The following is a 56,391-nucleotide window of genomic DNA, read 5'->3' as shown; positions in this document are numbered from 1 at the left end:
TTCCTGCCGCACCTGTTCCTGCGGCAGGCGTGACAGGCGCTCCAGCTCGACCCGCTCAAGAACCGCCAGATGAATTTCACGGCGCAGCTTCTGGTACGCGTCGCGTACCGACGAATGCGTCGCACCTGCCGGTTCGGTGCCTGCCGCCTGCGGCTGCGTCCGGTACAAGGACATCTGTTCGCGCAATGACATGATGGTTTCCCCGAAAGATTCACATGGACTTGAGCTTCGGCGTGGCCTTGCGGCCGAACAGCCGTGACATCAACGGTTCGCTGCTGGACGTGTCGTGCCGGGTGCGCACGTCCCCTTCGACGATCTGCTTCGCACAGGCCTGCAACGCACGCGTCACCGCGGCGCTGCGTGCGACGCGCGAGACCGGATGCCCCTGGTCGAGCGCCTCGCGCACGGTGTCGGCATCGTCGGGTATCGTGCTGCTCGCGTGCAGACCGAGCACTTCCTCGAGCGCGGTGCGGGACCGTTCGCTCGCGCGCGTCATCCGGTTCACCACCAGCCGCATCTGGTCGGTCGGGTAGCCGAGCGACACGAGAATCTCCAGCAGCCGGCGGCCCGCGCGCACGTGCGGCATCGCGGGCTGCAACACGAGCTGGATCTGGTCGCAGCGATCCAGTGCGATCATCGACAGCGGATTGATGCTCACGCCGATGTCGAAGATCACGAAGTCATAGCGCGGCGCCGCGACGCCGAGGATCCATTCGAGCGCATCCTCGCGCATCTCCGCGGCCTTGACCGGGTCGCCCGCACCCGCGAGCACGTGGAAGTTCTGCGTCACGTGCGCGACGCTCGCGTCGAGAAACGCGCCGTCGAGTCGCTCGATCTGCGCGCACAGCTGCGGCAGCGTCGACGGCGGCGTCTCGTCGCTGACGAGGAACGCGGCATCCGCGAACTGCTGGTTCAGATCGACCAGCAGCACGCGGCGCTTGTGGGTTTCGGCGATCTCGTACGCGACGTTGCTCGCGGCGAAGCTCGTGCCCGCGCCGCCCTTGCACGACATGAACGACACGAAGCGCGTATCGTCGCCGTCGCGCCGCGTGCTTTGCGCGGCGGCCCGCTCGAGCGCGCGGGCGAGCGCCGCAGGGTCGAGCGGCCACTGCAGCACGTCGCGCGCGCCGGCGCGCATCGCATCGAGCAGCACGTTCGGCGCCGCATCGGCCGTCACCAGGATGCAGGTCAGGCCCGGGTGCAGCCGGCAGATCCGCTCGAGCGCCGACAGCTCGGACGCATCGGTCGTCGCGCCGTCGATCAGCAGGATGTCGAATGAATCGAGCCCGTCCGTTCGATGCTCGATCTGGGACGGCCGTCCATGCGCGCGTGTCACGCGATAGTGTCCGCTGTCGGTGACCAGGCGCGCGGTCTGCGTGAGCCGGGCGGTATCGTCGGCAGCTACGAGGATATTGATCATGACTGTGCCTCGTCGGTTTCGATTATTGACAGGCGCTACCGCCCGTCGAGGAGTTCAGGCTTTCCCGCGACATCGTCGTGGTGAACGGCGGCATCGTGATCGCGACGTTCGCGATCGGAATCATCGTCCTGACCGTGACGTTGGTGATGCTGACGGTCACGAACGAGCAGGAGCTCACGTCGCAACCTGACGGCGTGTAGCTCACCGACACGTTCGCGTTCGACAGCATCGGCATCAGCGACTTCACGCGCTTCACGACGCCGGCGGCGTTCACGTCGCAGACGATCGCCGTGCGTGCGCCGAGCCGGATGGCCTCGGTCGCGGTGTTCCAGTAAAACAGCACGCGCCCGAATTCGAAGATGCCGATCAGCAGCATGATCAGGATCGATGCGATCAGCGCGAACTCGACGATCGTCGCGCCGCGTTGGCCGCGACGGCGCGACAGCGGGAAGGGACGCGCGTTCATGACACTTGCCTCATCACGGTGACGATGTTGCCGAAGGTGATCGACGACAGCCCCGGGTAGGCCGGAATCGGCTGGTACTGGTAGCCCTTCACCTTCACCTCGACGACGTTGATGCTGCCGGTCGCCGTGCCGCTTGCCGCGTTGTTGGTCGAGTCGTAGGTCGGCAGGTTCGCGAACTGCGGCGGGTCGGACGCGTCGGCGCAATCGGTCGAATGCGCGGCGTCGCACACGATCACCATCGATGTCGTGAGCCCCGGCACCAGCTCGGTGCCGGCAGACCCGCAGGTCGTGTTGCCGTAGACGACCAGGCACTGCGCCGCCGCGAGCGGATAGCCGCTGTCGGCCGGCAGATAGACCGACAGGTAGCGCGCTGCGTCGCGCGTCGCCTTGGTGAGGGTCTCGTACTGATAGATCGCGCGGCCGAACTCGGCCACACCGGTCGCGAGCACGATCATCGGCATCAGCACGAGCGCGAACTCGACCGCGGCGACACCGCGCATGCGCGACCGGCGAATCGGGAACCTTTTCATGATCGCGTCTCCTCTATTGAACGAGCATCGGCACCTTGAGGCCGACGGAGCTGCCGCTGCCCGGCAAACCGTGCGTCGCGCAAGGCGTGCTGCCGGATGACGCCGAGCCGAGGTATTCGAGATGCGCGACGACACCGCCGGCGCCCGGGCTGAACGGCAGCGGATCGAGCATCAGCACGCAGTCCCACTGCGTGACGGTCAACTGGTTGCTTGCCCCACTCAGCGTCGAGCAGTCGCCCTCGGGGGCAAGCGCGACGCGACGGTCGCCGCCGAACGTCTGATAGTTGCTTGCCGTGGCGGTCCCATTGGTCGCAATGCCGCTGCCGGCCGGCGGTGCACCGTCGCCCTGGTAGGACTTGAAGCTTGCGCGATCGAGCACGAACTGCGTGTAAGCGTCGCCGACGATGCCCGCGGTTCCCGGCGGCCCGTAGTTGGGGCCGACGTATGCGTAACCGGTGAAGTCCGGCTGGCCGCTCGAGCCGTTGGCGCCGTTCGTGTAGATGCCGAAGCGGGTATTCCAGGCGCGCAGCGACGCGGACTTCAGGCCCGTCGAACCGAGCTTGGGTGGCGACGTGATGTTGCAGGTATTGCCGGACAATTCGCTCGCGATGGTCGTTTCGTTCGTCGAACCGTCGAGCGCGGCCCAGCCGAAATTGCCGGGCCCGTACGTCGACGACGAGCCGGACGGCGACGAGATCCAGTCGCCCACCTTGTACGGCGCGGTGGACGACGCCCGGCACACGAACACCGGGATCGCACAGGTGGTCTGTCCGGCGCCGACCGTCGCGATCGCGCTCGCCGAAACCTGCGCCGCGTTCGCGACCTGCACGCCGGGAATCGTGTTGAGCACTTCGATGAACCAGTGCGCGATGTTGGTCAACTGCGCGGTGCACTTCACGTACTTGATGTTCGCCGGCGTGGCGACCGCCGTCTTCGTCAGGAACGAATTGGTCAGCGAATCGCTGAACGTGACGTTCGAATCCGTTTGCATCTGCACCGCGTTCTGCTGAAAGAACGCGAAATTCGAGTGGCCGGCGGCGATGCCGTCCGCCTCCGCGACCTGCAGGCTGATGGCCGACGTGAGGTCGCGCGCAGCGGACAGCGCGCATGAGTCGGCGCTGTTCTGAAGTTCGCTGCGCGTGACGTACAGCTTGCCAAGGTCCAGCGCGAGACCGACGAACCCGATCATCACCGCCAGTGCGAGGCCGACGATGATCGCGACGGCGCCTTGCTGGCGACGCATACCGCGACGCGTGAGTTTCGGATGACGAGCTGCGCTGGACATGGCGTTCTCCCTGAGCGTGCCTGTGTTATTGCCCCGACGACTTGCCGATCCCGATCACGAATGCATTCGCTTTCGGTTCGGGCTGCCTGAACGACTTGTCGTAGTTGTCGAGCGCGGCCGCGGCGGCGCTGCCGTCGACCCCCTGCCGCGAGGCCGCGTGTTCGGCGGCATGCGGATCGATGATCTGGGCTTGCGTGACGGCGCGGACCGAGTCGCCGAAGCGGCTGTCCCACACCGGCGTGGACGACATGCAGCCGGCAAGCGCGAACGCGAGCGGGACGGCGAGCGCCGCACGGCGCACGAATACGAGGTAGGCGGATTTCATGAGCTTCCCCTTGGATGGCTTCAACGATCGTTGGACGCGGGTTCCGCATTCGCCCGCGCGATCTGCGCGTGGGCGGCGGCCGGCAGACTCTGCTTCGAACGCGGCGCCGGTTTTGCCGGCGTGTCGGAGCCGGCCGCCGCGAGACGCGCGGCAGCGGCTTCGATGCGCGCGATCCGTGCCGCGCTGGCCGCGTCGGCCTGCGGTTGCGGCCGCAACGGCACGGCAGGCACCGGTTCGACGTTCACCGCCCCCGCCGTGGCGGCCGCTGCAGCCGCCGGCTTCTCGGGCTGCGCCGGCACCGGTGCCGGTGCTTCGGCAGGTTGCGGCGCACGCGGTGCGGGCAGCGCGGCGGCCGGTGCGGCCGGTGCAGCCGATTGCGGCGCGGGAGCCGGTGCCGGCGTCTGCGGTGCATTCATCGCGCCGCTCGCCGGTTGCGCGCCCGCCTTGCGGACACCCTTGCGGCCTTCCATGTTGCCGGTCGCATACACGTCTGCTTCGTTGGGCTTCGAGAAGCTGTCGGTCGGCAGCGGCAGGTCGGCGGTCTGCAGCGGCCTCACCAGGTGCGGCGTGATCACGAAGATCAGCTCGGTGCGGTCCTGCTGGAACGACGTGCTGCGGAACAGCGCGCCGAGCACCGGCACCTCGCCGACGCCGGGAATCGCCTTCAGCGCGCCGCTCGCGTTGTCCTTGATCAGCCCGCCGATCGCGAACGATTCGCCGTCGCCCATCTGGACCGTCGTCGACGCGCGCCGGGTCGTGATCAGCGGCAGGATCGAGGTGCCGCCGATGTTGGTCGCGCTCAGCGTGACCCCCGTCTGCGACAGTTCCGACACTTCCGGCGCGACCTTCAGGCTGATCCGGCCGTTGCCGAGCACCGTCGGCGTGAACTTCAGCGCGACGCCGAACTCCTCTTCCTGCAGCGTGATCGTCGACGTGCCCGTCCCGCTGCTCTGCGGTACCGGGATGAAGATCTTGCCGCCGGCGAGGAACGTCGCCTCCTGGCCGCTGATCGTCACGAGGTTCGGCTCCGCGAGGATCTTGACGAGGTTGTCGGTGTTCTGGGCATCGGCCGCGATGCTGAACGGCTTGTTGTTCGCCTTGTTGAAGACCGCGGCGCTCGCGACACCCGCGAGCAGGTTGCTGACGAGCGCGCCGCTCCAGGAGCCGAAGCCGCCCTGGATGTTGAATGCGCTGCCCATCTGGTTGATCAGCGTCTTCGACACTTCGGCGACCTTCACCTCGAGCATCACCTGCTGCGGCGACGTGACGGCCAGCATGTTCAGCACGCCGGCGCCCTTGCCGCTGCCGTCGCCGGCGCTTTCGCTGTACGCGCGGGCGATCTGCACCGCCTGCTGCGCGGCCTGCGAGTTCGACACGTTGCCCGCCAGAACGATCGTGCCGGCGGCGGTCGAGACGTGAATGTCGCGCTCGTTCGGCATCAGCTGCGTCAGCGACGCCTGCAGGCCGCCGGCGTCCGCGCCGACCGCCACGTCGATCACGCGGCATGCGCCGCTGCGGCCCTGCACGATCATGTTGGTCGTGCCGACCGTCAGCCCGAGGATGTACAGCGTCTGCGGCGACACCATCGTCGCCTGCGCGACGGCCGGGTTGCCGATGGTCCGGTTGCGGACCGGCTCCGGCATCGGCACCAGCAGCGACTTGCCGAGCGGCACGCTGACGCTGGTCGACTCGCGCACCGCGCCCACGCAATTCGGTCCGCGCAGCGGGCCTGCCGACGCGGCAGGCGCGGCGGCAACCGCCGGCGCCATGCTGATCGTCATCTGCATCGGCCCCTTGGCGACGGCAGCCGGCGCGCTCGCGCCGCCTTTCATCAGCGCGGCCGATTCCGCGCCTTCCTGGGCCAGCGCGCTGTATACCGTCAGCCACCCCGTACACAGGATCGCGGCCATCATCGTGCCCCGTGCGATGCGTGTGCGCACCGGGCCGGTACCTGAATGTTGCGGATTGATCTTCATTTCGTCTGATCCCCCGAGTGACCGGCGAGCCGCCGGTTGTCGACTTCCAAGGCCGCCGTGCCCTGACGGCGGCCGATCTGGTTGATGTGTTTGTCTGGATGTGTGTTCTACGGCTTCAGAAGCATTCGACGCTGCCCCGTACTCCGGTCAGCACGCCGACACAATCGTGGCGCGCCTCCGGCGCCGCGTGCGACGCGACGTGCACGCGCACGGTCCGTACGCGTTCGTGTACCGGTGCGGGCGGTGCATCCGGCACCGGAGCCTTGCCGAGCAGCGTCAGCTTGGTCGCGCCGTCGGTCGTCAGCGTCTTCTGGTCGACCTGGTTGCGCAGCACGAGCGACAGCGTGCCGACGCTGCGCGCGAGGTCAAGGCGTTCGGCCTGGTCGGGCGTGACTTCGAGCGTCACCGCGTTGACCACCTTCGGTGCGGTGTCGTCGCGGCTGACCTGCTGCGCGACGGCCAGCACCAGGATGTGCTCGAGCACGATCTTGGAGATGCTCTGCCCGTCGGTCTTGCCCTGCTGTTCCTGCGTGTTGACGATCACGTCGACGTAGTTGCCCGGCAGCGCGAAGCCCGCGACGCCGACCACGTCGTTCACGCGCACGGTGATCGCACGGCTGCCGTCGGCGATCACGGCGGACAGCCCGCCTTTCGTGCCGACCGGCGCGAGCTTCGACTCGATCACCGGCTCGCCGCGCGCGAGGCTCGTGCGCACGACGCGCCCTTCGAGTTCCTTCGTGTCGGTGAACGCGCCGGTCGGCACGCTGCCCGACGGCCAGCTCACCATGCGGATCTGGTTCGGCCCGAGCGGCTCGCCCAGGTTCAGGTCGGTGGTCGCCACCGCGACCGACGTGACCGAGCTGCTGGATGTATTCATCAACCAGCGGGACGCGAACACGACCGCGGCAAGCCCCGCGACCATCGCGACGATCAGCATCATGAGCGCTCGACTGTTTTTCATGGCAATGCTCCTCAACGAATCGTGAAAGAAACGGCTCAACCGGTTATGACTGTGTGACCGCCGTGCTCGGCAGGCGGCAGATATCCGCCGTCGCGCTCGGGCGCCGTGCCGAAATAACTGGCCCATGCGTCGTGCAGCGCGTCGTGCGTCACTTCGGGCGGATCGCCGCGATACCGCGCGCCGGCGGCGACGAGGCGCAGCAGATCCATCGGGAAGCATGCGAGATATGCCTTGCCGGTCGGCAGGTGCAGCCGGTGCAGCAGATAGTCGAAGGCGTCCTGCGTCGACACCAGTCCGAGCGACTCGCATGCGGCGTCGAACACCGCGCGGTAGTGGTCGATCGACAGCGGGCCGACGTGAAGCTTGGAGCCGAGCCGGCGCATGAATGCGTCGTCGGCGAACTGCTCCGGCGCCAGGTTGCTCGAGAACACCGGCCAGACGTCGAACGGCAGCACGAATCGATTGCCGGACTCGAGCGTCAGGAAGTCGACGCCGCGATCGAGCGGACGCAGCCAGCGGTTGAGCAGGTCGCGCGGCTCGACGCGCTGGCGGCCGAGATCGTCGACGATGTACATGCCCATGTTCGCCTTCATGTGCGGCGGCGCCTGGTAGAAGCCCGCCGCCTCATCGCGGCGCAGGTCGAGCTCGTCGAGCGTCAGCTCGCCGCCGGACATCACGACCGGCCGCTCGCACAGGCGCCAGCGGCGATCGATCGACTGGCCCTCCGTTTGCGACGGCGCGTCGACGTGCACGAGCGGATCGTAGATCTGGATCACTTCCCCGGCCGCATAGATCGCATACGGCACCGGCACGTGGCCGCCCATCAACGCGCCGAGCCGCTCGGCGAGGAAGGTCTTGCCGCTGCCGGCGGGGCCGTAGATCAGCAGCGGACGGCCGGAGTTCAGCGCGGCGGCCGCCGAGTCGAGTACCGACGTGTCCATCACGACGCCTTCGAATACGGCCCATACGTCGTTTTGGGCCACGCGCAGCTTGCGCACCGAATGGGTGGACACGCAGTCGAGATACGCGTCGAGCGTCACCGGCGCGGGCCCGCTGTACGTGCTGCGCGCGCACTCTTCGAGCGCGGCCACGCGGCCCGCGTCGGTCAGGCGGAACGTCACGTCGAGGTCCGTCTTGCCGCGATGGGTGAGTTCGACCAGATGCTCGCGTACCAGGAACGCGAAGATGTCGTCGAGCACCGCGAGCGGCAGGCAGTGGCGCTCGATCAGGTCGCCGTAGGACGGCCGGCCGAGCACCAGCGTCGACTTCAGCACGAGCCCCGCGACGAACGACTGGCTCAGTCCGGTTTCCTCGAGCGAGCGCGGCGCGGCAGGCAACTGCGTGCCCGGCTTCGCATAAGCCTCCCGCAACGGCGACGGATGCGGCAGGTGCGTAACCTGCGCGTCGCGCTTCGGTTCGGTGGGGATCGTGTTCATGTGCGTTTCATCCTCGTTGCGGGTTCGTCGCGCTAGACGCGCGAAACGAACAGCATGCCCAGCGTGCCGGCGGCAATCGCGACGCCATACGGCAACGCGCCGACCGACGCGACTTCCACGGGGCCGTCGGTTTCCCCTGCATACGCGCGGATCGAGCGATGCGCGATCAGCGCCCGGACGTTCGCCCACATCTGGCGCATCCGCCCGCGCACCAGCACAAGGCCGATCGCGCCGATCCCGCCGGCCAGAAAGGTGGCCAGCACGATGTCGAACGTCATCTGCGCGCCGACCCATGCGCCGATCGCCAGCATCAGCTTCACGTCGCCTGCGGCCATCCCGCGCAGCAGATAGAACGGCAGCAGCATGCCGAAGCCGGTCGCCGCGCCGCCAAGCCACGCGAGTGCGCCGGCCTGGACCCCGTGCAGCGCGCACTGGGCGATCAGCGCACCGGCCAGCCCGATCGCGACGAGCCGGTTCGGGATGCGTCGGCTCGTGATGTCCGTGCTGGCCGCGACGACGACGAGCACCGTCACGCACAACGGGACCGGATAAGGCAGCGCGGCAGGCAACATGGCGAACCTCGATTGGCTGTAATAGTCGGAATCACTGACCCAGTGCGGTATTGACCGCCGCGGTCACGATCGACGCGATCATGTTGTACGCGTCTTCAACCGAACCTTTCAGTGTGACCACGCTTCCCAGCACGATGGTGGCGAACACTGCCGCGATCAGCGCGTACTCGATCGACGTCACCCCCTGCTCGTCGCCGATCCATCGCGATACCGCTACCGCACGTCCGCTGGTCCGCATGACAGCCTCCGATTCGGTTGGTCAAGAGAGCGGGGAGACTCGCGCAGTGCACCGGCCGAGTCGTCCGCCGTTCGATCCATTCGACATCTGTTGATTGAGTGTCCGGCCCTGCACGATCGACGGGATGGCGACGAACGGGCCGGACCCGCCGTTCGCCGCCCCGCCATTCAGATCGCCGCGTTGAGATCGTCTGCAATCGTGTTGAAGACGGTCTTGAGGTCGTTGCCGACCAGCGTCAGTGCTGCAACGAGGCCAACTGCGATCAGTGCGGCAATCAGGCCGTATTCGATGGCCGTCACGCCTTGTTCGTCTTGAACGAAACCGCGGATCTTCTGGATGAACGTGGACATGGCTACTCTCCTTTCGCACTACTATGAAAATCCCGTTGTCGGGGATCGACGCGGGGAGCGGGGGTACTACCGGAACAACACAAGGATTCGGATGCTGCGCTCAGCGACGCACACGGCAGGGTACGAGCCTGGCCTGGCGAACGATGGTCGGTGAGCTGATGCGTGCGATATCCATGCGCGCTGCGATCTGGCGAATGACGCGATCGAGCAGAACGGCGAAACGACCGTTCCGTGCATGAATACGGATTGAGCGGATGACGCTGATGCGTCGATGCAACTGCGGGTCTTCTGCGCGGCATGCGAGCCGCGGCGTGCTCTGGTCTTTCATTTTTATTCCCCAATGCTGTCATGTGATTCTTTTTGCGCGGACGATGCCGTCGCCTATTCGCCCAGTCGACGTTTCCGGCGGTTTTCAAGGCCTGGGCGGCGTATTCCCCGACGCGCCCTCGATCCGTTGCTTTCCGCAGGTGATTGAATCCGGTCTTGTCAGCCTGTTGCTTCAACCGGTCGTTCATCACGTCGTCGACTGTCGTGCGGACCTTGACGCAAAGAGCAGGCCAGCCGGAGGGAAAACGAGGCGCATCAAGGGTTCCGGCGATTCACCCGTCGACCGGGTTTCGGCGCACTGCACAAAATGTTTCAGATTTGATATACGCATGCGGGCCGGCGCCGCGTGCCGGCAGCGCGCCGCCGTGCTGTGCAAGGGCGCCAAAAAATTTTCTCGGGATTTTCCCGAATCCGGATCACCCGTCGCCCGACGCGCATTCCGCATACCGCCGGAGCGGTGAAAAACACGGAATGTTTCAAGCGAGAAACATCGTTTGCGCCGGTACGGTTTTCTCAGACGTGAAAACCCGCTTTTCAGCCATGTCGCCGTCGAATCGCGATTCCACGATTCAGCCCGCGGTTTGCGTCACACGATTTTTTCTCCAACAATGCATTCACCGGACAGCGCCATCGAGCGCGATTCGATCCGGATACACGACAACACAAAATGGCTGCCGAAGCTCAGGCAGCCTTCACTGCAAACGGGGCATCATGTACACAGCCAATCGTGGAGTGCGCTATCGCGCCAAACGCTGTGCTCAATGGTTGACGGCTGACCGGATCGTTCCGTACAGCTGCGTCATGCTGCTGCTGTGCGTGACCTTTCTGATCGTCTGGGGCGTCGTAACGGACGCCTTCACGTCACAGTCGACTGCCCGACCGGGTGTCGACTTCTCCGTCTTCTGGACCGCGTCGCAACTCGTGCTGCAAGGCCACGCCGCAGCGATCTACGATCCGGTCTTCTTCTCTCATGCCGAGGTCGCGCGGTTCGGTGCCTACATCGGTCACCAATCGCTGCCCTGGCTCTATCCGCCGACGATGCTGCTGTTCATCGCGCCGGTTGCCCTCGTGCCTTTCCTGCCCGCGTATTTCCTCTTTTTTGCGGGCAGTCTTTTATGCTACGCGTATGCCGCCCTGAGACTGTCGGGCCTGCGTGCGCACCTGCCCGTTCCGCGCGCCGCGGCGCTCGTGGTGCTCGCCTATTCGGGCGTGTTCGCGTCCATCCTGTACGGGCAGAACAGCATCCTGACCGCCGGCATCGCCGCGCTCGCGCTGCATTTCCTCGGCCGACGCCCGATCGTCGCCGGCATGCTGATCGGGTTGCTCGCCATCAAGCCGCAGATGGCGATGGTGTTTCCGTTCGTGCTGATCGCGACGCGCTCGTGGCGAACCTTCATGTCGGCGGCGATCACGACCGTGCTGTTCACCGTGGCCGGCATTGCACTGACCGGCACGGGCTCCCTGAGCGGCCTGGCCCATGCGATGTCGATCGTGCGCGGCATGCACTTCACCCTTCCCGCCTACTGGTTCGTTTCGCCGACGACGTTCGCGGCGCTCCGCCTCGCGGGTGCATCGATTCCGGCCTCGCTCGCCGCGCAAGCCGCCGTGGGATTGCTCGCCATCACCGCCGCCGTTCAGGTCTGGCGTCGCACGGACGACATGCGGCTGCGCGGCGCGGCGCTGGTGGTCGCCACGCTGTTGTCGACGCCCTATCTGTGGCATTACGAACTGGCCTGGCTCGGCATCGCGGTCTTCTGCCTGATCGCCCACGGGCTCGATGAAGGCTGGCTGCCGGGAGATCAGATCGTGATCGTGCTCGCGTGGCTGTTGCCGGTATTCGAGGTGTTCAACCGGATCACGCGGCTGCCGCAGATCGGCCCGGTCGTGCTGCTCGCCATCCTGTTCGTCGTCGTGCGTCGCTCGACCCTCGCGTCGCGGAATGCGCAATGAAAACGCCACTCTCCCTTCTGCACGTCGATTCGGCCCTCGACGCCCATCCGGAACTGCCGATCGCCGGCCCGCGTCGTTATCCGCATTGGCTCAATCGCAATCGCGTGCGCCTCTATGCGGCGGCGGTACTGTTCACCGAGTTGCTGTTCATCTGCATCTATCTCGCACGCGTGCATGGGTCGCATACCGCCGTGCCCGAACCGCTCGCGCAGGATTTCGCACCGATCTGGAGCGCCGCGCGGCTCGCCGCGCTCGGGCATGCGGTGGACGCATGGCAGTTCTCCTCGCTCTTCGCGATCGAGAAACTCGCGATCCCGACGCTGAACGCCGCGGACGGCTCGCTGCCGTGGCTTTATCCGCCGACCATGCTGCTGTTGGTGCTGCCGCTCGGCTGGATGCCGTATCTGCTCGCGCTGGTGCTGTGGCTCGGCGGGACCTGCATGCTGTTCGCGGTGACGATCCGCGCCACCGTGCAGCGCGATGCCGCGCTGCTCTGCGCGCTCGCGTTCCCCGGCGCGTTCCTCACGGTGATCGTCGGGCAGACGAGCCTGCTGACCGCGACGTTCGCCGGCCTCGGACTGCTGACGCTGAATCGCCGCCCCGTCATCGCCGGCATCTGCTTCGGTCTGCTGACGATGAAGCCGCAGATGGCGGTCCTGTTTCCGCTCGCGCTGATTTGCGCCGGACAATGGCGCGCACTGGCCGCATGGGCCGCGACGATCGCCGCCGGCGTCGCGCTGACGACGCTCGCGTTCGGGATCGGGTCGTGGATCGCGTTCGCGCACGGCATCAACGACGCGTATCAGACGGTCAACGCGGGCCACGTCAAGCTCGCGCGCATGCCGACCGTGTTCGCGCTCGCCACCCTCGCCGGCTGGCCTGCCTACATCGCGCGCGGCCTGCAGCTGCTGTCGGCCGCGGCCGCCGCGATCGCCGTCGTGTACGCGTGGCGCGGCGCGTGTTCGTACGCGCTGCGCGCCGCCACGCTCGCCTGCGCATGCCTGATCGTCAGCCCGTACCTGTACGACTACGACCTGACCTGGTACGGGCTCGTGATCGCGTGGTATGCGCGCTATGCGTGGACGCACGGCTGGCGCCGCTTCGATCGCGAATGGCTGATGCTGATGTGGGCGACGCCGCTCGCCGGCCTCGCGATCGTCACGCATCTGCCGTTCCAGTTCATGCCGCTCGTCACGCTGGCATCGCTGGCGCTGCTCGTCAGCCGGATTGCACAAGAGAGGCACGACGTGCCGTCGATGCCCGACGCACGCGACAACTCGACCGAGACCGGCTTCCCGCATCCGGTCCGCTCACACCACCGCCCGGCGCACGGACTGCGCCGCACCGGCCGCCCGACATTCGGTGCCGGCCGCTGACACGCACGTCATTACAGGGGAACCCATCATGCGCGAACCACTCTACACACCGCTCGTCTCGCTGGTCGTACCGTTCTACAACGAAGGCGAGGCCGTCGAACGCTTCTTCGACGTCGTGATTCCGCTGATGGCCGAACTCGATTCGATCCGCTTCGAAATCGTCTGCGTGAACGACGGCAGCCGCGACGACACCCTCGAACGCCTGATCCGGGTCAGCATGATCGACCGCCGCGTGCGCGTCATCGATCTCACCCGCAACTTCGGCAAGGAAGCGGCACTGACGGCCGGCCTCGACGAAGCGGCCGGCGACGCGGTGATTCCGCTCGACGCCGACCTGCAGGACCCGCCGAGCCTGATTCCGGTGATGCTCGAACACTGGCGCGACGGCGCGGAAGTCGTCGCCGCGAAGCGCAGCAGCCGCGCATGCGATTCGTTCGCGAAGCGCACCGCCGCCGCGATCTACTACCGCGTGCACAACATGCTGTCGGACGTGAAGCTGCCGGAGAACGTCGGCGACTTCCGGCTGATGGACCGCAAGGTCGTGAACGCGCTGCGCAGCCTGCCCGAGCGCCATCGCTTCATGAAGGGGCTGTTCGCGTGGGTCGGCTACCAGACCGTGATCATCGAGTATCAGCGTGAAGCGCGCAGCGCCGGGCACTCGAAATTCTCCGGCTGGAAGCTGTGGAACTTCGCGCTCGAGGGAATCACGAGCTTCAGCACCGTGCCGCTGCGCAGCTGGACCTACATCGGCCTCAGCATCGCCGCACTCGCATTCCTGTACGGCGCGTTCATCGTGGGCCGCACGCTGCTGTTCGGCAACCCGGTGCTCGGCTATGCGTCGCTGCTGTCGGTGACGCTGTTCATCGGCGGGATCGAGCTCGTCGGCATCGGCGTGGTTGGCGAGTACATCGGACGCATCTACGACGAGTCGAAGCAACGCCCGGTCTATCTGATTCGCCGCCGCTACCAGACGCACGCCAAGGTGATCGAACTGCCGGTCGCTCGCGATACGCGGCGCCCGAACGCACGCCGCCGCGCGCAGCCGGCCCGCGTGCGGGTGGGCGAGCGCTGAGCAGCGGAGGCAGCGATGTTCGACCTGCTTTATGCCGAGCGCGTGCGGCTGGCGCGCTTCGGCCTGTCCGGACTCGGTTCGACCGCGCTGCACATGCTGGTCGCATCCGCGATGTATGCGCTGTTCGACGCGACTCAGGTGACCGCCAACGCCGTCGCGTTCGTCTGCGCGACGGTGTTCTCGTATCTCGCGAATACGCTGTGGAGCTTCTCGTCGACCGTGCATTCGCGCAGCTTGCTGCGCTATCTGACCGTCGCGCTGGCCGGCTTCGCCGAAACGATGCTGCTCGCGCGTGCGGCCGAACTGCTCGACATGCCGCGCGGCGCGGCGATCGTCGCGATCGCGCTGTTGATCCCGCCGACGATGTTCGTGATGCACCGGCTGTGGACGTATCGATAACCGCAGGCAGTGGGGTCAAAGCATTCACCGATTGGTCACGGAACCATCGCACCCGAGGCGAGCGACGCCTGCTAGCATGATGCGTGGCCGGCCTGAATCGGGGCGCAGGGTGCGGGGTTCCGTCGATCGGTCGCTTCCCTGTGTCGGCCGTGCCGGAGCACCTCGACGCGGATGCGTCCCGCGGCACGCATTGTGCGCTGCCCCCGTATTCGCCCGCCATCCAGCAGCCGGCCCGCCGCATGCTGTCGCACGCCCCCGCCGGCACGAGATCCGTCCATGCCCAGGAAAAAATCCAGCCTCTGGCTACGCCCGTTCGATCTGTTTTCCGCCGCGACGAGTACGCGACCCAAAAGGAAGACGACCAAACCGGCCACAGCGGCCAAGCGCGCCGCCAACATACGGCCCCCGCGTCGCCCGGGTTCGACGACCGCCGCGCGGACATCGCCGCACCAGGCACCCGGCACGTGGCTGCGCTCGTTTCACTCCGCGCGCCCGGCCGCCGGCCGCCTCGTCAACCATCTCGCGTACGCGCTGTACCTGCCAGCCGCTTCGGCGCCGAGCGACGGCATGCCCGTCGTCGTGATGCTGCACGGCTGCAAGCAGACGGCCGAGTCGTTCGCCGCGGGCACGCGCATCTGCCGCATCGCCGAGCGCGCCGGGTTTGCCGTGCTGTTTCCCGAACAGGCGAAGACCGCCCATTCGCATCGCTGCTGGAACTGGCATGGCGATGCGTCGCAGTCGGAGGCCCCCGCGATCGCGTCGCTGATCGATGCGATCGTGCAGGCGCGCGGGTTCGACCGCGACCGAATCTACCTGGCCGGCATGTCGGCCGGCGCAGGGCTCGCGGCACGGCTGGCGATCGAGTCTCCCGATCTGTTCGCGGCGGTCGGCCTGCACTCCGGTCCGGCCATCGCGCCGCCGTTGTCGACGATGGCCGCGATGAGCCTGATGCGCCGCGGCCTGCACGACGATCCGATAGGCGTCGTCGACGCCTGCGTCGACGTACGCGCTTATCCGGGTATGCCCGCGCTCGTCGTGCATGGCGGACTCGATACGGTCGTCACCGAGCAAAACGCGCGACAGCTCGGCGTCGCGTTCGCGCGGATCAATCGGCTCGTCGACGAGCACGGTGAACTGCGTGTCGGCGAGCAACATACGTACGCGCACGACGACGCGGATTACACCGACTATCTGCGCGGCGGCCGGCTGATCGTCCGCGTCTGCATCGTGCGCCGTCTGGCGCACGCGTGGAGCGGCGGCGATCCGCGCGAAGCGTTCCACTCCGCGACGGGGCCGGACGCGACCGCGATGTTCTGGAATTTCTTTCGCAGGCGGCGGCGCAAGCGGGCGCTGTGACGACGCGTCACCTGTCGCTCACGCCCGTTGCTCGACTGCCTCCACCGCATCCGCGCTGCCTTCCGCGCGCCGGATCGGCAGTCGAACGCAGAACGTCGTGCCGCGCCCGGGCTCGCTCGTCACGTCGATCGTGCCGCGATGGCGCTCGACGATGCCGTGCGACACCGACAACCCCAGCCCCGTGCCCTGCCCGACCGGCTTCGTCGTGAAGAACGGATCGAAGATCCGCCGAACGACGTCGGGCGTCATGCCGGTTCCGGTATCGCTGATCGCGATCGACACCTGCCCGCCGTCGCTCGACGTGCGGATCGTGATCACGCCGCGCGTCGGAATCGCATGTGCGGCGTTGACGAGCAGGTTCATGAATACCTGGTTCAACTGCGACGGAAGACATTCGACTTGCGGCACGTCGCCGTATTCGCGGACGATGTCGGCCTTGTACTTGAGTTCGTTGTGGACGACGTTGAGCGTGCTCTCGAGGCCCGCGTGGATATCCACCACGCTCCACTCGCCGCTGCCCGGCCGCGAGAAATCGCGCAGGTCCTGCACGATGCGCCGCACGCGCACCGCGCCGTCGATCGATTCGTCGATCAGCGTCACGATCTCGTCGCGCACGTAGTCCAGATCGGCCTCGACGCGCATCGCCGTCAGCGCCTCGCGCGTCGCCGGTTCCAGCTGCGTCAGCGCGGCGTCATGCGCGGCGATGACGTCGAGCAGGCTTCGCACCCACGTCCTCAGCGTATTGAGGTTCGCGCTGATGAAACCGATCGGATTGTTGATCTCGTGCGCGACGCCGGCCGCGAGCTGACCGATCGACGCGAGTTTTTCCGATTGCAGCAACTGAACGTGGGTTTCCTCGAGCGCCCGCAGCAGGCGCCGCTGTTCGTCCTTCTCCTGTTCGAGCCGGCTCTGCGCCGCCCGGCGTTCGTCGATCTCGGTCGCCATGTTCTCGCGCGTGCGCTGCAGCATCGCCGTCGTCTGCTCGTAACGCTGCAACGCCGCTTCGAGTTCCGCGGTCCGCAATCGCACCAGCCGTTCGAGCGTGTCCGTCATGCCGCGCAGAAAGGTCGTGCGCGCATCGAAGCGGCAGACGAGCAGCGTGACGATCAGCGTCGCCATCGTGAACAGCGCGATGGTCGTCGCGAGCCACGGCGCGTCGATGCCGTTCGCGGCGCCGCAGCGCGCATCCGGCGCGAAATGCGCCGCCGCCATCGCCGTGTAGTGCATGCCCGTGATCGCGATGCCCATGATCAGCGCCGCGCCGATGCGTTGCGCGGTCGCATGGCGAGCCTGTTGCGCACGCAACGTCTGCGCCATCCAGAGCGCGACGGTCGACGCGATCACCGCGACGCCGATCGACGCCGCGAACAGCGCGGGATCGTAGCGAATGCCCGGCGCCATGTGCATCGCGGCCATGCCCGTGTAATGCATTCCGACGATCCCGGCGCCCATCAGCATGCCGCCCGCCAGCAAGCGCCGTCGCCCCAACCGCGCGCGCGTGACGACGTTCAGCGCGAAATACGACACGAGCACCGCAATCGCCAGCGACGCGCCGGTATCCGGCAGCGCATAGCCGAGCGGAATCGGCAGCGACAGCGCCAGCATGCCGACGAAATGCATCGACCAGATTCCGGTGCCCATCGCGGCCGCGCCGCCGGCCAGCCACGCGCGCTTGAGCGTCGGGTTGTCGAGCAGCGAAATGAACGCGGCCAGATCGAGCGCCGTATAGGAAGCCAGCGTCGCGATGACGAGCGACAGCAGGACAAGCAGCAGGTCGTAGGTGCCATGCATGATCGAGCGCCCCGGTCGAATTGAACGCGATGCCGCGACGCGCGCCGATCGCGCCACGGTCGAGCCATCCCGCGCGACGTCAGTCAGGCGGCGTGCCGGCCGGCGCCTGCGTCGACGCGGCGGCGCCGGTCGTCACGAGAATGTCGAACGTCGTGCCTTCGCGTGCCTCGAAACGGCGCACGAGTTCGATCTGGTGCCCCGACATCACGCTGCCCTTCGTCATCAACAGCACCCCGCGATGCGTGCGCAGATCGTCGGCGAGCTGCATTCCCTCGCGCAACTGCTCGGACCGGATCTCCGCGACGGACGCCGCGATGCGCAGGCTCGCCGGATCCCGCATCAGGTCGATGAAGCGCGCGACGAGCAGCGGGTCGTAACGCACGCCGGCCTGCGAGTGCAGCACGTCGATCGCCTGCTCGACCGAATGCGGCGAACCGATCTCGCCGTTGCGCAACCCTTCGAAATCGCGCGCGATCGCGACGATCCGCGAGCCGAGCGGAATCGCGTCGCCCGCGAGCCCGTCCGGCGTGCCGCGTCCATTGAATCGCTCGTACTGGTGCAGCACGATCGACGCGACCTTGTGCAATTGCGCGACCGGCGTGAGCACCATCTGCGCGCGCAGCGGGTGTTGCTGGAACAGGCTGTGTTCGTCCGTCGTCATCTTCACGAGCGGCTTGTGCAACAGCTCGTCGGGCAGCGACAGCTTGCCGATGCCGTGCAGCAGTCCCGCGAAATAGACGTCCTGCGCGTGCAGGCTGCTCATCCCCGCCGACAGCGCGAGACGGCGCGCGATCTCGCCGACGCGCATCGCATGCCCGCTCGCCGACCCGCAGCGCATCTCGATCATGCTCGCGCAGACCTGCACCATCGCGGTGAAACTGCTTTTCAGGTCATGCTGCGCCGCTTCGAGAAACATCACGGTTTGCCCGAGTTCCTCGGTGCGCGCGCGAACCTGCGTTTCGAGTTCCGTATTGAAGCGGCGCAGCGTTTCGTTCTGCGCTTCGGTCAGCGCGGCCAGCCGCGCGGCCTCTGCCCGCAGGCGCCGCTGTTCGAGCGCCTGCTCGATGGTCATCAGCAGGTCGTGATCGTCCCACGGCTTGTTCAGGTAGCGATACACGCCGCCTTCGTTGACGGCCTCCACGATCGACGCGACGTCGGAATAGCCGGTCAGCAGGATGCGCATCGTGTCCGGGTACAGCGACCGGGCACGGGCGAGAAACGCCGCGCCGCTCAGGTTCGGCATACGCATGTCCGACACGATCAGGTCGACTTCGGTCGACGCCAGAATGTCGAGCGCGGCTTCCCCGCTTTCGGCGGTCAGGATGTCGTAGCGCGCGGGCCGCAACACCCGCTTGAGCGCGGACAGCACGCTCGGCTCGTCGTCGACCAGCAGGATCGACGGCGCGGCGACGGGGTTGTCGGATACGGCTTCGGCGATCGTTTCGGGTGGTGCATCATTCGTTCCGTTTATCGCGGATGTGGTCATGGCTGTCCTCGGATTGTTTATCTTCACCACCTCTGTGACATCGGCGCGTGGCGCGTATTCCATATTGGGGAAAACGCTGATTCGTATGAGCCGTTCGGCGGCATCCCTCGCGCGGTCGGCCGCGCGCGAGCCGGTCATCCGGAACGCGTGACGCCGACTTCCGGTATCGTTGCGGGACGCGTCGATCATGGCGCGCCCCGTCGCATCATTCACCCCGCATGGAGCATTCATGATTCTGGAAATGGCATCGCTCGAAATCGATCCGTCGCAGGCCGAGCAATTCGAAGCGGCGGTTCGCCAGGCACTTCCGCTGTTTGCCCGCGCGCGCGGCTGCGGCGGCGCCGAACTGCACCGCGTGATCGAGCGCAGCGGCGGCTATCTGCTCGTCGTCGAATGGGAGACCGTCGACGATCACATGGTCGATTTCCGGCAATCGGACGATTTCCAGGCGTGGCGGCAACTGGCCGGGCCGTTCTTCAAGAGCCCGCCGCAAGTCGTGCATACGGAAGTCGCAGTGAAGTAATCGCGTCGAAGCCACCGCCGCGACGCGCCACCCGATCCGTCGCGGATGACGCCGCCTCGGCGCCCTGGCCGTTCGCCGTTCCGGCCCATCCGATTCCTTACGAGCCTTTCATGACCGTCGATCCCTCCGTCCGCTCCGCATTCATCCCGACCGGCAAGCTGCGCGCGTCGATCAATCTCGGCAATCCGATCCTCGCGAACCGCGACCCGGCCACGGGCGAGCCGTTCGGCGTATCGATCGACCTCGCGCGCGCGTTTGCCGAGCGGTTGTCGGCCGAGCTCGAACTCGTCGTGTTCGACACCGCCGGCAAGTCGGTGCAGGCGCTGACCGAAGAACGCGCCGATTTCGGCTTCTTCGCGGTCGATCCGCTGCGCGGCGAAACGGTCGCGTTCACCGAGCCGTACGTGCTGATCGAAGGCTTCTATCTGGTGCGCGACGATTCGCCGATCTGCGGCAATGCCGACGTCGACCAGCCGCACAACCGCGTGACCGTCGGCAAGGGCAGCGCGTACGACCTGTTCCTCACGCGCGAATTGAAAGCCGCGCAGATCGTGCGCGCGCCGTCGTCGCAGGCCGTCGTGTCGACCTTCGTCGAGCAGCAGCTCGAAGTCGCGGCGGGCGTGAAGCAGCAGCTCGAGGCCGACGCGGCGAAGACGACGGGCCTGCGCCTGCTCGACGAGCGCTTCATGGTGATCCGCCAGGCGATGGGCGTGCCGAAGAGCCGCGGCGAAGCGGCCGCCGCGTTGCTCGGCGCGTTCGTCGAGGAGATGAAGGCGTCGGGCTTCGTCGCGGATTCGCTGCAGCGGCATGGCATCGTCGGTGCGTCGGTCGCACCGCGCGCCTGATCGACGCATACGTCAAGTGATCCTCACGATGTTGTCGCGCCAGATCGGCGCTGCCCGTCGACGCCCCAGCGCCACCTCGTACCCGACACGTCGCTCGCGCGGCTGAACGTCGTCATCGCCGGGCTTCGGCGCTGCACGGGATGTCGCCATCGGCTGCCGGCGTGCACGTTCATCACGCTGCGCGATGTCCCGCCGCCGTTGCGCCCGCCGGCGATCGAGGTGCGGCCGTCGCGGCGTGCGCGGGCGACGGGGACGCCGCGGCGCCCGGCCTGGCCGGCGGCTGCGGCGCGGGCGCGGAAGCAGACGCCGAATTCGGCGACGAGGCCGAAGAGGTCGAAGAGCCCGAAGGTGCCGACGAGCCCGTCTGGCTCGCATGCGCGCCCCCTGCGGAGCCCGACGCCGCAGGGCCCACGGGCGGCGGCGCGCGCAGTCCGCCGTCCAGCGAGGTCCGTCGAGCGGCCATGTCGGCCTGTTCGGCGCTGCGCTGCGCGGTGCGATCGGCGGACAGGCGCGCCGCTTCGGCATCCGGATTGATCGTATTGACACGGATGCGTTCGATGTCGCCCACGCCCGCCAGCCGGTTCAACGGCACGTAGTCGGTGCGAAACACCAGTTCGACGCCGCTGCTCAGGTTGACGTCGGCGTGCGAACTCTCGGTCGTCTGGGTTCGGTCGGTCGACACGTAGCCGATCGTGCTCTGCACGTTGGCCTCCGCGCCCCAGGGTCCGAAGCGTGCGCCCCCGCTCACCCCCACCGTGTTGCGCGTGTCGAATTGCGAGCCGCGGTCGTTGGCGGCGGCGCTGCTCGCGTCGATATGAAAATTCATCGCGGCGTTGAGACGCCCGCTCTCGATGACGATGCGCTGCAAACCCATCTGCACCATCGTCGCGAGCAACTGCTGGCGGTTGCGGGCCAGCACCTGCTGGGCCAGCGGCACCAGACGCTCGGGATCGGAGGCCGGAACCGCATCGCCCGGCCCCAATCCCAGCGCGCTGCGCAGCGCGGCTTCGGCCGGCGGAGTCGCGCCCGGGCGCAACGCCAGCCGCGTCGCGGCATCGCGCTCGGCCTGCAGTTCCTGCTGGCGCTGGCGGCGCTCGTCCGGCGGCAGGCCCGCCAGTTCGTCGGCGTCGTCCGCGGCCTCGTCGTCGCCGGTGACCTCGTAGGCGGTGGGGAAATGCTCGGCCAGCCATTGCCGCGCGCCGGCGATGCCCACGTTGCTGTCCGCGAAGCCTTCGGTGGTCTGCGCGACATTGCGGATCAGGTCGACGAACGCGGTCAGCTGTTGCTGGTTCGAATCGTTCATCGCCTTGAAGACGCCCGTGATCAGCTCGGTCACGAAGCGCGGGAACGACACCGCGTTGAGCACCGCCCGGGTGGTGCCGGCCATCCGGTCGATGGCGGTGCCCGAATACTCCGAACCCGCGTTCTGCGCGACGGCCAGTGCCGTGCCGGGGCGCGCCGCGAGTTCGTGGTGGTCGAGCGCGATCGAGCCGATCCGTGCCAGTCCGGACGCGAGATCGCGTCGCGTGGCCGGATCGAGCGCGCCGAAGCCCTGCTGCGCGGACAGCAGTTCGCGGACACGGTGTCGAACGTCGGGCCGCGGCACCGGCGAACGCGCAAGAGGTGCGCTTGCCGCCATTTCAACCGCTCCGCCGCATGGCGTGCGGCCGCGATGGCGACGGCACGCCTGCCGCCGTCGGTTCCCGGATTGCGCCGCCCGTGTCGCGACGGCCTGAGCAGCGCGGTTTCATGTCAGGTTCCGAGTGCCGCCCACGAGTTTGCCGGCGCCGCCGGACGCGCAGTCTGCGGCATGGCGCGGCCGTCGTCCGGGGCGAAACGCGCCGGGCCGTCGGGCTTCTCGCCGAGACTGAGCGTCGCCTCGATCCAGTCGGCGGCGGAGGCGATCACCGGATTGTCCATGCTCAGCAGCGGCGACGCGGCGCCCAGCCCATCCGCGACGTCCGCCAGCCACGCGATCACGGTCATCCCCGCCTTGCCGCGCCGCACATAGGCGGCGGGCGAGCGCGACGGCTGGCGCGAGAGCCGGTCGATGCCGGCGACCACGCCCCAGATGTCGCGCGCGGCGAAGCCTTGACGCAGGTCGGCATGGCCGAGGATCGCGAACGCGTCCCTGAGCATGCCGACGATCTCGCCGGCCATGAACGCGGTCACGCCGGTGCAGGCGGCGCCGAGGTTCTGCGCGAGAGCGCGGGCGGCATTGCGGACCCGCGCCTGCTGCCCGAGATCCCCGCGCGGGTCGGCGCTTGGCGTCTCGTCGAGCTTGTAGAGCGCCTCGCAAAGCTCGAGCATGCACTCCTCGAACGGGACGTTGCGCTCGGCATCCGCCGCGGCCGGGCCGTACGCAGTGCCAAACAATCGCGAATAGAACGCCGCGCGTTCGCCGGCCGCCAGCTTCTCGGCGCGGTGGCGCCACCAGTTGACGACCAACGGCGCCGCGCCGCCAAGGTCGACGCCGACGGCACCGCTTGCGGACAAACCGGCGAGCGCCTCGACCGCGGGGATCACCCCCGCGGACTCGAGGTCGGCCGCCAGATAGAGCGACGCGAGCGCCCGCAGTTGCGCCTTGTCCACGCGTGCCGCGACGGGATCGGGGATCGCGATGTCGCCGAGTTCGTCGAGCGCGAACGCGAGACCGTGCGCGGTCGCACGCTCGACGAGCCGCTCCCCCGACCGGATGGCCGCCGCGAGTCCGGCATCCGCCGGCGGGGCGATGAGCATGCGCGCCATGATTCAGTGCTGCCCGGCGGGCAAACCGGCGGCGGGGGCCGGCTTGTTGGGGTTGTACGGCGTCGAGTTGCCCTGGATCACCGACATCATCTCGGGCGTCGCCATCTTCTCGAGCGGCAGGTAGTCGCTCTTGAAGTTGACGCGCACCTCGCCCGAGAGCTTCGCTTTCACCTCGGCCTTCGATTCGCTCGTGTCGTCGAGCGCCGATCCGACGGTCGCCACGTGTTCCTGCTGCCCCTCGAACGCCGCGTCGGCGGAATACGGCGTGTACCAGCTGCCGTAATGGGCGTTGAGCGATTCCTTGTATTTCTGGCTTTCGCGGTCGTGCATCGACGCGGTGTAGGTGCGTTTCGCGGTGTCGCTCGCGCGCATGTCAAATACCACCTTGGCGTTGATCGACCCGTCGGTGACGACGATGCGATTGATGCCGAGCATGACCATCGACGACAGCAGCTGCTGCCGCTGCTTCGCCATCTGCAGGCGCGCCGCCGTGACGAGGCGCAGCTCGGATTTGTCGTCGGACAGGTCGGTCACCGGCGGATCGAGGTTGTAGTTCCGGCTGATCTCGGCAAGCCGCTGCTGCGCGTTGTCGCCCTGCGCCACCAGCCGCGTCGGGGCCGCCGCCGCGGCCGCGCCGGCGCTGTCCGCGTCGAACGCGTCGGCGCCTTCCTGCGCCTGCACCGACAGCACGTCCGGGAACGAATCGGCGAGATAGTCGCGGCCGGCGCCCTCGCTGATGTTGTCGCTCATGAACTGCGCGGTGGTCTTGGCGACGTTGGCGATCAACTCGCCATACGCGCGCATCTGCTCGATCGAGCTTTCGACGATCGCCTGGAACACGTTCTTGATCAGTCCTCCTACGAATTTCGGAAAGTCGACCTTCTGCACCATCTGGCCGAACTGCTCGACGCCCTGCTTCACCGCACCGGCCTGGAAGTCCTTGCCGGCGAAGCCGGGATCCTGCGCGAGCTGGCGCTTGGTCGCGGTGACGGGATCGTCGGCCAGCGTCGCGGCCGCCGGCGCCGGCTGCGGGTGTGCGATCGGATGCGCGAGGCCGGTGGGCGGCAGTTCGCCGTTCGCCTCGCGCTCGGCGATCTCGGCATGCACGCCGTTCGGATCCGCCAGGTAAGCGAGCACCCGCACCGTATCCGCGGCGATGCGGCGGCGCTCGTCGTCGGGCAGGTCGAGGAACGACGGAATCGCGGTCAGCAGGCGGCGCACCTCGGGCCGCGTCGCGTCGAACGCGGCGGCGCTCGTGGGCGGCCGCACCGGGTGAAGCGCGTCGGGGGAAGCGGGCGGGCGCATGGCTCAGTTTCCCTTGGCCGGAGCCGGAGCCGGCGCCGCCGCTGCCGGGGCAGAAGCCGCGGCGGGTGCGGCCGCGGCCGGCGGCGTTTTCGGACTGGGCAGTACGTTGGGATCGGCCGGCGTCGCGTTGCCGGTGATGGTGGCGATCATTTGCGGCGTCGCCATCTTGTCGAGCGGCAGGTAGTCGCTCTTGAAATTGACGTCGACCGCACCCGACATCTGGATCTTGGTCTGCATCGCCGCGTTGCTGGTTTCGGACGCGGCGGTCGACGCGGTGACGATCGGCTTGTTCTCGTATTCGTAGTCGCCCTTCGCGTAATAGTCGGCGCTGTACTGGCGGCCGTTGTCCTTGTCGTTGCTGGAATCGTACTTGCCGCCGCGATCGTAGGTGCCCTTGCCCGCGTAGGTCGACTGGACATTGCCGTCCTTGTCGCGGGCGAGGTCGACCGCGCTGGCGCTGCGCTGCTTGGTGAGCGTGTCCTGCGCGCGCACGTCGTAGATGATCTTCGCCGAGATCTTGCCGTCGGTGACGACGATGCGGTTGATGCCCATCAGCACGATCGAGGCCAGCATCTGCTGGCGCTGCTTGGCGAGCTGCATCTTGAAGCGGTTGACGATGGCCAGCTCGGAGGCCTCGTCCGACAGGTCGAAGGTGTCGCCGTCGCCCATCTGCAGGCGGGCGCGCACGGTCTTCGACGCCTCGTCGGGGTCGACCCCGTCGCGCACCTGCACGCGCGGGCTCGGCGTATCGCCGCTGTCGTCCATGCCGATCTCGAACAGGTCGGGAAACTGGCCGACCATATGATCGCGCGCCTGGTTCTCTGTCACATGTTCGTCGGCGAACTGGCCGAGCGATTTCGCCACCTGCGCGATCATTTCCTGATACGCCTTCATCTGCTCGATCGAGCTGTGCGTGATCGACTGGAACACGCCGCTGATCAGGCTGGCGACGAAGGTCGGAAACTTGACCTGGTTCAGCAGCTCGCCCGCGACCGCCGCGCCCTCGCGCGCGGCCGACGCGGTGAACTTGGACTTGCCGATGTCCTCGACGGCCTTGTTGTGGACGTTGAAATCCTGCTCGTGCGCCGAATGATCCGTGTTGTCGTCGAGCGCGCGCGCCGTGGCGGTGCCCAGCCCGCCCGGGATTTCGTTGCCGGCGAACCCTTCGGGCCGGGCCAGATAGTCGGCGATCAATGCGGTGTTGCGCGCGATGTCGCGGCGGTCGGCGTCGGGCATCGCGTTGAATGCCTGCGACCGGGTCAGCATCTGCGCGACGCCGTGGCGCACTTCGTCGGCCGGCACCGGCGCCGGCGGCATAGGGCGCGGGGCGGCCGCGGCGGCGCTGGGCGGTGGCGCGATCGGCGTGGAACGGGCGGCTTGCGGGAACATGGCGACCTCGCGGGAAACGCGTGACGAAGCGATTCAGTTGGCCTGGGCAGGCGCGTCCACAGGCAGTTCGAACTCGATGGGGCGCAGGTAGAGACTCACCCGCGCCGGGCAGGCCGCGTCCGTGCGCAAGCTGATGATCGAGAAGCGGCCCGGCCAGTGCGCGTCCTCCGGCGTGAACGCGCCCATCCATCGCTCGAGCGCCTGCAGCCCGCGCGGACGCTCGGCGAGCCCCATCGTCAGCAGGCTGAGGAACGCCGGCGGCACGTCGGGGATCGCCGAGAGCAGCACGTAGAGCTCGAAATCCGGCCCGTCCGGACCGAGCCCGAACGCGAGCAGCGCGCCATGCGGCGGCAGGTCGAACCGCCCGCCGAGCACCAGCCCCAGAAGCTGCATGATGCCGGGAAGCCGATGGCCGATGCCGAGCGCATCCATGACCGGCTGCAGATCGGCGAGCCGCAGCGCCCGGGTGCACGCGAACGTGAGCCGCTGGCCGCCGAGATCGCGCTGGGCCGCCATCGTGGTAAAGAGCGGCTTGAGCCCGGGCACCATCCGCAGCGCGGCCTGGACGACGCCGGCCAGGTCGCGGGGCAGGTTCTCGATCGTGCCGGCGTCGCCGGGCAGCTCGTAGTACACCTTGGACGCATAGAGCCCGTCGCGGTCGTAGCTGGAGCCGAAGAACGCGCCGTAATCGAGGTTGCCGCCCGGCCGCGCGAAGCCGCGGAACGGCTCGCTCGCCTGGTCGAACCAGTGCAGCGCTTCGCGGCCGATGAAGTCCCGGATCAGCTTGCGCATTTCGCGGGTCGACTCGTCGCGCCGGTCGATCGCGGACGCCTCCGGCGGCAACGGCTCGATCGTGAAGCGCAGCTTGCCCGGCTGGCTTTCCGAGAAACTGGGCTCGAACGGTACCGCCATCGGCATCAGCGCGTTGTCGCGAAACCGCAGATCGTCGGCGCCGTCGCCGAACGTGCGCAGGAACAGGTCGCGCGACGGCGCGAATGGATCGGCGGTGCCAAGGCTTCGCGCGGCGCTTTTCAGGCGTCGCTCGACCCGGGCGACGACCGGTTCGCGGGATGTGGTCATGGGCATGGCTCGGCTCCGGCAGGGTTCGGGAATGGCGCAGCGCACGCAACGCCGGTTCAGTGCGGACGGTTCGCGTAATAGCTCGCCCCGTTGTGCGTGCCGACGCCGTAGCCCGCCTTCACCGGCACGCCCGCCCCCAGGCCGATGCCGGCGCCGATATCGCCGACGCCGTCCAGCATCTCGCGCGCCATCGCCGGGATCGGCACGGGCTTCGACGTCATCTGCGGCGCCTCGCGCGGCTGCGAGAACTGCTCGATCTGCGTATCGGTGGTCGCGGTATCGGCCAGCCACAGCTCGCACGCGTTGACCAGGTCGTAATCGGTCGGGTCGACGGTCGACTTGTGGTTCGACGAGACGTCCGGGTTGGCGATCTGGTCGATGCTGAGCAGCGGGCCGGTCGCCTTGTTGACGCGATCGACGTTGTTGGCCAGCCACGCGGTGATGATCGTGCCGCAGGTCGCCAGCGTGCGATAGCGCGAGCTGGTGCGCGCGCCGCCCAGATCGTAGGTCGCGACCTGGTCGATCACCTGCCACATGTCCTTGGCGCCATAGCAGCCGCGGATCTCGGGGTCCTGCAGCAGGTCGATCATGAACTTGACCTGCGACTGGATCTCGCGCGCGGCGTAATGCGCCATGCCGTAGCCGTGCAGCGACAGGTTGCCGGCGAGATCGCGGGCGGCCTTGCGCACCTGCTGGTGGTTGATCGGGTTCGGCACGCTCGCGCGCAGCAGCGAGTCGACTTCGGTCTGGCGCACGAACGACGAAACCGACGACACGAAGCGGATCCACAAGTCGTTGAATTCGCGGTTGCCGGCCGTATTCGGATCGCCGCCCGGCACGCCGAGCGTGATGGCCGCGAAATTCTTGCGCTCCTGCTCGGAGATGCGGTTCGGCGTTTCGCGCCAGTAGCGATAGAGCAGCTTGCCGGCATTGCCCGGGCCGATCGGCAGCGTGCCGTGCTGGAACTGCTCGACGATGCGGTCGACCACCTGGAACACCTTGAGCTCGTCGAACATCGCGGCGACGATCATCGGGCCCATCACGCGCACGTTGTCGGCGACGATGTTCGCGTCCTCCAGATCCTCGAGGTTCGGCAGGTCGATGCCGAGATCGGCGATCGCGTCCTCGCCGCCGATGTTCTGGACGGTGTTCAGCTCCTCGTTGATGCGGCGACGCAACTGCGGTTCGTCGGCCTGGATCTTGCGCGCCTGCAGGCCGCGCATCACGCGCGCGAATTCGGTGGTGACCACCCCCGGCTGCTCGCCGCCGCGGCCGTCGGGATCGCCCTCGATGCACAGCAGCGCCAGCACCCGCTGCGCCAGCGCGCCGTACGAATTGGCCTCGCCCACCGCCGCGAAAAACTGGCGGGTAAAGGTGTTCATCAGCACGTTGTCGTCGTCCGGCACGGTCTTGCCGCCGTCGACCTTCACGGGCGGCGGCGTGGCCCCGTCCACCGAGAGGATGCCCAGCACCAGCGCGACGAGCGTGATCGACACGGCCTCCGGGTCCGAGCCGTTCGCGCCATTGGCGCCGCTCGCGTCGCCCGCGTCGAACACCAGCTGGCCGTTGATCTCGGAGAGCAATGGCGGGTTGACCAGCGACTTGCTGGCCAGCAGTTCGCGGGTGGCGACGAACAGCGGATCGCACACTTCCGGAACGCCGTCGGACGGCTTCGTGTCGTAGACGACCGCGAGGATGGCCTTGCACAGCGCGAGCTGTTCCCGCTCGGCGGCGACCGGCGGCCGCTTCAGCGACTCGAGCCGGTTGACGATATCGACCAGCCCGTCGCGTGCCCGGGTCTCGAGGTCGACGAGGTCGAGGAAGCGGACTTGATTGTTGACATGAAACATTTAACTTCTCCTTGAAATCCGGTCGGTTCGGGGGAGTGAACGGGATCCGGTGCGCAAGTCAGCCGTCGTCGGCACGGCCTTCCTTGCCCGTGCAGCCGTCGTCGCCCGCCGCGTCATAGGCGTCGATGCGGCCGGACAGCCCCTGCAGCGCCGCCGCCGCGTCGAGAATGCCGGCGCCGCAGCCGTCGGCCGCGCCGGGCGCGAACGGGCGCGCGGCGGCAACGAGCAGGTCGCGCACCGTCGCGCCGTCGAGCGGATAGGCGCGACGCTGCGCGTATGCGACGAGCAGCGCCGCGGCGCCCGCGACGAACGGCGCGGCGAAACTGGTGCCGGTCGCAAGCTGATACGCCTCGATCGCGGTCGTCAGCACCTGTTCGCCGGGTGCGCACAGCGCCACGTGCGGGCCGCGCGTCGAGAACGGGGCCGGCCGGCCGTCGTCGCCCACGGCGCCGACCGCGATCACCTGCGGGTAGGCGGCGGGCCAGTAGCGGCTCACGCTACCGTTGTTGCCGCTCGCGGCAATGAGGATGCAGCCGCGCGCGGCGGCGTACGCGACCGTGTCGGCGTGCGGTTTCGGGCGGTTGGCGGCGATCGTCGCATCGTCGGTGCCGAAGCTCATGTTGATGATCTTCGCGCCGAGGTCGACCGCGAGCTTGAGCGCGCGATCGAGATCGGCGATCGCGCCGAGCCCGATCGCGTGCGCCTTGCCGGGAAGGCGTGCGGCCGCCAGCGCGCGCATCGGCAGGATGCGGCAGTCGCCGCCGAGCCCGCGCGGCATCGCCACGCCCTCCGCCGCGATGATCCCCGCGCAGCCCATGCCGTGACCGACGAAGCGGTCTTCGGGAAAATCGCCGCGATGGCCGTGACCGCTCAGCAGTTGCACGCCCGGCGACAGATCGCCGGGCTCCAGCCGCACCGTATCGGCGCCCGCGCGGAATGCGTGGGCGAATTCGGGATGCTGGCGGGCGATGCCGCTGTCGATGAGACCGACCGTGACGCCGCTGTCGCCCGGCTCGATCGCGTGCGCGTCGGCCATGCGCACCAGCGCGCGCGCGTCCTGCGCCACCCGCGCGGCCGGCGGCACGGGCGCCAGGCGGCCGGGCGCGTCCATCGGGACCGTCGCCACGTAGTTGGGCGTCACGCTTTCCACGGTCGCGAGCTGGGCAAGCGCGTCGCAGAGTTCGCCGATCGGCGTGCCGGCCGGCACGCGCAACAGCAGCGTGCGGGCCATGCCGGTCATCTGTTCGATCGCGTCGTATCCGAGGTGCGCGTGCCCGGGCACCCAGCGCCCGGCTGCCGCGCTGAACGGGCGCACCGCGAGAAAGCGGCCGGCGAACGCGGCCACGATGCGGTCGACCGGGCCGCCGTCGATGCATTGCGCGGCGGCCAGCGCGCCGCGCGTCACGTCGCGGATCGACGGCACGTGCTCGGGCGCTTCGCCGAGCGCCAGCTTGACGAGCAGGCTGGTCGGCAGGCTGAACTGACGCTCGCCGGGCGATGCCCACGGCGTGCCGAGTGCATGGATCGTCATGGCCGCGCCTCCTCCTGACCGGGAACGGCCGCCAGCGTCATGGGCCTGGCCGCGGGCGCGGGCGTCGGCGCGAATGCGCTCAGGTCGAACGCCAGCGCGGCAGCATGCCGGCTCGTCGGCGAGACGGCGAGCTCGCCGGCCCACTGGTCGCGACCGGGCGCGAGCAGCAGCTCGTCGTCCGTCGATTGCAACACCGCGACCGGGCGATTGCCGATCCGCACCAGCGGCGCGTGCGTGCCGTTGACGAGGTTGCGCCCGATCACGCGCAGCAGCGGCGACGCGTCGGGCTGCGCATCGGTGGCGGGCGCCACGGGCTCGACCCGCTCGACGCTCGGCGCGGACGCCCGGTCGAGCGCCCGGCGCAGCCGGTCCACGGACAGGTTGGTGACGCGGCCGATCGCATGCACCATGTCGCGCTGTTCGGCCTGCCGAAATTGCCTGACCGTGCGCACGCCGGCCCATTCCAGCCGTTTGCGGTCCTCGGCCGAGAGCTCGTCTCCCAGCGCGTCGAGCGGCTGGTCCTTGCTGTCCTCGGACAGCGCGATCGCGTTCTCCTCGATCGCCGGCCGCGTGATGGTCGTGAAGACGAGATGGAACGTGCTGCTGTCGGTGTCGCCCGGGCCGGCGGGGCGAATCCAGACTTCGCTTTCGACGAATTCGACATGGGCGCGCAAGTCGAGGTTGACGTCCTTGATCGCGAAGGTCAGCGGCAGGTTGAGGTTGCGCGCCTTGATCGCCATCGCCGCCTGCGCGTTGTCGAGCTGGCTCTGCACGGCCTGGATGAAATCCTCGAGGCGCAGGCTGGCGTTGCTGTTCATCGCCCCGCTCCGTCGATCGGCACGGCTTCGAGGACGATCGCGAGCCGCGCCGGCTCCGGATCGAAGGCCGTGCGGGTCAGGAACTGCGGCAGGTCGCCGACCAGCTCGATGCCGTCGGCGCCGCGCGCGACGCGCAGGTCGAGCGGCAGCTCCATGGCCACCGAGCGCACCCGCAACCCCTGCGCCGCGCCCGCGGTCAGCTGTTCGGCAACGTCGGCGAACGCGCCCAGCGTCTCGCCCAGCGGCCGCGGCGAAATCATGTCGGTTCTCCCCGGGCGGATGCGGGTCGCGTGGCGGGAGCGGCCGGTGCGCCAGGCATGGCGGGCGTCGCGGACACGGCCGGCAATGCCGGCGCGGCGGCCGGCGCCGGTGTCGCCGCAGGCGCGAGCACGGGCGCCGCCGCCGGTGCCGCAGGCGGGGTGCCCGTCGCCGCCGGCGGCGCGATCCGCGCCGCGGGCCGGCTGTGGCGCTCCAGCAGATTGCGCGACGCCTCATCGACGAAACGGTCGAGCGGCAGCGTCTCCGATGCGAAATTGATGCTCACCTTTCCGGTCAGCGTCGCCTTGAGGTCGGTGTCGGTCTGCGCATTGACCGCGACGGTCGAGACCGTGGTGACGACATCGCCCGACGTGCCGCGTCCGCCCCAGGTCGTCTGTCCCGACGACGGGTCGTTCGACGTCGCGTACTGCACGGCGGCCCGGTCGCGCGCCTTGGCCTGGAAATTGAGGCTGGCCGCGATCGTGCCGTCCTTGACCACGACCCGCTGCATGCCGAGCAGCACCATCGTCGACAGCGTCGACAGCCGATGCTGCGCGACGCGCTCGCGGGCGTGGGGCAGCACCACCGATTCGAGCGTCTGGGTGTCGAACGCGCCGTCGGCCGCACCGAAATCGGCGAGCCACGCGGGCGCGGGCGTCGTGTCGTCGTCGCCGGGCCGGGCCACCGGCGCGAGGCGGTATTCGCCGCCGTCCTGCACCAGCGTCACGTCGTGCGGATACTGCTCGACCAGCCATGCGCGCGCCTGTCCGTCGGTCACGTTCTCCTGCGTGAACTGGTCCAGCGGCTTGGCCACCGCGCCGACCAGGTCGGCGAAACTCTCCACTTGCTTGATCGAGCTGTCGACGATCGCGTCGTACGTGCCATGCACCAGGCTCGCGACGAAGGTCGGAAAGTCGATCGCATCGGCCAGCGCCGCCGCACGCCGGCCGATGGCGTCCGTCGCCTTTTCCTTGGGCGGCGCCGATGCGCCCGGGGCGCCGGACACCCCGCCGCCGGCCGGCGCCGCTTGCGGCAGCACGCCGTCCTGCCTGCCCGGGTCGCTCGATCCGGAGCCGTCGACGATCTCGCGGCCGAATGCGTCGCGAGCAAGTGCCACCGCGGGCGTTACCGCGCCGCGTGGTGGCGGAGGGGGGATGAGGCGGGCCATCGCGCGTGTCCCTCGAGGGTCAGGCAGGTTGCGGTTCGCGCGGCGCGGGCTGCGTGCCGCTTGCCGGAAGCGGCGGCGCGCCGTCGGCGCCGTGCACGGTCTGGAAGCGGCCGTCGCCGTTCAGCACCACCTCCGTCACCCCGACCTGCTCCTCCTCGCCGGCATGCCGGAACGTGGTGGTGATACGCAGCGTGACGCTCGCCCGCTCGGGGGTTCCCGAACCGCGGCCGATATCGGCGCGCACGAACGCGGTCCAGCCGTCGAGCATCTGCCCCTGGGCCGCGGCAATCGTCACGTCGCCGACCGCGCCGCCCTGCCACGCCCAGTCGATCGACACCGGCGCCGACGTGCGGCCGCTCGGCCCGTCGATGTACGGCCAGTCGTCGAGCGTGATGCGCTGACCCGCCATGCGCGGCTGCCCCGCGCCGCCCGCCAGCGCGTTGGCGGGCTGGACCAGCCCCGCCAGCTGCGCGAGATCGTAGCTGCGCCCGTCGCGGCTCTCGGTGCGCCGGGTCAGGGTCACGCCGAGGCCGAATTCGCCGCCCGCGGACGGCGGCTCGATGCCGAGCGCGTAACCCGCGCCCGCCGCGCTGCCGCGATTGATCGTGTGGCCGAACGTGCCGCCCGAATGCATCAGCTGGATCACGCCGATGCCGGCCGCCGCCTCGAATTCCGACACGAAATCCTCGTAGGTCATGATGTAGCGGCTGCCGGTCGCGTGGGTCGGCGGCAGGGTTCGCGCGCCGGGATGGCCCGGCGTGCCGACCACGCGGTCGAGCGGATCGGTGATCCGCACGAAATACGCGTCGCCGCTGCGATACATGCCCGTCACCACCACCGCATGGAAGAAGTTGACCGGCGCACGCACGACTTCGGCGACCCAGATCGGCCCGTTCGACTCCAGCAGCCGCCGAAAGCCTTCGGGCGCGAAGCACGCGTTGGGCTCGACGGTGAGGGTCGACGCAGCGGCGAACCCCGCCACTTCGGCCGGCGCCAGGCCGTCCCGCATCTGACGCTCGAGGCTGATGCAGCGCGCCAGCAGCGTCGGATCGACACTCTGGTTGTCGCGCCAGCCGAGCACCATCGACGCGGCCGTCGCCCAGCACCCCATGTCGGTGGGCTGCGGGGTCATTTGCACGTCGTCCCAGTTCACCGTCCAGTCGTCGGCCCCCAGCGCGCGCGCGGCGCCCGGCGCGACCGCCAGCGCCTGGCTCATGCCGAAGAAGCCGCGGCTCGGGATCGGCGCCTTCAGATGGCCGACGTATGCAAGCGTTCCAGGGGCCATCGTGCCGGTCGACAGGCTGGCGAGATCGCCCGGCGGCACCCAGTGAGGCGGCACGGTCACGATCGGCCTGCCTGCGTCCTGGAACGACTGGGCGACCAGTTGCGAGCAGAAGAAGTTGTCGGTGTCGGCGCCGTCTCCGAGTTCGATGCGGCCGACGAAGCGGCGGCAGCGCTCCGCCGCGTCGCCCGACAGCAGGTCGCATGCGCGACGGTCGATCAGATAGCTGCCGCAGCGGACCAGCCCGACGTAGTTGAAACCGCGATCGAGATAGCGCGCGGCGGCATCGGCGACCTGCCGCTGCTGCGTATCGGTCAGGCCCGGCACCCGGAACGCGACCGCGAGGCGCGCATCGGCCAGCGCATCCGCGAGCGGACGCAGCTGAACGCCGCCGGGAATCGCCTCGATCACCTGCCCGCCCTGGCCGACGTAGAGCATCGCGTGGCTGACCTCGGCGCCGGAGCCCGCGCGAATGACGCCGGAGCCCGGATTGCCGGTGGTGCTGAGAATGATGTCGCCGATCTCCAGTGCGTCGGTGCCGATCGACAGCCCGCCGACGCCGGGGTCGAGCGGAATGTCGTCGCCGAGGCCGCGCGCGGCGAGGCCCAGCGCCTGGCCGGCCGCTTGCGGCTGGCAGGTCCGGCTGGTGACCAGCCGCATGAAGTAGTCCCAGTCCCAATTGCCGTCGGGGCACGCGGTATGGCCGGTCGAGGTGTCGGCCTCGCGATGGCCCATGATCGTCGTGCGATTGATCGGCAGTTGATATTTGTCGCACAGCGACGCGACCAGCGCGGCCGAGGTTTCGTACTGAAGCTGGGTCGGCGCCAGCGCGTCGAAATGCTGGACGGTGCCGTTGCGACGCGGGTAGTCGGCGCCGCCGCGCTTCACCGCGATGTGCTCGATGCCGATGCTGCGCTGGTTCGAGCCCTTGCAGTGCCATGCCGTGTCGGCCTCCGAGACGAACTGGACGACTTCGCCCTCCTGCCCGACCAGGTAATGCGCACTCACCTTCGAGGTGGCATTGGTGAAGGTATTCACCACGCGCTGGACGGTGGGTACGTCGGCGATGTGGATGATGATGCGGTCGATCGTCTTGCTGCCGCGCCCCTCGTCGAAATTCGGGCTGGCCGCGGTGCGCGTGACGAGGCTGTTCTCGCGCGCGCCCAGCGCCAGCGCGCTGGCCGTCGCGGGCGGCTCGGCGCCCGGATCGTCGTCGCTGTACGGCGGCGTATCGATGCCGTAGGCCTCCGGGTCGTCGCTCAGGGCGCGCGACCACGCGAGCGCCGACGACGTGGCAATCGTTCCCGCCGCCGCGCGCGAAACACCGACGAAGATGCTCACCGGGCTGCCGACGCTGACGCCGGCCGACAACGTGACGCCGACGAATTCGCCGCGGGCGTTGAACAGCGCCGAGATGCCGCCCGCCGCGCTTTCGCCGACCATCACGCCGGCGGTCGTGCCGGTGCCCGAGAAGTCGTCGATATGGCCGCGCAGCAGGCTGATCTGGCCGGTGAGGCTCGCCGACACGATGTAGCCGAAGTCGAGCTCGCCCGACACGAACACGCCGATGTCGTCGCCATTGGCGTCGAAGATGACGCCGACCGCGCCCGAGGCCCCGGATTCCATCCCGGCGCCCGCGCCCGCGCCGATCGAGACCGACAGGCCGTTGCGCATCGCAACGGGCAGCAGCAGCATCAGCGACGCGGTGGCCGGATTCGCGCTCAGGATCGCGCGCAGCGCGGCCCGCTCGACGGTCGACAGCTTGCGCGGCCGCGGCCAGGTAAAACTGCGTCGGTCGCCGGCGATGCGGAACTCGGCATCATCGCTCATCCCTTGCGAGACGGGCGCCGGCGCGGCGGCGGGCGCCGGGTGCGCGGCCGGTGCCGGTGCCGGCGCCGGTGCCTGCGGCTTCGCCTCGACGGGCGTTGCGGCATTCAGCGGCGGAAGCGGACCGAACCCGTCGTCGTAATGGACATCGTGGTGCGGCGCAACGGGTTCGACGGCGGGCCGCGGCGCGGCGGAAGCGGCGCCCGGCGCGGCAGGCGCCGGTACGGCGGTCGCGCCCGGCCGCGTGCCGTCGCCCGCCCAGTTCAACAGCGGACTCCTGGCGGCGGCGCCACCGCGCGTCGGGAACACGCGGACCCTGCGCAACCCGCGATCGCTGAGCCCCGACAGCGACACGTACGGGCTGTCGGCATTCGGCAGCACGTCGATCGTCCACGCGTCGGCATCGGACGAAGCGGCCGTGGCGAGACCGAACCACAGACGGCCCGCGCCCACGAAGCGCGCCAGCACCGCCGGCGGCACCATGTACACCGCTTCGCCGCGCGGGATCGCCAGCAGGCCGTCCTCGCGGCTGGTGTAGAACGTCGACGACGTGCGCCCGTCCTTGCGCGTGAACAGCGCGGGATCGGTGGCGATCACCAGTTCCGCGACGCACGGCGCGTGGCCGACGCGAATCGTGAAGCCCAGCATCGGGAAACGGTCGGTCAGGACCATGCGGTTGGGATGGAGTTGCGCTGCCATGTCGTGTCCTCAGCTCTGGTTTTGATCGGGCTCGTCGCGACGGCCGCCGAGCATCGGCTTGCTGCGCGCATCGATCGCGCGCCGCTCGAATTCCTGCGGGGGAAGAATCGCCAGATCCGTTTCCGGTTCGGCGATGTCGGGGATGGCGTGGTGGGTCGCTTCGAACTGGGCGATCGCGCTCGCCAGCAGTTGCGCGAGCAGCTTGGCGTGCACCGGGCTGACCGCGACGCGGCTCATCAACTGGACGTTGCCGGACTGCGGCTCGACCTGCCCGGCATCGATCAGGAACTCGAACGCGTTGTGCCCGACCTCGAAATAGTTTGCATAGCTGGCGAGCAGCGGCCGTGGCTGGCCGGCCGGCTGCGCCGGTTCCGGCGGGGCGTCCTGGAGTGGCTCGATGACGTGCACGACGGCCTCCTTGCATGGCGACGGGCGGTCTGTCCGTTCTGCTTCGCAAGGAGCAGGCCAATGCGCATGCACCGACACAAGCGCTTGATTTGGCGTGGAATTTCCCGACCGGAGCGGGATTCGCGAATGCGGCGGGGCTGTACCATGTGACAGCCCGGCTGTCACACCGAGGCAGTGTTGCCGGCGTCCAGGTTGTACTTGGCCAGCTTGCGGTACAGCGTCATGCGCGACCAGTTCATCTGGCGCGCCGCCTCCATCTTGTTCCAGTTGGTCTGGCGCAGTACCGAGACCAGCCGCTCGCGCTCGTGCTCGCCGGCCGAGAAATCCTGCAGGAACAGGCGGCGGAATGCCGGCGGCAGGTCGCCCAGCCCGAACGGACGCCCTTCCGGCGCATCGACGAACAACGCCTCGACCAGGTTGCGCAGCTCACGCACGTTGCCCGGCCACCGGTAGTGCCGCATGCATTCGAGCAACGCCGGATCGGGCCGCCCCACCCGCATCGCGCGCCGCTGGTTGTGTTCGGCGACGAAGTGATCGACGATCGACGCGATGTCCTCCGGCCGCTCCCGCAGCGGCGGTATCTCGATGCGCGCGACGTTCAGGCGATAGAACAGGTCGGCGCGGAAACGGCGTTCCGCGACCAGGTCCTCCAGACTTTCGTTGCTGGCGGCCACGATCCGGACATCGACCGGGCGCCGGCGCAGCGAGCCGACCGGCATCACCGTGCGGTCCTCGAGCAGGCGCAGCAGCTTGGCCTGAACGGCGGGCGGCATCTCGCTGACTTCGTCGAGGAACAGCGTGCCGCCGTCGGCCTCGACGAAGCGGCCGGGAAACGCGTTCTGGGCGCTCGTGAAAGCGCCGCGCTCGTGACCGAACATCTCGGACTCGAACAGGCTGTCGGGCACCGCGGCGCAGTTCACAGCGATGAACGGCTTGTCGGTTCGCGGGCTGAGGCGGTGGACGGCGGTGGCGACGCGCTCCTTGCCGGTGCCGGTTTCACCGGTCACGAGCACCGTCGTATCGGTCTGCGCGACCTTCGCCAGATAGCGGCGCAGGTCGGCCATCGCCGGGCTCGAGCCGTGCAGCCCGAGTGACGTCGCGTGAATGCCTGCGGTCGTGTTCATGCGCGCGCCGTTCGGCTAACAAACCGCTGACGGATGACGCGCAGCCCCGATTTTCATCGCCACTTCCCCCGGTGGATGTTGAGGAACAAGGCAAGCATCCTCTATGGCGATTGTCGGCACGCGTTTAATTAGTACTGTGATGCGTGTTGAATGGATGAGCCGCGTGTCTCGGCGCCGGCCGATAATCAGTGTAGTTTCAATATCGCGCTTCGTACAACCTGCCGACGGTCGATGTTTGCGCGCGGACGGCCGGCCGCCGGTGCGCGGGCGATCCGATCGACTCGGGCATGCTCGGCGCGATGGCGAATGTGTGATGTATGTGTCGTGTCACGCATGTTCATCGATCCGTCAGCAATCAGCATGACGAACGAAATACCGATCGCGGCATTGGAGAATGCGTATCGTTCACGCGGCGCGCGTGGAGACTTCGCACACCGCATCCGCGGCGGTCGAGCGCGCATTCCGCTCACCCCGCCCGTCACGACGGCGCGGGTTCGCCCTCGCGCAACGTGATGCCCGTCCACGCGCCGCTCGCGGCCAGTTCGCCGACCAGCTCGACGATCGTTTGCCGCACGGCGAGCGCGGCGGAATTGACCGGAGACGTGTTCGACCAGCACAGGCTGGCAGGCCGGCGAATTTCCGGCTCGACGATCCGGCGCATCCTCGGCCGGCCGGACGGCTCGCGTGACGCCAGCGCGGACGCCGGCAGGATCGTGCACGCGAGCCCCGACTGCGCGAGCGAGATCATCGTCGGCAGCGAATCGATATCCGCGATGACGTTGAGCGGCACTTGCTCGCGCGCGAATGTGCGTTCGAGCAGCAGGCGCAGCCCGTTCTGTACGCCCGGCGCGACGAGCGACACGCCGGCGAGCGACGCGAGTGTGCACGTGCGCGCGCGCGACGACACCGCGCCGGCCGGCTCGCCGAGCAGATACAGCACCTCGTCGAACAGCGGCATCGCGGTGATGCCGGTGGTGTTGGATTCGCGGAACAGGATCGCGAGGTCGAGCCGCCCGTTCGCCAGCAATTCGTTGATGAAGCCGCTCATGCTTTCGAGGTACTGCAGCCGGATGCCCGGATAGCGCGCCCTCACCCGTTCGAACAACGGCACGGCGAGGCTCGCGGTCATCGTGGTGGGAAAACCCACCGCGACGGTGCCCGACTCGCTGCCCGCGCCTTCCCGCACTTCCTGGCGCAGTTGCTCCATCTGCCGGAGCACGAGCCGCGCATGGCGATACAGGGCCTGTCCGGCCGCGGTCGGCTTCACGCCCTGCGGGCTGCGCACCAGCAGCGTGACGCCGATGTCGCCCTCCAGCTTCGCGATCTGCTGGCTCAGCGACGGCTGCGCGACGAACAGTTTTTCGGCCGCTTTCCCGAGGCTCCCGTATTCAACGATGCTGACGAAGTAACGGAGCTGGCGGATGTCCATGGCGGGTCGGTCGATGCGAGAAAGTCATAGGGTACCCCTATGACCGGCACATTCAAACGGTATTTCCGCCGCGCGCGAGCTTCACCTAGAGTCACTTCATGCCAAGTCGAAACCGCCGGCCTGCCCGGCGATGGAGGTGACAGTGAACGCGCCCCGGTCGCATGCCAGCGACGATGTCCAACAGGTCGCGACCGACCTGATCAGTGCCGAACGGGCAATCGCCCTCGCGGCGACGCTCGACCATCCGACCGTTCCCGCGACCGGCGATGCGTTGCCGCCCGCCTGGCACTGGCTGTATTTCTGGTCGATCGCGCAGCAGGCCGAACTCGGCCCGGACGGTCATCCGCGCAAGGGCGGCTTCCTGCCGGACCTGGGGCTGCCGCGGCGCATGTGGGCCGGCGGCCGCCTGACGTTCGAACGCGCGCTGACGATCGGCGCCATCGCGACGCGCACGTCGCGCGTGCTGTCGCTCGAACGCAAGGAAGGCCGCAGCGGCACGCTCGGCTTCGTCACCGTCGAGCACGTGATCGAATCCGGGGGCGAAGTCGCGATCCGCGAGGAGCACGACATCGTCTATCGCGGCCCGGCCGCGCCCGGCGCCGCCGCGCCCCCGCCGAAGGCCGCACCCGACGATGCGCAATGGCAGCGCGACATCGCGCCGGATGAAGTCATGCTGTTCCGCTATTCGGCGCTGACCTTCAACGGCCATCGCATTCACTACGACCGCACCTACGTGCGCGACGTCGAAGGCTATCCGGACCTCGTCGTGCACGGCCCGCTGATCTCGACGCTGCTGCTCGATCTCGTCACGCGCTCGCTGCCCGGTGCGACGATCGGCGAATACGCGTATCGCGCGGTACGGCCGACTTTCCTCGGCAACACCTTCAGCGTGTGCGGCCGCCTCGCCGACGACGGCAAGACCGTCGATCTCTGGGCCAGGGATCACGACGGCTGGCTGACCATGTCCGCGAGCGCGATCCTCGCCTGACGTTCCCCGATACGAAACATGAACCCTGCCGACGCGCACCAAGCCATTCGCGAAGCCGTTCGCGACCTGTGCGGCGAATTTCCCGCCGAATATTTCCGCAAGATCGACGCGGAACGCGGCTATCCCGACGCGTTCGTCGACGCGCTGACGACAGCCGGCTGGCTCGCCGCACTGATTCCGCAGGAATACGGCGGCTCGGGCCTCGGCCTGACCGAGGCGTCGGTGATCATGGAGGAAATCAACCGTGCGGGCGGCAATTCCGGCGCGTGTCACGGCCAGATGTACAACATGGGCACGCTGCTGCGCCATGGTTCGGCCGAGCAGAAACAGCGCTATCTGCCAAAGATCGCGAGCGGCGCGCTGCGTCTGCAGTCGATGGGCGTGACCGAACCGACCACCGGCACCGACACGACGAAGATCAGGACAACCGCGGTACGCAAGGGCGACCGCTACGTGATCAACGGGCAAAAGGTATGGATCTCTCGCGTGCAGCACTCCGACCTGATGATCCTGCTCGCGCGCACGACGCCGCTGTCGGACGTGAATAAGAAGTCCGAAGGAATGTCGATCTTCATCGTCGACCTGCATCACGCGATCGGCAACGGGATGACGGTGCGCCCGATCCCGAACATGGTGAACCACGAGACGAACGAGCTGTTCTTCGACAACCTCGAGATCCCCGCGGAGAACCTGATCGGCGAGGAAGGCCATGGCTTCCGGTACATCCTCGACGGATTGAATGCGGAGCGCACGCTGATCGCGGCCGAATGCATCGGCGATGGCTACTGGTTCGTCGACAAGGTGTCGCGGTACGTGAAGGATCGCGTCGTGTTCGGCCGCCCGATCGGCCAGAACCAGGGCGTGCAGTTTCCGATCGCCCGCGCGTTCGTCAACGTCGAGGCGGCGAGCCTGATGCGCTTCGAGGCCGCGCGCCGGTTCGACGCGCACGAGCCGTGCGGCGCGCAGGCGAACATGGCGAAGCTGCTCGCCGCCGATGCGTCGTGGGAAGCCGCGAACGCGTGCCTGCAGTTCCATGGCGGCTTCGGCTTCGCGTGCGAATACGACGTCGAGCGCAAGTTCCGCGAGACGCGCCTGTATCAGGTCGCGCCGATCTCGACGAACCTGATCCTGTCGTACGTCGCCGAGCACATCCTCGGCCTGCCGCGTTCGTTCTGACGGAGCAATGAGCATGCGCCCACTGGAAGGCATCAAGGTCGTCACGTTCGAGCATGCGATCGCCGCGCCGTTCTGCACGCGCCAGCTCGCGGATCTCGGCGCGCGCGTGATCAAGGTCGAACGGCCGGGCGTCGGCGATTTCGCGCGGGGCTACGACGAACGCGTGTCGGGGCTCGCGTCCCACTTCGTGTGGACCAACCGCTCGAAGGAAAGCATCACGCTCGACGTCAAGCAGCCCGCGGCGCTTGACATCGTGCACAGGCTGCTCGCCGATGCCGACGTGTTCGTGCAGAACCTCGCACCCGGCGCGACGCAGCGCCTGGGGCTCGACGACGACACGCTGCGCGAGCGCTATCCGCGGCTGATCGTCTGCGACATTTCCGGCTACGGGCTCGACGGGCCGTTCCGCGACAAGAAGGCGTACGACCTGCTGATCCAGAGTGAATCCGGATTCCTCAGCATTACCGGCTCCGACGGCGAGCCGGCCAAGGCCGGCTGCTCGATCGCAGACATCGCGGCGGGCATGTATGCGTATACGAACATCCTCGCCGCGCTGATCGAGCGCGGCCGCACCGGACACGGCCGGCACATCGACGTGTCGATGCTCGAAAGCATGGTCGAGTGGATGAGCTATCCGCTCTACTACGCGATCGACGGACAGTCGCCGCCGCCGCAAGCCGGCGCATCGCACGCGACGATCTTTCCGTACGGTCCGTTCAAGGCCGGCGACGGGAAGACCGTGATGCTCGGGCTGCAGAACGAGCGCGAATGGAAGCGCTTCTGCGAGACCGTGATCCGCATGCCCGGGTTGGCGACCGACGAACGCTTCGGGTCGAACAGCCGCCGCGTCGCGAATCGTGACGAACTCGCGGCCGTCATCGTCCGCGCATTCGCGACGCTGACGGCCGCCGACGTGATCGACCGGCTCGAGCAAGCCGGCATCGCGAACGCGCGGATGAACGACATGCACGGCGTCTGGGCGCACGAACAGCTCGCCGCGCGACATCGCTGGACCCGCGTCGATACGCCGGCTGGCAAGATCCCTGCCCTGTTGCCGCCCGGTGTCGCACCGAGCGACGAGCCGCGCATGGATCCAGTGCCGGCGCTTGGCCAGCATACCGATGCCGTGCTGCGCGAACTCGGCTATGCCGATGAACAGATTCATACGTTGCACGCATCCGGCACGGTCTGACGGGGGCCTTTTCGCGTTGAGCGAAGCGCGCGAAGGGTTCGATAATAAGGGTTCCGTGCGAATTTCCGCTGACGTGCTGTTCGCCCCCTTTACAGCGCACTGAAGCGTGATCGCGTGTAACCCCGTACGCGCGCGCAGGCACCACGCTGCCGATGGTGACATAAAATAGAACGTACTCCAGACTGAAAAAGGGGGCCGACATGAGGCGCCTCTATTTCCTCGTACCCGACACGCAGATGGCCAAGGCGATCGTGGATGACCTGCTCCGCGCGCGCATCATCTGGCGCCATATCCACGTCCTCGCCGATCACAGCGTCACCCTTGAAGAATTGCCCGAAGCGTCTTTGCTGCAAAGCAGCGACGTCGTGCACGCGCTCGAGCGTGGTGTCGCACTCGGCGGCGCGACGGGCGCGCTCATCGGTCTCGTCGCGCTCGTGTTCCCTCCTGCCGAGCTCGTGATCGCGGGCGGCGCCGTCGTCGCATTGACGGTGGTGGGCGCGGGCTTCGGCGCGTGGACAGCCGGGATGATCGGCATCGCCGAACCGAATGCGCGACTCGAGCGATTTCGTGACGCGATCAAGGAGGGCCAGATTCTGATCATGGCGGACGTGCCGGCACTGCGAGAGCAGGAAATCGAGCAGATGATCGCCCGACATTTTCCGCAGGCGGATCTGGAGGGCGGCGAGCCTACGTCACCGGTTTTCCCCTGACACGCGGAAACCGGCCTGCCTGAGTGCTGAGGTCGATCCTTCGGCAAGGAGGTCCTATGGAACTGCACATTCAGTCACACCATTGGCAACGGCGCATGCCGGACTGGCTCGCCGCTGCCGTGGCCGGTCTCGCGGGTGGCGCCCTGGTGATCGTGCTCGAATTCTTCTGGTCGACCATGGTGCTCGATGAAAGCCCGTGGCAACCGACCCACAAGATCGCGGCGATGGTGATGGGCCGTGGCGCGCTCGAACAGATGTCGGTGTTCAGCTTCAGCATCGTGGGCGTGGCGCTCCTGTTGCACTACGTGCTCGGCGCCATCATGGGGATGATCCTCGCCGCGATCATGGCCCCGTTCCGCTTCGATTCGAGCGTCGGCATGGAGGCCGTCATCGGCCTGGCGTTCGGGATCGTCGCGTATGTCTGGAACTTCTACGTGATGACCGCCGTGTTCCCCTGGTTCATCTCGGAGCGCGGCTCCGGACCGTTGTTGGCCAACCTGCTGTTCGGGGTGGTCACCGCCGTCGTCTACGGCATGCTCGAACGGCGCAAGCAGAACGCGACGCCCTGACACGCCGTTGCTTCGCGCCGTGCAGGACGGCTGCCTCGACGATCCGCGCCGGGGGCGGCCGCTTTGCTCGTCGTCGCGGGGAGGTTGAACCGTCAGTTGTGCGATGCATGCGGGTATGGGAGCGTGCTTCCTCCATTCCGCTGCCTTGCGCGATGCAAAAGAGCAGACTACCTTTTCTTTAGAGCCGCCGACGACGCTTGGCGAATCGGTCTTGGTGGACTGCCGGCAACATGTAATACGAAATCCGGCAAGGCGGCACGACGATGCCAGGAGCGCGGGTTGGCGGCTCCGGCGTGTGACGCGCGGCGAGGCGGCCCATGGCGCTTGCGATTGCCCTGATCGTGATCATCGCATTGGCGGTGGGGTTTCACTTTGCCAGTCCCTGGTGGATCACGCCGATCGCGTCGAACTGGGTGCGCATGGACGACATGCTGACGATCACGCTCGTCATCACCGGCGCATTCTTCATCGCGATCAACCTGTTCATCGCGATCGCACTGATGCGCTACCGCCACCGCGGCGGGCATCGCGCGGCCTACGAGCCGCACAACCGGCGGCTGGAATGGTGGCTGATCGGCCTGACCGCCGTCGGCGTCGCGGCGTTGCTGGCACCCGGTCTGTTCGTCTACGCGGACTACATCCGGCCGCCGAGCAACGTGCTGCAGATGGAGGTGCTCGGCCGTCAATGGCAATGGCGCTTCCGCTTCGCCGGCCCCGGCGGCAAGCTGGGCACGACGGACGTGCGCTACGTCAGCAACGACAACCCGTTCGGCCTGAATCCCGCCGACCCCAACGGCCGCGACAACTACCTGATCGAGACGCCCGAGGTCCACCTGCCGCTGAACCGGCCGGTCCAGGTCCTGACACGGTCGCTCGACGTGCTGCACGACTTTTATGTGCCGCCGTTCCGTGCGCGCATGAACATGGTGCCCGGCATGGTGACGACCTTCTGGTTCACGCCGACCAGGGCGGGACGTTACGACATCCTGTGCGCGCAGCTTTGCGGTCTCGGGCACGCCAGCATGCGCGGCGTGGTGGTGGTGGAAGACGAAGCATCGTTCTCGCGCTGGCTGGCGCAGCAGACCACCTTCGCGCAGCGGCAGCAGGCCGGCGTGCAGGCCGCCGCCGCCACGGCGGGCGGCAGCGCCCAGGCGCTTGCCGACCAGGGCAAGGCGCTCGCGGCAGCCAAGGGCTGTTTCGCGTGCCATACCGTGGACGGCAGTCCGCGCGTGGGCCCGACCTGGAAGGGCCTGTACGGCAAGACCGAAACGATGGCCGACGGCAGCACCGCGAAGGTGGACGAAGCCTATCTGCGCGCGTTCATCCGCAACCCGACGGCCCGCGTCGTGAAGGGGTACGCACCGATCATGCCGCATTTCGACCTGAGCGAGGAGGAGCTGACCGCGCTCGTGACCTACATCGAATCGCAAGGCGGCCCGGCTGCCAGCACCGCGGCCAACCGCCAGCCCTAGCGGAGCAGACGCAATGCCCTACGCGCACACCGATCACGTCCCGAAAAGCTTCTGGACCCGCTATGTCTGGAGCCAGGACCACAAGGTCATCGCCGTGCAGTATTCGCTGACGGCCATCGCCATCGGCCTGGTCGGCCTCGTCCTGTCGGACCTGATGCGATTGCAGCTCGGCTTTCCCGGCAAGTTCAGCTTCATCGACGCCAACCACTATTACCAGTTCGTCACCATGCACGGGATGATCATGGTGATCTACCTGCTGACCGCGCTGTTCCTGGGCGGCTTCGGCAACTATCTGATCCCGCTGATGCTGGGCGCGCGCGACATGGTGTTCCCGTTTCTCAACATGCTGAGCTACTGGGTCTACCTGCTGGCCGTGCTGGTGCTGGTGGCGAGCTTCTTCGTGCCGGGCGGGCCGACCGGCGCGGGCTGGACGCTGTATCCGCCCCAGGCCATCTTGCCCGGCACGCCGGGCGTCGAATGGGGCATCGTGCTGATGCTCGTGTCGCTCGCGATCTTCATCGTCGCGGCAACCATGGGCGGTCTCAATTACGTGACCACCACGCTGCAGGCGCGCACCCGCGGCATGACGCTCATGCGCATGCCGCTCACGGTGTGGGGCATCTTCACCGCGACGATCATGGCGCTGCTCGCGTTTCCGGCGCTGTTCGTGTCGGCGGTGATGATGCTACTCGACCGGACACTCGGCACCAGCTTCTTCATACCGGCCGTGGTGTCGATGGGGCAATCGCTCAAGCATGCCGGCGGCAGCCCGCTGCTGTTCCAGCACCTGTTCTGGTTCTTCGGGCATCCGGAGGTCTACATCGTCGCGCTGCCGGCCTTCGGCATCGCGTCGGATCTCATCAGCACGCACGCGCGCAAGAGCATCTTCGGCTACCGGATGATGGTGTGGGCGATCGTCATCATCGGCGCACTGAGCTTCGTGGTCTGGGCGCACCACATGTTCATCGCCGGCATGGATCCGTACTTCGGCTTCTTCTTCGCGACCACCACGCTCATCATCGCCATCCCGACCGCCCTCAAGGTCTACAACTGGGTGCTGACGCTGTGGCGTGGCGATATCCACCTGACCGTGCCGATGCTGTTCGCCATCGGCTTCGTCAGCACCTTCGTGCTGGGCGGGCTGACCGGGCTCTATCTCGGCAACGTGAGCGTCGACATTCCGCTGTCGAACACGTACTTCGTGGTGGCGCACTTCCATATGGTGATGGCCGTGTCGCCGATCCTGGTGGTGTTCGGCGGCATCTACCACTGGTATCCGAAGGTGACGGGCCGCATGCTTGACGACACGCTCGGGCGTGCGCACTTCTGGGCCACCTTCGTCGGCACCTACGCGATCTACTTCCCGATGCACTATCTCGGCATCCTCGGCATGCCGCGGCGGTATTACGCGTACGAAGGCTACAGCTTCATTCCGCACTCGGCGCAGACGCTCAACGCGTTCATCACCGTCGTCGCGCTGATCGTGGCGGTGGCGCAGTTGCTGTTCCTGTACAACCTGGCGTGGAGCCTCGTGCGCGGCAAGCGTGCCGACGGCAACCCCTGGCGGGCCACCACGCTGGAATGGCAGACGCCGCAAACGCCGCCGGCGCACGGCAACTGGGGGGCCTCACTGCCCGTCGTCTACCGTTGGGCGTACGAATACAGCCCGCCGGGACAAGCGGAAGACTTCGTCCCGCAAAACCAGCCGCCCGCGACGGCACCGGAACCGGAACCGGCCCGCTCGACGCTTCAACCCGGCGAGGCACGCAAATGACCACGCTGCCGCGCACCTTCGTTCCCGACACGCCGCCGCCCGTCTTGCCGAATGCGAGCCGCGTCGGCCTGATCGTGTTCATGGCCGTAGCAACGGCCTTGTTTTCACTGCTTCTGCTCGCGTACGGCATGCGCATGCGCGAGCCCGACTGGCAGCCGATCCCGCATCCGGCGCTGCTGTGGTGGAACACCGGCGCGCTCGCGCTGGCCAGCGTCGCCATGCAGCGGGCCCGGCAGCTGACCGTGCACCGCGTGGCGTGGCTGGTGTGCGGCGGCGTGCTGGCCGCCGTGTTCGTGATCGGGCAACTGACCGCGTGGCGCATGCTGTCGGCGGCCGGGCAGACCGTCATCGCGAATCCTTCCAACAGCTTCCTCTACCTGCTCACCGGCCTGCACGGATTGCACGTGCTCGGCGGGCTGGCGGCCTGGGCCGTGACGATCGCGCAACGCCGGCATGTGGACCCGTTCCGGGCTCAACGCGCCATTTCGCTGTGCGCCCTCTACTGGCATTTCCTGCTGGCGGTCTGGCTCGTGCTGCTGGCCGCGATGTGGTGGCTCACCCCGGCGGTTGTCGCCGCCATCTGCGGGCCGCTGTACGGAGCCGCGCCATGACCTCGCCCACGCTCCCGCCGGAATCCGCTGCCACCCCGCCCGCCGACGCCGGGCCTGACGGCTGGCGCGGCATCGTCACGGACTGGTCGGCCGACCGCGAAGCCTTCAAGGTGCCGTGGGGCAAGGCGATGATGTGGATCTTCCTGCTGTCGGACACCTTCGTCTTCAGCAGCTTCCTGATCGGCTACATGACGGTGCGCATGTCGACCACGGCACCCTGGCCCGACACGTCGAAGGTGTTCGGGCTCACCGTGGCGGGCGTCGACGTGCCGTTGCTGCTGATCGCCATCATGACGTTCACGCTGATCACCAGCAGCGGCACCATGGCGATGGCCGTCAATTTCGGCTACCGGCGCAATGCACGGCGCGCGGCCGCGCTGTTGCTGGCGACCGCGCTGCTCGGCGTGACCTTCGTGTCGATGCAGGCCTTCGAATGGACCAAGCTGATCGTCCACGAAGGCATTCGCCCGTGGGGCAACCCGCTCGGCGCCACGCAGTTCGGCGCGTGCTTCTTCATGATCACCGGGTTCCACGGCTTTCACGTGACCTGCGGCGTGATCTACCTGCTGCTGATCGCACGCAAGATCCTGCAGCCGGGGTTCATCGAGCACGGCAACTTCCAGATCGTCGAGATCGCCGGCCTGTACTGGCACTTCGTCGACCTGGTGTGGGTGTTCATCTTCGCGCTGTTCTATTTGTGGTGAGGCAGTCCATGGACCACTCCGATCCCGCCGATCGCCCCGACGCCGCGCACGGCCAGCAGCATCCGATCGGCATCTACCTGAAGATCTGGGGCCTGCTGTTCGTCCTGAGCACGTTGTCGTATCTGGTGGATTATTTCCACGTGCAGGGCCTGATGCGCTGGGTGCTGATCGTCGTGCTGATGATCGCCAAGGCCGGGCTGATCGTATCGATCTTCATGCACATGATGTGGGAGCGGCTGGCGCTGGTGTACGCGATCCTGATACCGCCGCTGTGCCTGCTGGTGCTCATGGTGCTGATGGCCGCCGAAGCGCATCACACCTTCGGGATGCGGGAACTCTTCTTTCGCTGATCGCGGTTCTCGTTCGTTCCTCGGGTGACGGATGCTTCGGATCACGTACGATCCGGCGCGCCGGCGTGCGAGCGGCTGGCTTTGCCCGGCAATCGACCGATCGCATCGGAACACTGAACGAGCATAATCCGGACTGGCCGGAGCCAGTCCGGCCACGGAGCTCGTTGAAAATGATGCGCCCCCGGCCGGCCTGCTTCATCGCCGGCAGGAACAGGCGGGCAAGGCGTACGCCGCTCAGGACGTTGACGTCGAAGAAACGCGTCCAGTCCGCGCCGGGGACGCAAGCCCGTCATGTTCCAATATTCAGGTTCGGGTGCGCGCGATCGACCTGTGTTCGACTACACGGCGGCAGTCCGCGCCGCACCGATCGGCATCAGCGCGTCCCGCGCCCGCCCGCAGGCTTGCCAGCCGGCTTCCGCGAACCCGCCGACGTCTTGCCGGCCGGTTTGCCGCGCGGCTTTTGCACGCTGAACGGGCTACCGCTCGACAGGCTTGCCCCCTTGCCCGCGGGCGCGGCGCGCTGCCCCGTGGGCTTGCGCTTGCCTTCCCCGCCTTGCGGTCGCGGCTTTTTGCCGGCCGCCGGCATGGCGCCCGCCCCCGCTTGCGGCACCTTGGGCTTCTTCGGCTTTTTGGGTTTCTTGATGATCTGCCCGGTCGCGCTGGTTTCCGGCACGCGGTGTTCGGCTTCGAAACCCGGCTCTTCCTCACGGCGCAGCGTTTGCCGGATCAGCGCCTCGATCGCGGCCAGTTGCGGTGCTTCGTCGGCACACACGAGCGACACCGCCACACCGCTGGCGCCCGCGCGGCCGGTACGGCCGATACGGTGCACGTAGTCTTGCGCGACGATGGGCAGATCGACGTTGATCACCAGCGGCAGGTCGTCGATATCCAGCCCGCGCGCGGCCACATCGGTCGCGACCAGCATCTGCACTTCGCCCGTCTTGAAGCGCTCGAGCGCACGCAGGCGCGCGGGCTGCGGCTTGTCGCCGTGGATGGTGTCGACCGCATAACCCGCATCGTTCAGCATGGCCGCTAGGTAATCCACGCCATTGCGGGTCTTGACGAACACCAGCGCGTGGTCCCAGTTGTTCTCGGCCACCAGGTGCATGAAGAGGTCGGGCTTGTTCCGCTTGTCCACCGGCACCACCCACTGCTTGATCTTGCTGGCGGTGACGTTGGGCGGGCTGACGCTGATATTGACCGGACTGCGCAGAATGCTCGCCGCCATCGCGCGGATGTCGTCGGTAAACGTCGCGGAAAACAGCAGCGTCTGGCGCTGCACCGGCAATGCGGCAAAGACGGCGTTGAGTTCGCGCGCGAAGCCCAGATCCAGCATGCGGTCGGCTTCATCCAGCACCAGCGTCTGGACTTGATCGAACTGCACGGCGTTCTGGCGATTGAGGTCCAGCAGACGGCCCGGCGTGGCGACGAGCACATCCACGCCCTTGCGCAACTTCATCATCTGCGGGTTGATGCTCACGCCGCCATAGGCGGCCAGAAACCGCAAGTCGAGGCCCTTGCCGTACTCGACGAAACTCTGCAGCACCTGTTCGGCCAGTTCGCGCGTGGGCACCAGCACCAGAACGCGCGCGCGGTTGCTCGACACCGTCGGCCCGTGCTGCACCAGCCGCTGCAGCAACGGCAGCGCGAAACCCGCCGTCTTGCCGGTGCCGGTCTGCGCCGCGGCCATGACGTCCTTGCCGCTGAGCACAGCGGGAATCGCCTTGGCCTGCACCGGCGTGGGTGTCTGGTAATTGAGGCCCTGCAGATTACGCAGCAAGGGATCGATCAGGCCTAGCGAGGCAAAAGACATGGACGTGTTCCGGGCTAAAACCGCAATTCTAGCGGTTGCGGCGACGATCGCCGTGCGGATACCCGGTGCGGGGCGGCGTTCAGCGTCGGGCGATCCCGTCGAGCACGACAAGGATCGCCGTCGGCCGCCCTATTTCGACACCGCACGCGTGAAAGGCCGCGGCACCCTGCCCGCCGCCTGACGATCGATCATCCAGCCGGGATAGTCGGGCGGCAATGCGCTCACGGCATCGAGCTGCGCAAGCTCGTCCCCGGTCAGCACGATATCGGCAGCACCGAGATTGTCTTCGAGCTGTTCGACGCGTTTGGCGCCGATGATGACGCTCGTGACATGCGGCTTGGCGAGCAGCCACGCGAGCGCGATCCGGGCGACCGACACGCGTCGCGCGTCCGCGATCGCGCGCATCGCTGCAACGCACGGCCAGGCGCGCTCGAGATCGACCGGCGGAAAATCGAAATGGCTGCGCCGCGAACCCGCTTCGGTCGGCGCGCCGGGGCCGAACTTTCCCGACAGCAGCCCGCCGGCGAGCGGCGACCAGACGAGGAGCGCCATCTGCTCGTCGATCGCAAGCGGCACCAGTTCGCGCTCCACGTCGCGTCCGGCGATCGAATAGTAGGCCTGAAGGGTCTCGAAGCGCGTCGCATGGAGCGCTTCGCTGAGCCCGAGCGCCTTGCCGATCTTTCCGGCGCGCCAGTTCGAGACGCCGACATGGCGAACGAGCCCCTGACGCGTCAGATCGTCGAGCGCCCGCAGCGTCTCTTCGATCGGTGTCACGGGATCGTTCGCGTGGATCTGGTAAAGGTCGATGTGGTCGACCTGCAGCCGTTCCAGGCTTCGCTGCACGGAATCCATGATGTGGCCGCGCGACGCGCCCTGATCGTTGGGTTTCGTGCCCATCACGCCCGCGGTCTTCGTCGCCAGCACGATCTCGCTGCGTGCGACGCCGAGGTCTCGAAGCGCCTGTCCGACGAGGCGTTCGGACTGACCGAAGGAGTAGATGTCGGCGGTATCGATGAAGTTGATTCCCTCGTCCAGTGCGTGGGAAATCAGTCGGGTCGCGTCGTCCTGGCCGACCGCGCCGATCGCGGCCCACATGCCGGCATCGGCATTGCCGCCCAGCGTCATCGTGCCGAGACACAGCTCGGAGACGTACAGGCCGGTGCGACCCAGTTGCTTGTATTTCATGGCCGTTTCCTTCGAGGTCGGCGGGAAAAAGTGCGGCGGCGTCCGTTCCGGGGCGCCCCGCACGCCAGGTTTCAGCTGATGCGAGCGTGTCCTGCCCGGAATTGTCCGGCGATCGTTGCGACCCGTGCGCCATAGCGGCGCGCCGTCTCGAGATCCCCCGGCGACATTTCATCGGGCGACGCATCGGCCGGCGTCTGCGCCATCGGTGCGATATAGGAGCCCATGCGATTCAGGTCGTCACGCATCGACGCCCTCAGGTTCGCCGGCTTGATGTCCATGCTCACCCAGATGCCGCCGTGCTGCCCCGCAAGCAGAACGAAGTATTCGAGCGTATTGAGCTTGTCGCCGTTGATGCTTGCGCTGTTGGTGAAGCCGCCGAAGATCTTGTTGCGCCATGCGCCTTCGAACCAGGCCTTCGACGATGCATCGGCGAACTTCTTGAACTGCCAGCTGGGACCGCCCATGTAGGTCGGCGAGCCGAACAGGACGGCATCCGCGCCGGCAAGCGCGTCCCACGCGTCCGGCGCGATGTTGCCATCGGCGTCGATTGCGACGAGAACGCCGCCTGCCCCCTCCGCGACAGCCGCCGCCATGCGCTCGGTATGCCCGTAGCCGGAGTGATAGACGACGATCGTTTTAACCGGAGAGATGTGCTGTGTCATGGTTGTGCCCCTTTCGTTCAGGTGGTCGTCGGGGGACGACATCGGAAGGCACTTTACTGAGTTCAAATTGAGTTATAAATGACGGCCGATTGAACGTTCTGTTACTCCCGGGGAGAACAATGCAAAACCTCGACGCGCTGTTGATCTTCGCCCGTGTCGCCGAAATGACGAGCTTCACGCGCGCGGCCGAAAGCCTGGGCATCCAGAAAGGACGGGTGTCGATGGTGGTCCGCGCGCTCGAGCGCGACGTGGGCGTCGCGCTCCTGCATCGGACGACGCGCAGCGTGCAGTTGACCGAGGACGGACGCGCCTTTTATGCGCGCGCGCGGGACCTGCTGGCCGACGTACAGGAACTGCAGTCGATGTTTTCCGGCAATGGCACGCGGCTGCGCGGACGATTGCGCGTCGACATGCCCACCGAGCTCGCGCGCAGCGTCGTGGTTCCCGCGCTGCCGCAACTGATGGCGATGCATCCGGAGCTCGAACTGGAACTGTCGAGCACCGATCGGCGCGTCGATCTCGTCCAGGAAGGATTCGATTGCGTGATCCGTCTGGGGCCGATCGTGGACGAGACGCTGATTGCCCGGCCGTTGGGCCGCCTGCGCATGATCAACGCGGCGAGTCCCGGCTATCTGGCGCGGTATGGCGTGCCGCGAACGCTCGACGATCTCGTCGGTCAGGGACACCGGATGGTCCACTACGCGCTGACACTCGGCGCGCGGCACCCCGGGTGGGAATATCCGAGCGGCGACGGCTATGCGACGCTTGCATTGCCGAGCGCGATGCAGGTCAACAACGTGCAGACCTATCACGCAGCCGGGCTTGCGGGCATCGGGTTGATCCAGGCCGGGTATTCGGCACTCGCGAATCATATCGAAAGCGGCGCGCTGGTCGAGGTGCTGCCGGATCTGCGTCCTGAGCCTCTCGCGGCGTCGCTCGTCGTCGCGCATCGGCGCAATCTGTCGCCGCGCGTTCGGGCGTTCATGGACTGGATCGAGGGGATGTTGCAGCCTTATTTCGATTGACGGCGGTATGTAGATGAATGCGCCCACCCGTCACGATCAATATGTCCTACGGCGATGCCGCTCCTGTTCTATCACCAGCCGGTCGCGTCGAATGGCTCAAAACAGCGGCGGATTCAACCGTTCGATGGCATCACAGGATTTGTTCACGATCGACTCCACGTTCCCGAAAATGGACGCTTCATTAATAGAAGCACCTCACTCACGCGGGGGCCGTCGTGGATATAACACAGGCAGATATGCCAAAATGACAAGCGAAGCTGATCTACTTTTCGCGTTCAAACCGGGTACTAAAACCATGACCACCATGACTACCGCCGATCGCATTCAAAGTTTAGGTTTAGTGCTGCCTCCAGTTCCCGCCCCGATCGCCAACTTCGTGAGCTGGCGTCGATCCGGTCAGATTCTTTATTTATCGGGTCAGGGGCCACGTGATGCTTCCGGCTCAGTGATCAAGGGAAAATTGGGTCGAAATTATAGTGTCGATCGTGGCTACGCCGACGCCCGTCAAGTGGGTCTACAGCTTTTATCGACAATTCAGCAGGCGGTGGGGTCGCTCGATCACGTGGAGGGAGTTTTGAAGATCTTCGGAATGGTAAACGCCGAGCCGGATTTCCATGATCACCCGAAGGTCATCAATGGATGCTCAGACCTGTTGGTCGAGGTTCTAGGTGATCGCGGCCGACACGCCAGATCGGCGGTCGGGATGGGTTCTCTGCCAAACGGGATGTCTGTGGAAATCGAAGCGATCGTAGAGATCGTGAACGGATACTAAGGCATCGCCGGGCGCCACTCCGAGAGTGGCACACAGGCGTCGTCGATCGTTGAAAATCAGATAATCAATAACGTCGTCGTTATTGCCTCAAGCCGCTCGAGTTCGACAAAAGCGTTCGGAGCACCGTGGCGAATTGATCAGCGCGTATAAAGTGGACCTGCATAGGAATCTACAGAATGAAAATGGATGCATTTGCGTTCGGCACGACCAACTGGGCGGCAGTCGAAAAGACGGAACACCAAGGCGAAACCGGCATGGCCTATTGGCGCACACGGTTTTTCGGTGATCCCCCGAATCAAATTCGCGTGCGGATGGTCGAATATACCCCTGGCTACCTTGCAGATCATTGGTGCAAAAAGGGACACATTTTGTTCTGCATGGAAGGCGAACTGGAAACGACGCTCGAGGATGGGCGAAAGTTCGTTTTGACAGCGGGTATGAGCTACCAGGTTGGCGACGACGCGGAGCCACACCAGTCCTATACCAGAACGGGGGCGAAGCTCTTCATTGTGGACTGAAGCCCGGCCCGCTATCTCGGCATCCAAGCCGACGGCGCCCTTGAGATGGCAGAGCAAGCGGAGGTTTGATGGCATCGCGACCGGCGAGCGGTCGCTTGCCGGCCAAAACTACCCGATCGACGCCCACTGCAAGTTTCGGTGCATGCACGCTGCCCCCCGGCGCGCAAGCGCGTCGATTTCGGTTGCACCTGACGCCACGTTAGCTTTTATGGTTGACACCGACGACTGGGAAAGCAATGCGACTAAAGATCGGCGAACTGGCAAAGAAGGCGGGATTGAGTGTCCGCGCCCTGCATCACTACGACGCAATCGGGCTGCTGTCACCGTCGCAGCGTACCGACGGAGGCGCGCGCCTGTATGGGCAGGACGACCTGATCCGTCTGCATCGCATTGAAGCCCTGAAACGGTTCGGGTATTCGCTGCCGGACATCAAGGCCAGTCTCGATGGTCAACCGGCCCTCATTCCGCTGCAGCTTCTGCAACGTCAGATCACGGAGCTGAATGCGCAAGCACTGCGCGCGCAGCGCCTTGGCCGTCACTTGCAATACATCGTCGACATGGTCTCCGCGGGCAGCGAGATCGCGGCGACCGATTGGATGAATGCTCTGGAGCTGATGAACATGTACCAAAAGCATCTTGATGACGAGGAACTCGATGCGCTGTTGGCATCCGGGCCGGAAACGGTGCCGCCGTCGGATCCGGCATGGGCCGGTCTAATGCACCGGCCATTTTCAGATGGCTCGGCGTGACGATGTATCTCGATGAGGTCGCCGTCATCGAGACGTTGCGCTTCATCGCCGGTTGCGCCAAAGGCAGCGCGGTCCTGTTCGAGTATGTGACGCCGCTTTCGAGCTTGCCGCCGATCATGCGTATTGCGATGGAGCAGTTGACGGCGCGATTCGCCGAGCGCGGTGAGCCGTGGAAAACCTTCTTTGAACCGGCTGTCATTACCGAGACGCTGAGTGCATTGGGATTCAACCATACCAATGCGTGGACGCCCGAGGAATTGAACCAGCGCTATCTTGCGAACCGCGATGACGGACTGCTCATCGGTGTGACGCCCGCGCGTCTGATTCTCGCAACGGTCTGAGACTACTTGCGCCTCAACCATGTAGTGATTTTCAACACCTCCTTTGGGGAAGCTTGAAGGATCGCTCCGGGTCGGAAGCAGGCCTCCACGTGAGTCTGCTACCGGCCGAGGCTGTGTAAAAACGCGTTCGATCGCCTAGACTGAATCAACCCGTTCCGAAGAGAGGCGACGATGGGGCGA

Annotated in this window: 53 protein-coding genes and 2 pseudogenes (1 of these 55 only partly in view); 23 read left to right on the top strand and 32 right to left on the bottom strand. The window is 67.3% G+C overall.

Annotation, left to right across the window (positions count from 1 at the left end; genetic code table 11):
- From WS49_RS30235 to WS49_RS30180, 12 genes are all read right to left on the bottom strand, one after another.
- A protein-coding gene (locus tag WS49_RS30235; protein WP_059536051.1) for a CpaF family protein crosses the window boundary here: on the bottom strand, positions 1–192 show its 5' portion. It extends 1,176 nt beyond the left edge of the window; only the first 192 of its 1,368 coding nucleotides appear in the window; the start codon lies at positions 190–192; its stop codon lies off the left edge, out of view.
- A gap of 19 nt (positions 193–211) precedes the next feature.
- Positions 212–1,420, bottom strand: a complete 1,209-nt coding sequence (locus WS49_RS30230) for an AAA family ATPase (protein ID WP_059536047.1) — start codon at positions 1,418–1,420, stop codon at positions 212–214.
- Positions 1,421–1,442: 22 nt separating this feature from the next.
- On the bottom strand, positions 1,443–1,886 hold the full coding sequence (locus WS49_RS30225) for a TadE/TadG family type IV pilus assembly protein (RefSeq protein WP_059536043.1): 444 nt from the start codon (positions 1,884–1,886) through the stop codon (positions 1,443–1,445).
- Positions 1,883–2,416: a TadE/TadG family type IV pilus assembly protein gene (locus WS49_RS30220; protein ID WP_059536039.1), complete on the bottom strand. Its 534-nt coding sequence runs from the start codon at positions 2,414–2,416 to the stop codon at positions 1,883–1,885. The genes WS49_RS30225 and WS49_RS30220 overlap by 4 nt, the downstream gene beginning before the upstream one ends.
- 13 nt (positions 2,417–2,429) lie before the next feature.
- A complete protein-coding gene (locus WS49_RS30215; protein ID WP_059536036.1) occupies positions 2,430–3,701 on the bottom strand; it encodes a pilus assembly protein TadG-related protein in 1,272 nt (423 codons plus the stop codon).
- Positions 3,702–3,726: 25 nt separating this feature from the next.
- On the bottom strand, positions 3,727–4,026 hold the full coding sequence (locus tag WS49_RS30210) for a hypothetical protein (RefSeq protein ID WP_059536033.1): 300 nt from the start codon (positions 4,024–4,026) through the stop codon (positions 3,727–3,729).
- 20 nt (positions 4,027–4,046) lie between these two features.
- Entirely contained in the window at positions 4,047–6,002 is a 1,956-nt protein-coding gene (locus WS49_RS30205) for a type II and III secretion system protein family protein (protein WP_059536030.1), read from the bottom strand.
- Positions 6,003–6,117: 115 nt separating this feature from the next.
- On the bottom strand, positions 6,118–6,963 hold the full coding sequence (cpaB, locus tag WS49_RS30200; protein ID WP_059536027.1) for a Flp pilus assembly protein CpaB: 846 nt from the start codon (positions 6,961–6,963) through the stop codon (positions 6,118–6,120).
- Between the two features lie 35 nt (positions 6,964–6,998).
- A complete protein-coding gene (locus WS49_RS30195; protein ID WP_059536024.1) occupies positions 6,999–8,399 on the bottom strand; it encodes an ATP-binding protein in 1,401 nt (466 codons plus the stop codon).
- A 32-nt stretch (positions 8,400–8,431) separates the two neighbouring features.
- Complete coding sequence (locus tag WS49_RS30190) at positions 8,432–8,971, bottom strand: A24 family peptidase (protein ID WP_059536021.1); 540 nt, start codon at positions 8,969–8,971, stop codon at positions 8,432–8,434.
- Between the two features lie 31 nt (positions 8,972–9,002).
- Positions 9,003–9,209: a Flp family type IVb pilin gene (locus WS49_RS30185; protein ID WP_059536016.1), complete on the bottom strand. Its 207-nt coding sequence runs from the start codon at positions 9,207–9,209 to the stop codon at positions 9,003–9,005.
- Between the two features lie 167 nt (positions 9,210–9,376).
- The gene (locus WS49_RS30180; RefSeq protein ID WP_059451855.1) at positions 9,377–9,559 is read right to left on the bottom strand and encodes a Flp family type IVb pilin; all 183 of its coding nucleotides are present in this window, start codon (positions 9,557–9,559) and stop codon (positions 9,377–9,379) included.
- Positions 9,560–9,813: 254 nt separating this feature from the next.
- Between WS49_RS30180 and WS49_RS35415 the strand changes: the two genes are divergently transcribed.
- From WS49_RS35415 to WS49_RS30155, 6 genes are all read left to right on the top strand, one after another.
- Positions 9,814–10,347 carry a hypothetical protein gene (locus WS49_RS35415; RefSeq protein WP_156441475.1) on the top strand — a complete coding sequence of 178 codons (534 nt, stop codon included), beginning with the start codon at positions 9,814–9,816 and terminating at the stop codon, positions 10,345–10,347.
- A gap of 250 nt (positions 10,348–10,597) precedes the next feature.
- Positions 10,598–11,836: a glycosyltransferase family 87 protein gene (locus WS49_RS30175; protein ID WP_059536013.1), complete on the top strand. Its 1,239-nt coding sequence runs from the start codon at positions 10,598–10,600 to the stop codon at positions 11,834–11,836.
- Positions 11,833–13,212, top strand: a complete 1,380-nt coding sequence (locus tag WS49_RS30170) for a glycosyltransferase family 87 protein (RefSeq protein WP_059536009.1) — start codon at positions 11,833–11,835, stop codon at positions 13,210–13,212. The genes WS49_RS30175 and WS49_RS30170 overlap by 4 nt, the downstream gene beginning before the upstream one ends.
- Positions 13,213–13,240: 28 nt before the next feature.
- A complete protein-coding gene (locus WS49_RS30165) occupies positions 13,241–14,284 on the top strand; it encodes a glycosyltransferase family 2 protein (protein ID WP_059536007.1) in 1,044 nt (347 codons plus the stop codon).
- Between the two features lie 15 nt (positions 14,285–14,299).
- Positions 14,300–14,683 carry a GtrA family protein gene (locus WS49_RS30160; RefSeq protein ID WP_059536004.1) on the top strand — a complete coding sequence of 128 codons (384 nt, stop codon included), beginning with the start codon at positions 14,300–14,302 and terminating at the stop codon, positions 14,681–14,683.
- Positions 14,684–14,959: 276 nt separating this feature from the next.
- Positions 14,960–16,039: an extracellular catalytic domain type 1 short-chain-length polyhydroxyalkanoate depolymerase gene (locus tag WS49_RS30155; RefSeq protein ID WP_059536001.1), complete on the top strand. Its 1,080-nt coding sequence runs from the start codon at positions 14,960–14,962 to the stop codon at positions 16,037–16,039.
- An 18-nt stretch (positions 16,040–16,057) separates the two neighbouring features.
- Here the strand turns inward: WS49_RS30155 and WS49_RS30150 are convergent, their stop codons facing one another.
- Positions 16,058–17,830 (bottom strand): histidine kinase, encoded by a 1,773-nt coding sequence (locus WS49_RS30150; RefSeq protein ID WP_059535999.1) that lies wholly within the window; start codon positions 17,828–17,830, stop codon positions 16,058–16,060.
- Positions 17,831–17,909: 79 nt separating this feature from the next.
- Complete coding sequence (locus WS49_RS30145) at positions 17,910–19,316, bottom strand: HD domain-containing phosphohydrolase (RefSeq protein WP_059535996.1); 1,407 nt, start codon at positions 19,314–19,316, stop codon at positions 17,910–17,912.
- On the opposite strand from WS49_RS30145, the gene WS49_RS35410 reads away from it, so the two are divergent.
- The 3 genes from WS49_RS35410 (at position 19,315) to WS49_RS30135 (ending at position 20,684) form a co-directional block, all read left to right on the top strand.
- Positions 19,315–19,467: a hypothetical protein gene (locus WS49_RS35410; protein WP_156441474.1), complete on the top strand. Its 153-nt coding sequence runs from the start codon at positions 19,315–19,317 to the stop codon at positions 19,465–19,467. The genes WS49_RS30145 and WS49_RS35410 overlap by 2 nt on opposite strands.
- Before the next feature lie 78 nt (positions 19,468–19,545).
- Positions 19,546–19,839 carry an antibiotic biosynthesis monooxygenase family protein gene (locus WS49_RS30140; RefSeq protein WP_059535994.1) on the top strand — a complete coding sequence of 98 codons (294 nt, stop codon included), beginning with the start codon at positions 19,546–19,548 and terminating at the stop codon, positions 19,837–19,839.
- A 110-nt stretch (positions 19,840–19,949) separates the two neighbouring features.
- On the top strand, positions 19,950–20,684 hold the full coding sequence (locus WS49_RS30135; RefSeq protein ID WP_059535991.1) for an ABC transporter substrate-binding protein: 735 nt from the start codon (positions 19,950–19,952) through the stop codon (positions 20,682–20,684).
- A gap of 172 nt (positions 20,685–20,856) precedes the next feature.
- Here WS49_RS30135 and WS49_RS30130 read toward each other — a convergent pair whose 3' ends face one another.
- From WS49_RS30130 to WS49_RS30065, 14 genes are all read right to left on the bottom strand, one after another.
- Positions 20,857–22,323: a hypothetical protein gene (locus WS49_RS30130; protein ID WP_059535989.1), complete on the bottom strand. Its 1,467-nt coding sequence runs from the start codon at positions 22,321–22,323 to the stop codon at positions 20,857–20,859.
- 113 nt (positions 22,324–22,436) lie between these two features.
- On the bottom strand, positions 22,437–23,432 hold the full coding sequence (locus WS49_RS30125) for a hypothetical protein (protein WP_059535987.1): 996 nt from the start codon (positions 23,430–23,432) through the stop codon (positions 22,437–22,439).
- Positions 23,433–23,435: 3 nt separating this feature from the next.
- Entirely contained in the window at positions 23,436–24,737 is a 1,302-nt protein-coding gene (locus tag WS49_RS30120; protein ID WP_063888567.1) for a hypothetical protein, read from the bottom strand.
- A 3-nt stretch (positions 24,738–24,740) separates the two neighbouring features.
- Positions 24,741–26,126 carry a hypothetical protein gene (locus WS49_RS30115; protein ID WP_257127615.1) on the bottom strand — a complete coding sequence of 462 codons (1,386 nt, stop codon included), beginning with the start codon at positions 26,124–26,126 and terminating at the stop codon, positions 24,741–24,743.
- A 33-nt stretch (positions 26,127–26,159) separates the two neighbouring features.
- Positions 26,160–27,206, bottom strand: coding sequence for a hypothetical protein (locus WS49_RS30110; RefSeq protein WP_223960987.1), 1,047 nt, complete (start codon positions 27,204–27,206; stop codon positions 26,160–26,162).
- 56 nt (positions 27,207–27,262) lie between these two features.
- Positions 27,263–29,056 carry a hypothetical protein gene (locus tag WS49_RS30105; protein WP_059535979.1) on the bottom strand — a complete coding sequence of 598 codons (1,794 nt, stop codon included), beginning with the start codon at positions 29,054–29,056 and terminating at the stop codon, positions 27,263–27,265.
- 58 nt (positions 29,057–29,114) lie between these two features.
- On the bottom strand, positions 29,115–30,587 hold the full coding sequence (locus WS49_RS30100; RefSeq protein ID WP_059535977.1) for a S8 family peptidase: 1,473 nt from the start codon (positions 30,585–30,587) through the stop codon (positions 29,115–29,117).
- Complete coding sequence (locus tag WS49_RS30095) at positions 30,584–31,405, bottom strand: hypothetical protein (protein WP_059535974.1); 822 nt, start codon at positions 31,403–31,405, stop codon at positions 30,584–30,586. The genes WS49_RS30100 and WS49_RS30095 overlap by 4 nt, the downstream gene beginning before the upstream one ends.
- Positions 31,402–31,665 carry a hypothetical protein gene (locus WS49_RS30090; protein ID WP_059535972.1) on the bottom strand — a complete coding sequence of 88 codons (264 nt, stop codon included), beginning with the start codon at positions 31,663–31,665 and terminating at the stop codon, positions 31,402–31,404. Before WS49_RS30090 ends, WS49_RS30095 begins: the two co-directional genes overlap by 4 nt.
- Positions 31,662–32,780, bottom strand: a complete 1,119-nt coding sequence (locus tag WS49_RS35785; RefSeq protein WP_059535969.1) for a hypothetical protein — start codon at positions 32,778–32,780, stop codon at positions 31,662–31,664. The genes WS49_RS30090 and WS49_RS35785 overlap by 4 nt, the downstream gene beginning before the upstream one ends.
- 70 nt (positions 32,781–32,850) lie before the next feature.
- Positions 32,851–36,639 carry an N-acetylmuramoyl-L-alanine amidase gene (locus WS49_RS30080; protein ID WP_257127614.1) on the bottom strand — a complete coding sequence of 1,263 codons (3,789 nt, stop codon included), beginning with the start codon at positions 36,637–36,639 and terminating at the stop codon, positions 32,851–32,853.
- Between the two features lie 9 nt (positions 36,640–36,648).
- Entirely contained in the window at positions 36,649–37,047 is a 399-nt protein-coding gene (locus tag WS49_RS30075) for a DUF3467 domain-containing protein (RefSeq protein ID WP_059535966.1), read from the bottom strand.
- A 161-nt stretch (positions 37,048–37,208) separates the two neighbouring features.
- Entirely contained in the window at positions 37,209–38,171 is a 963-nt protein-coding gene (locus tag WS49_RS30070) for a sigma-54 interaction domain-containing protein (RefSeq protein ID WP_059535964.1), read from the bottom strand.
- 478 nt (positions 38,172–38,649) lie between these two features.
- Positions 38,650–39,600, bottom strand: coding sequence for a LysR substrate-binding domain-containing protein (locus WS49_RS30065; protein ID WP_059535963.1), 951 nt, complete (start codon positions 39,598–39,600; stop codon positions 38,650–38,652).
- A 130-nt stretch (positions 39,601–39,730) separates the two neighbouring features.
- Here WS49_RS30065 and WS49_RS30060 point away from each other — a divergent pair, with 130 nt between their 5' ends.
- The 10 genes from WS49_RS30060 to WS49_RS30015 all read left to right on the top strand — a co-directional run bounded on the left by WS49_RS30060 (position 39,731) and on the right by WS49_RS30015 (position 49,146).
- Entirely contained in the window at positions 39,731–40,588 is an 858-nt protein-coding gene (locus WS49_RS30060) for an FAS1-like dehydratase domain-containing protein (RefSeq protein WP_059535960.1), read from the top strand.
- An 18-nt stretch (positions 40,589–40,606) separates the two neighbouring features.
- A complete protein-coding gene (locus WS49_RS30055) occupies positions 40,607–41,764 on the top strand; it encodes an acyl-CoA dehydrogenase family protein (protein WP_059535957.1) in 1,158 nt (385 codons plus the stop codon).
- A gap of 13 nt (positions 41,765–41,777) precedes the next feature.
- The gene (locus WS49_RS30050; RefSeq protein ID WP_059537315.1) at positions 41,778–42,956 is read left to right on the top strand and encodes a CaiB/BaiF CoA transferase family protein; all 1,179 of its coding nucleotides are present in this window, start codon (positions 41,778–41,780) and stop codon (positions 42,954–42,956) included.
- Positions 42,957–43,156: 200 nt separating this feature from the next.
- On the top strand, positions 43,157–43,666 hold the full coding sequence (locus tag WS49_RS30045) for a hypothetical protein (protein ID WP_059535954.1): 510 nt from the start codon (positions 43,157–43,159) through the stop codon (positions 43,664–43,666).
- 56 nt (positions 43,667–43,722) lie between these two features.
- A complete protein-coding gene (locus WS49_RS30040; RefSeq protein ID WP_059535952.1) occupies positions 43,723–44,235 on the top strand; it encodes a hypothetical protein in 513 nt (170 codons plus the stop codon).
- 317 nt (positions 44,236–44,552) lie between these two features.
- Positions 44,553–45,707, top strand: coding sequence for a c-type cytochrome (locus WS49_RS30035; RefSeq protein WP_059535950.1), 1,155 nt, complete (start codon positions 44,553–44,555; stop codon positions 45,705–45,707).
- Positions 45,708–45,720: 13 nt separating this feature from the next.
- Complete coding sequence (ctaD, locus tag WS49_RS30030; RefSeq protein ID WP_059535948.1) at positions 45,721–47,481, top strand: cytochrome c oxidase subunit I; 1,761 nt, start codon at positions 45,721–45,723, stop codon at positions 47,479–47,481.
- Entirely contained in the window at positions 47,478–48,092 is a 615-nt protein-coding gene (locus WS49_RS30025; protein ID WP_059535946.1) for a cytochrome c oxidase subunit 3, read from the top strand. The genes ctaD and WS49_RS30025 overlap by 4 nt, the downstream gene beginning before the upstream one ends.
- A complete protein-coding gene (locus WS49_RS30020) occupies positions 48,089–48,796 on the top strand; it encodes a heme-copper oxidase subunit III family protein (protein ID WP_059535943.1) in 708 nt (235 codons plus the stop codon). Before WS49_RS30025 ends, WS49_RS30020 begins: the two co-directional genes overlap by 4 nt.
- A gap of 8 nt (positions 48,797–48,804) precedes the next feature.
- Entirely contained in the window at positions 48,805–49,146 is a 342-nt protein-coding gene (locus WS49_RS30015) for a cytochrome C oxidase subunit IV family protein (RefSeq protein ID WP_059535940.1), read from the top strand.
- 166 nt (positions 49,147–49,312) lie between these two features.
- Here the strand turns inward: WS49_RS30015 and WS49_RS36285 are convergent.
- The 4 genes and pseudogenes from WS49_RS36285 to WS49_RS30000 form a co-directional block, all read right to left on the bottom strand.
- A pseudogene (locus WS49_RS36285) lies at positions 49,313–49,426 on the bottom strand (oxidoreductase); the annotation flags it as partial.
- A gap of 93 nt (positions 49,427–49,519) precedes the next feature.
- Positions 49,520–50,959, bottom strand: coding sequence for a DEAD/DEAH box helicase (locus WS49_RS30010; RefSeq protein ID WP_059535938.1), 1,440 nt, complete (start codon positions 50,957–50,959; stop codon positions 49,520–49,522).
- 129 nt (positions 50,960–51,088) lie between these two features.
- Positions 51,089–52,144, bottom strand: a complete 1,056-nt coding sequence (locus WS49_RS30005; RefSeq protein WP_059535936.1) for an aldo/keto reductase — start codon at positions 52,142–52,144, stop codon at positions 51,089–51,091.
- A 71-nt stretch (positions 52,145–52,215) separates the two neighbouring features.
- The gene (locus tag WS49_RS30000; RefSeq protein ID WP_059537312.1) at positions 52,216–52,806 is read right to left on the bottom strand and encodes a flavodoxin family protein; all 591 of its coding nucleotides are present in this window, start codon (positions 52,804–52,806) and stop codon (positions 52,216–52,218) included.
- 119 nt (positions 52,807–52,925) lie between these two features.
- On the opposite strand from WS49_RS30000, the gene WS49_RS29995 reads away from it, so the two are divergent.
- The 4 genes and pseudogenes from WS49_RS29995 to WS49_RS36455 all read left to right on the top strand — a co-directional run bounded on the left by WS49_RS29995 (position 52,926) and on the right by WS49_RS36455 (position 56,211).
- The gene (locus WS49_RS29995) at positions 52,926–53,831 is read left to right on the top strand and encodes a LysR family transcriptional regulator (RefSeq protein WP_059535933.1); all 906 of its coding nucleotides are present in this window, start codon (positions 52,926–52,928) and stop codon (positions 53,829–53,831) included.
- A gap of 91 nt (positions 53,832–53,922) precedes the next feature.
- On the top strand, positions 53,923–54,603 hold the full coding sequence (locus WS49_RS29990; RefSeq protein WP_306453917.1) for a RidA family protein: 681 nt from the start codon (positions 53,923–53,925) through the stop codon (positions 54,601–54,603).
- Between the two features lie 176 nt (positions 54,604–54,779).
- Positions 54,780–55,121: a DHCW motif cupin fold protein gene (locus tag WS49_RS29985; protein ID WP_059535930.1), complete on the top strand. Its 342-nt coding sequence runs from the start codon at positions 54,780–54,782 to the stop codon at positions 55,119–55,121.
- 236 nt (positions 55,122–55,357) lie between these two features.
- Positions 55,358–56,211 (top strand): annotated as a pseudogene (locus WS49_RS36455) (MerR family transcriptional regulator).
- Positions 56,212–56,391 lie beyond the last annotated feature (180 nt).

The organism is Burkholderia sp. RF7-non_BP4, assembly GCF_001521935.1.
Lineage (GTDB): Bacteria > Pseudomonadota > Gammaproteobacteria > Burkholderiales > Burkholderiaceae > Burkholderia > Burkholderia diffusa.
The sequence above is the reverse complement of the archived record's forward strand: the minus strand, read 5'-3'. Positions and strand labels throughout refer to the sequence as shown.

Bases quoted from the DNA above. Each gene is read 5' to 3' on its own strand.
- WS49_RS30230 (WP_059536047.1), bottom strand. From the start codon at position 1,420: ATGATCAATATCCTCGTAGCTGCCGACGATACCGCCCGGCTCACGCAG.
- WS49_RS30225 (WP_059536043.1), bottom strand. From the start codon at position 1,886: ATGAACGCGCGTCCCTTCCCGCTGTCGCGCCGTCGCGGCCAACGCGGC.
- WS49_RS30220 (WP_059536039.1), bottom strand. From the start codon at position 2,416: ATGAAAAGGTTCCCGATTCGCCGGTCGCGCATGCGCGGTGTCGCCGCG.
- WS49_RS30215 (WP_059536036.1), bottom strand. From the start codon at position 3,701: ATGTCCAGCGCAGCTCGTCATCCGAAACTCACGCGTCGCGGTATGCGT.
- WS49_RS30210 (WP_059536033.1), bottom strand. From the start codon at position 4,026: ATGAAATCCGCCTACCTCGTATTCGTGCGCCGTGCGGCGCTCGCCGTC.
- WS49_RS30205 (WP_059536030.1), bottom strand. From the start codon at position 6,002: ATGAAGATCAATCCGCAACATTCAGGTACCGGCCCGGTGCGCACACGC.
- cpaB (WP_059536027.1), bottom strand. From the start codon at position 6,963: ATGAAAAACAGTCGAGCGCTCATGATGCTGATCGTCGCGATGGTCGCG.
- WS49_RS30195 (WP_059536024.1), bottom strand. From the start codon at position 8,399: ATGAACACGATCCCCACCGAACCGAAGCGCGACGCGCAGGTTACGCAC.
- WS49_RS30190 (WP_059536021.1), bottom strand. From the start codon at position 8,971: ATGTTGCCTGCCGCGCTGCCTTATCCGGTCCCGTTGTGCGTGACGGTG.
- WS49_RS30185 (WP_059536016.1), bottom strand. From the start codon at position 9,209: ATGCGGACCAGCGGACGTGCGGTAGCGGTATCGCGATGGATCGGCGAC.
- WS49_RS30180 (WP_059451855.1), bottom strand. From the start codon at position 9,559: ATGTCCACGTTCATCCAGAAGATCCGCGGTTTCGTTCAAGACGAACAA.
- WS49_RS35415 (WP_156441475.1), top strand. From the start codon at position 9,814: ATGACGCTGATGCGTCGATGCAACTGCGGGTCTTCTGCGCGGCATGCG.
- WS49_RS30175 (WP_059536013.1), top strand. From the start codon at position 10,598: ATGTACACAGCCAATCGTGGAGTGCGCTATCGCGCCAAACGCTGTGCT.
- WS49_RS30170 (WP_059536009.1), top strand. From the start codon at position 11,833: ATGAAAACGCCACTCTCCCTTCTGCACGTCGATTCGGCCCTCGACGCC.
- WS49_RS30165 (WP_059536007.1), top strand. From the start codon at position 13,241: ATGCGCGAACCACTCTACACACCGCTCGTCTCGCTGGTCGTACCGTTC.
- WS49_RS30160 (WP_059536004.1), top strand. From the start codon at position 14,300: ATGTTCGACCTGCTTTATGCCGAGCGCGTGCGGCTGGCGCGCTTCGGC.
- WS49_RS30155 (WP_059536001.1), top strand. From the start codon at position 14,960: ATGCCCAGGAAAAAATCCAGCCTCTGGCTACGCCCGTTCGATCTGTTT.
- WS49_RS30150 (WP_059535999.1), bottom strand. From the start codon at position 17,830: ATGCATGGCACCTACGACCTGCTGCTTGTCCTGCTGTCGCTCGTCATC.
- WS49_RS35410 (WP_156441474.1), top strand. From the start codon at position 19,315: ATGGCTGTCCTCGGATTGTTTATCTTCACCACCTCTGTGACATCGGCG.
- WS49_RS30145 (WP_059535996.1), bottom strand. From the start codon at position 19,316: ATGACCACATCCGCGATAAACGGAACGAATGATGCACCACCCGAAACG.
- WS49_RS30140 (WP_059535994.1), top strand. From the start codon at position 19,546: ATGATTCTGGAAATGGCATCGCTCGAAATCGATCCGTCGCAGGCCGAG.
- WS49_RS30135 (WP_059535991.1), top strand. From the start codon at position 19,950: ATGACCGTCGATCCCTCCGTCCGCTCCGCATTCATCCCGACCGGCAAG.
- WS49_RS30130 (WP_059535989.1), bottom strand. From the start codon at position 22,323: ATGGCGGCAAGCGCACCTCTTGCGCGTTCGCCGGTGCCGCGGCCCGAC.
- WS49_RS30125 (WP_059535987.1), bottom strand. From the start codon at position 23,432: ATGGCGCGCATGCTCATCGCCCCGCCGGCGGATGCCGGACTCGCGGCG.
- WS49_RS30120 (WP_063888567.1), bottom strand. From the start codon at position 24,737: ATGCGCCCGCCCGCTTCCCCCGACGCGCTTCACCCGGTGCGGCCGCCC.
- WS49_RS30115 (WP_257127615.1), bottom strand. From the start codon at position 26,126: ATGTTCCCGCAAGCCGCCCGTTCCACGCCGATCGCGCCACCGCCCAGC.
- WS49_RS30110 (WP_223960987.1), bottom strand. From the start codon at position 27,206: ATGACCACATCCCGCGAACCGGTCGTCGCCCGGGTCGAGCGACGCCTG.
- WS49_RS30105 (WP_059535979.1), bottom strand. From the start codon at position 29,056: ATGTTTCATGTCAACAATCAAGTCCGCTTCCTCGACCTCGTCGACCTC.
- WS49_RS30100 (WP_059535977.1), bottom strand. From the start codon at position 30,587: ATGACGATCCATGCACTCGGCACGCCGTGGGCATCGCCCGGCGAGCGT.
- WS49_RS30095 (WP_059535974.1), bottom strand. From the start codon at position 31,405: ATGAACAGCAACGCCAGCCTGCGCCTCGAGGATTTCATCCAGGCCGTG.
- WS49_RS30090 (WP_059535972.1), bottom strand. From the start codon at position 31,665: ATGATTTCGCCGCGGCCGCTGGGCGAGACGCTGGGCGCGTTCGCCGAC.
- WS49_RS30080 (WP_257127614.1), bottom strand. From the start codon at position 36,639: ATGGCAGCGCAACTCCATCCCAACCGCATGGTCCTGACCGACCGTTTC.
- WS49_RS30070 (WP_059535964.1), bottom strand. From the start codon at position 38,171: ATGAACACGACCGCAGGCATTCACGCGACGTCACTCGGGCTGCACGGC.
- WS49_RS30065 (WP_059535963.1), bottom strand. From the start codon at position 39,600: ATGGACATCCGCCAGCTCCGTTACTTCGTCAGCATCGTTGAATACGGG.
- WS49_RS30060 (WP_059535960.1), top strand. From the start codon at position 39,731: ATGGAGGTGACAGTGAACGCGCCCCGGTCGCATGCCAGCGACGATGTC.
- WS49_RS30055 (WP_059535957.1), top strand. From the start codon at position 40,607: ATGAACCCTGCCGACGCGCACCAAGCCATTCGCGAAGCCGTTCGCGAC.
- WS49_RS30050 (WP_059537315.1), top strand. From the start codon at position 41,778: ATGCGCCCACTGGAAGGCATCAAGGTCGTCACGTTCGAGCATGCGATC.
- WS49_RS30045 (WP_059535954.1), top strand. From the start codon at position 43,157: ATGAGGCGCCTCTATTTCCTCGTACCCGACACGCAGATGGCCAAGGCG.
- WS49_RS30040 (WP_059535952.1), top strand. From the start codon at position 43,723: ATGGAACTGCACATTCAGTCACACCATTGGCAACGGCGCATGCCGGAC.
- WS49_RS30035 (WP_059535950.1), top strand. From the start codon at position 44,553: ATGGCGCTTGCGATTGCCCTGATCGTGATCATCGCATTGGCGGTGGGG.
- ctaD (WP_059535948.1), top strand. From the start codon at position 45,721: ATGCCCTACGCGCACACCGATCACGTCCCGAAAAGCTTCTGGACCCGC.
- WS49_RS30025 (WP_059535946.1), top strand. From the start codon at position 47,478: ATGACCACGCTGCCGCGCACCTTCGTTCCCGACACGCCGCCGCCCGTC.
- WS49_RS30020 (WP_059535943.1), top strand. From the start codon at position 48,089: ATGACCTCGCCCACGCTCCCGCCGGAATCCGCTGCCACCCCGCCCGCC.
- WS49_RS30015 (WP_059535940.1), top strand. From the start codon at position 48,805: ATGGACCACTCCGATCCCGCCGATCGCCCCGACGCCGCGCACGGCCAG.
- WS49_RS30010 (WP_059535938.1), bottom strand. From the start codon at position 50,959: ATGTCTTTTGCCTCGCTAGGCCTGATCGATCCCTTGCTGCGTAATCTG.
- WS49_RS30005 (WP_059535936.1), bottom strand. From the start codon at position 52,144: ATGAAATACAAGCAACTGGGTCGCACCGGCCTGTACGTCTCCGAGCTG.
- WS49_RS30000 (WP_059537312.1), bottom strand. From the start codon at position 52,806: ATGACACAGCACATCTCTCCGGTTAAAACGATCGTCGTCTATCACTCC.
- WS49_RS29995 (WP_059535933.1), top strand. From the start codon at position 52,926: ATGCAAAACCTCGACGCGCTGTTGATCTTCGCCCGTGTCGCCGAAATG.
- WS49_RS29990 (WP_306453917.1), top strand. From the start codon at position 53,923: ATGGCTCAAAACAGCGGCGGATTCAACCGTTCGATGGCATCACAGGAT.
- WS49_RS29985 (WP_059535930.1), top strand. From the start codon at position 54,780: ATGAAAATGGATGCATTTGCGTTCGGCACGACCAACTGGGCGGCAGTC.